The organism is Albidovulum sp., from assembly GCF_008933605.1.
GTDB lineage: Bacteria > Pseudomonadota > Alphaproteobacteria > Rhodobacterales > Rhodobacteraceae > Albidovulum.
This window is the reverse complement of record NZ_WBUS01000012.1, coordinates 1-44,483: the sequence shown is the minus strand read 5'-3', so window position 1 is coordinate 44,483 and position 44,483 is coordinate 1. Positions and strand designations below refer to the sequence as shown.

The 44,483-nt window shown below is 66.5% G+C and carries 40 protein-coding genes and 1 tRNA gene; 28 read left to right on the top strand and 13 right to left on the bottom strand.

Features of this window, described 5'->3' with window-relative positions; genetic code table 11:
* Positions 1–94: 94 nt before the first annotated feature.
* Positions 95–1,180, bottom strand: coding sequence for a polyheme membrane-associated cytochrome C (locus tag F9K34_RS03280; protein WP_291335341.1), 1,086 nt, complete (start codon positions 1,178–1,180; stop codon positions 95–97).
* A 117-nt stretch (positions 1,181–1,297) separates the two neighbouring features.
* On the opposite strand from F9K34_RS03280, the gene F9K34_RS03275 reads away from it, so the two are divergent.
* Entirely contained in the window at positions 1,298–2,344 is a 1,047-nt protein-coding gene (locus F9K34_RS03275; RefSeq protein ID WP_291335339.1) for a hypothetical protein, read from the top strand.
* Here the strand turns inward: F9K34_RS03275 and F9K34_RS03270 are convergent.
* Complete coding sequence (locus tag F9K34_RS03270; RefSeq protein ID WP_291335337.1) at positions 2,316–3,293, bottom strand: ribose-phosphate diphosphokinase; 978 nt, start codon at positions 3,291–3,293, stop codon at positions 2,316–2,318. The two genes, F9K34_RS03275 and F9K34_RS03270, sit on opposite strands and share 29 nt — an antisense overlap.
* Before the next feature lie 317 nt (positions 3,294–3,610).
* On the opposite strand from F9K34_RS03270, the gene F9K34_RS03265 reads away from it, so the two are divergent.
* The 3 genes from F9K34_RS03265 to F9K34_RS03255 all read left to right on the top strand — a co-directional run bounded on the left by F9K34_RS03265 (position 3,611) and on the right by F9K34_RS03255 (position 5,891).
* A complete protein-coding gene (locus F9K34_RS03265) occupies positions 3,611–4,066 on the top strand; it encodes a hypothetical protein (protein ID WP_291335335.1) in 456 nt (151 codons plus the stop codon).
* Positions 4,067–4,158: 92 nt separating this feature from the next.
* Complete coding sequence (gene rnk, locus F9K34_RS03260; RefSeq protein ID WP_291335333.1) at positions 4,159–4,584, top strand: nucleoside diphosphate kinase regulator; 426 nt, start codon at positions 4,159–4,161, stop codon at positions 4,582–4,584.
* Positions 4,585–4,952: 368 nt separating this feature from the next.
* Positions 4,953–5,891 (top strand): mechanosensitive ion channel family protein, encoded by a 939-nt coding sequence (locus tag F9K34_RS03255; RefSeq protein WP_291335330.1) that lies wholly within the window; start codon positions 4,953–4,955, stop codon positions 5,889–5,891.
* Positions 5,892–6,081: 190 nt separating this feature from the next.
* Here the strand turns inward: F9K34_RS03255 and F9K34_RS03250 are convergent, their stop codons facing one another.
* The 3 genes from F9K34_RS03250 to F9K34_RS03240 all read right to left on the bottom strand — a co-directional run bounded on the left by F9K34_RS03250 (position 6,082) and on the right by F9K34_RS03240 (position 8,051).
* Positions 6,082–6,363 carry a DUF1127 domain-containing protein gene (locus F9K34_RS03250; protein WP_291335329.1) on the bottom strand — a complete coding sequence of 94 codons (282 nt, stop codon included), beginning with the start codon at positions 6,361–6,363 and terminating at the stop codon, positions 6,082–6,084.
* Between the two features lie 354 nt (positions 6,364–6,717).
* Positions 6,718–7,227 carry a hypothetical protein gene (locus tag F9K34_RS03245; RefSeq protein WP_291335327.1) on the bottom strand — a complete coding sequence of 170 codons (510 nt, stop codon included), beginning with the start codon at positions 7,225–7,227 and terminating at the stop codon, positions 6,718–6,720.
* A gap of 224 nt (positions 7,228–7,451) precedes the next feature.
* Complete coding sequence (locus F9K34_RS03240; RefSeq protein WP_291335325.1) at positions 7,452–8,051, bottom strand: helix-turn-helix domain-containing protein; 600 nt, start codon at positions 8,049–8,051, stop codon at positions 7,452–7,454.
* 171 nt (positions 8,052–8,222) lie between these two features.
* On the opposite strand from F9K34_RS03240, the gene F9K34_RS03235 reads away from it, so the two are divergent.
* The 9 genes from F9K34_RS03235 to F9K34_RS03195 all read left to right on the top strand — a co-directional run bounded on the left by F9K34_RS03235 (position 8,223) and on the right by F9K34_RS03195 (position 20,880).
* Positions 8,223–9,734 carry an aldehyde dehydrogenase family protein gene (locus tag F9K34_RS03235; RefSeq protein WP_291335323.1) on the top strand — a complete coding sequence of 504 codons (1,512 nt, stop codon included), beginning with the start codon at positions 8,223–8,225 and terminating at the stop codon, positions 9,732–9,734.
* Between the two features lie 18 nt (positions 9,735–9,752).
* Positions 9,753–12,209, top strand: coding sequence for a GcvT family protein (locus tag F9K34_RS03230; RefSeq protein WP_291335321.1), 2,457 nt, complete (start codon positions 9,753–9,755; stop codon positions 12,207–12,209).
* Positions 12,210–12,292: 83 nt separating this feature from the next.
* Positions 12,293–12,448 carry a hypothetical protein gene (locus tag F9K34_RS03225; protein WP_291335319.1) on the top strand — a complete coding sequence of 52 codons (156 nt, stop codon included), beginning with the start codon at positions 12,293–12,295 and terminating at the stop codon, positions 12,446–12,448.
* Positions 12,445–13,836, top strand: a complete 1,392-nt coding sequence (locus tag F9K34_RS03220) for a cytosine permease (RefSeq protein WP_291335317.1) — start codon at positions 12,445–12,447, stop codon at positions 13,834–13,836. The genes F9K34_RS03225 and F9K34_RS03220 overlap by 4 nt, the downstream gene beginning before the upstream one ends.
* 1,260 nt (positions 13,837–15,096) lie before the next feature.
* The gene (locus F9K34_RS03215) at positions 15,097–16,347 is read left to right on the top strand and encodes a sarcosine oxidase subunit beta family protein (protein ID WP_291335315.1); all 1,251 of its coding nucleotides are present in this window, start codon (positions 15,097–15,099) and stop codon (positions 16,345–16,347) included.
* Positions 16,348–16,359: 12 nt separating this feature from the next.
* Complete coding sequence (locus F9K34_RS03210; protein WP_291335313.1) at positions 16,360–16,644, top strand: sarcosine oxidase subunit delta; 285 nt, start codon at positions 16,360–16,362, stop codon at positions 16,642–16,644.
* Entirely contained in the window at positions 16,641–19,595 is a 2,955-nt protein-coding gene (locus F9K34_RS03205; protein ID WP_291335311.1) for a sarcosine oxidase subunit alpha family protein, read from the top strand. Before F9K34_RS03210 ends, F9K34_RS03205 begins: the two co-directional genes overlap by 4 nt.
* Positions 19,588–20,151 (top strand): sarcosine oxidase subunit gamma, encoded by a 564-nt coding sequence (locus tag F9K34_RS03200; protein WP_291335309.1) that lies wholly within the window; start codon positions 19,588–19,590, stop codon positions 20,149–20,151. Before F9K34_RS03205 ends, F9K34_RS03200 begins: the two co-directional genes overlap by 8 nt.
* Before the next feature lie 69 nt (positions 20,152–20,220).
* Positions 20,221–20,880, top strand: a complete 660-nt coding sequence (locus tag F9K34_RS03195; protein WP_291335307.1) for a helix-turn-helix domain-containing protein — start codon at positions 20,221–20,223, stop codon at positions 20,878–20,880.
* Here F9K34_RS03195 and F9K34_RS03190 read toward each other — a convergent pair.
* The 6 genes from F9K34_RS03190 to F9K34_RS03165 are packed head-to-tail and all read right to left on the bottom strand — an operon-like array spanning position 20,871 to position 24,147.
* Entirely contained in the window at positions 20,871–21,158 is a 288-nt protein-coding gene (locus F9K34_RS03190) for a hypothetical protein (protein WP_291335305.1), read from the bottom strand. The two genes, F9K34_RS03195 and F9K34_RS03190, sit on opposite strands and share 10 nt — an antisense overlap.
* The gene (locus F9K34_RS03185) at positions 21,155–21,832 is read right to left on the bottom strand and encodes a hypothetical protein (RefSeq protein ID WP_291335304.1); all 678 of its coding nucleotides are present in this window, start codon (positions 21,830–21,832) and stop codon (positions 21,155–21,157) included. Before F9K34_RS03185 ends, F9K34_RS03190 begins: the two co-directional genes overlap by 4 nt.
* Before the next feature lie 51 nt (positions 21,833–21,883).
* Complete coding sequence (locus tag F9K34_RS03180) at positions 21,884–23,320, bottom strand: APC family permease (protein ID WP_291335302.1); 1,437 nt, start codon at positions 23,318–23,320, stop codon at positions 21,884–21,886.
* Positions 23,321–23,329: 9 nt separating this feature from the next.
* Entirely contained in the window at positions 23,330–23,497 is a 168-nt protein-coding gene (locus F9K34_RS03175) for a hypothetical protein (RefSeq protein WP_291335300.1), read from the bottom strand.
* Between the two features lie 9 nt (positions 23,498–23,506).
* Positions 23,507–23,887, bottom strand: a complete 381-nt coding sequence (locus F9K34_RS03170) for a hypothetical protein (protein ID WP_291335298.1) — start codon at positions 23,885–23,887, stop codon at positions 23,507–23,509.
* A gap of 2 nt (positions 23,888–23,889) precedes the next feature.
* Positions 23,890–24,147: a hypothetical protein gene (locus F9K34_RS03165; RefSeq protein WP_291335296.1), complete on the bottom strand. Its 258-nt coding sequence runs from the start codon at positions 24,145–24,147 to the stop codon at positions 23,890–23,892.
* A gap of 264 nt (positions 24,148–24,411) precedes the next feature.
* On the opposite strand from F9K34_RS03165, the gene F9K34_RS03160 reads away from it, so the two are divergent.
* The 13 genes from F9K34_RS03160 (at position 24,412) to F9K34_RS03100 (ending at position 40,251) form a co-directional block, all read left to right on the top strand.
* A complete protein-coding gene (locus F9K34_RS03160; protein WP_291335294.1) occupies positions 24,412–25,308 on the top strand; it encodes a class II glutamine amidotransferase in 897 nt (298 codons plus the stop codon).
* A gap of 4 nt (positions 25,309–25,312) precedes the next feature.
* On the top strand, positions 25,313–26,002 hold the full coding sequence (locus F9K34_RS03155) for a GXGXG domain-containing protein (RefSeq protein ID WP_291335292.1): 690 nt from the start codon (positions 25,313–25,315) through the stop codon (positions 26,000–26,002).
* A gap of 9 nt (positions 26,003–26,011) precedes the next feature.
* Complete coding sequence (locus tag F9K34_RS03150; RefSeq protein ID WP_291335290.1) at positions 26,012–27,337, top strand: FMN-binding glutamate synthase family protein; 1,326 nt, start codon at positions 26,012–26,014, stop codon at positions 27,335–27,337.
* Between the two features lie 36 nt (positions 27,338–27,373).
* On the top strand, positions 27,374–28,681 hold the full coding sequence (glnT, locus tag F9K34_RS03145) for a type III glutamate--ammonia ligase (protein ID WP_291335287.1): 1,308 nt from the start codon (positions 27,374–27,376) through the stop codon (positions 28,679–28,681).
* Positions 28,682–28,858: 177 nt separating this feature from the next.
* On the top strand, positions 28,859–29,272 hold the full coding sequence (locus F9K34_RS03140) for a universal stress protein (protein ID WP_291335286.1): 414 nt from the start codon (positions 28,859–28,861) through the stop codon (positions 29,270–29,272).
* Positions 29,273–29,569: 297 nt separating this feature from the next.
* A complete protein-coding gene (locus F9K34_RS03135; RefSeq protein WP_291335285.1) occupies positions 29,570–30,583 on the top strand; it encodes a GlxA family transcriptional regulator in 1,014 nt (337 codons plus the stop codon).
* 233 nt (positions 30,584–30,816) lie between these two features.
* Positions 30,817–32,376, top strand: coding sequence for an ABC transporter substrate-binding protein (locus F9K34_RS03130; protein WP_291335283.1), 1,560 nt, complete (start codon positions 30,817–30,819; stop codon positions 32,374–32,376).
* A 56-nt stretch (positions 32,377–32,432) separates the two neighbouring features.
* Positions 32,433–33,377 (top strand): ABC transporter permease, encoded by a 945-nt coding sequence (locus tag F9K34_RS03125; protein WP_291335281.1) that lies wholly within the window; start codon positions 32,433–32,435, stop codon positions 33,375–33,377.
* The gene (locus tag F9K34_RS03120) at positions 33,358–34,233 is read left to right on the top strand and encodes an ABC transporter permease (RefSeq protein ID WP_366557774.1); all 876 of its coding nucleotides are present in this window, start codon (positions 33,358–33,360) and stop codon (positions 34,231–34,233) included. Before F9K34_RS03125 ends, F9K34_RS03120 begins: the two co-directional genes overlap by 20 nt.
* Positions 34,233–35,219: an ABC transporter ATP-binding protein gene (locus tag F9K34_RS03115; RefSeq protein ID WP_291335277.1), complete on the top strand. Its 987-nt coding sequence runs from the start codon at positions 34,233–34,235 to the stop codon at positions 35,217–35,219. The genes F9K34_RS03120 and F9K34_RS03115 overlap by 1 nt, the downstream gene beginning before the upstream one ends.
* Positions 35,216–36,202 carry an oligopeptide/dipeptide ABC transporter ATP-binding protein gene (locus F9K34_RS03110; protein WP_291335275.1) on the top strand — a complete coding sequence of 329 codons (987 nt, stop codon included), beginning with the start codon at positions 35,216–35,218 and terminating at the stop codon, positions 36,200–36,202. Before F9K34_RS03115 ends, F9K34_RS03110 begins: the two co-directional genes overlap by 4 nt.
* Positions 36,202–38,226: a CocE/NonD family hydrolase gene (locus tag F9K34_RS03105; RefSeq protein WP_291335273.1), complete on the top strand. Its 2,025-nt coding sequence runs from the start codon at positions 36,202–36,204 to the stop codon at positions 38,224–38,226. The genes F9K34_RS03110 and F9K34_RS03105 overlap by 1 nt, the downstream gene beginning before the upstream one ends.
* Positions 38,227–38,241: 15 nt before the next feature.
* A complete protein-coding gene (locus tag F9K34_RS03100; RefSeq protein WP_291335271.1) occupies positions 38,242–40,251 on the top strand; it encodes a CocE/NonD family hydrolase in 2,010 nt (669 codons plus the stop codon).
* 414 nt (positions 40,252–40,665) lie between these two features.
* On the opposite strand, the gene F9K34_RS03095 is transcribed toward F9K34_RS03100, so the two are convergent.
* Positions 40,666–40,749, bottom strand: a tRNA-Leu gene (locus F9K34_RS03095).
* A 142-nt stretch (positions 40,750–40,891) separates the two neighbouring features.
* Between F9K34_RS03095 and F9K34_RS03090 the strand changes: the two genes are divergently transcribed.
* Positions 40,892–42,112, top strand: coding sequence for an META domain-containing protein (locus F9K34_RS03090; protein WP_291335269.1), 1,221 nt, complete (start codon positions 40,892–40,894; stop codon positions 42,110–42,112).
* 3 nt (positions 42,113–42,115) lie between these two features.
* Here F9K34_RS03090 and F9K34_RS03085 read toward each other — a convergent pair whose 3' ends face one another.
* The gene (locus tag F9K34_RS03085; protein WP_291335267.1) at positions 42,116–42,580 is read right to left on the bottom strand and encodes an Lrp/AsnC family transcriptional regulator; all 465 of its coding nucleotides are present in this window, start codon (positions 42,578–42,580) and stop codon (positions 42,116–42,118) included.
* Positions 42,581–42,686: 106 nt separating this feature from the next.
* Between F9K34_RS03085 and F9K34_RS03080 the strand changes: the two genes are divergently transcribed.
* Positions 42,687–44,483 (top strand): proline dehydrogenase family protein (locus tag F9K34_RS03080; RefSeq protein ID WP_291335265.1); only part of this gene is annotated, 1,797 nt, incomplete at its 3' end.

Here is a 44,483-nt window from a genome sequence, read left to right as displayed (position 1 = left end):
GCATGCCCCGCCGGGGCCCTGTGCGGCGGCGGCATCGCCCCCCGCACGCCGGCAGCGCGGCAGGCATCGCCGCCAGGTGCCGGCGCCCGGGCGGTCACGGCCTCGTCCAGCCGTTGCGTCCGATCGCGACGACTCCGCCAAGGCTTTCGAGACTGTCGATGAGGATCTGCCGGGCATAGACAGGGTTGTGCGCGTAGATCCCCGGATCCTTGGCAACAAACTGGTAGTTGTAGGCCGCCTTCAGAAGGCGCGGCGTCCACTGCATGTACCGGTTGGGATAGCCCCGCTCCTCCCCGTCCGCCACACCGTTGCCATCGAGATCGGCAAAGAAATAGGGATAGGCATCCGGCGCATAGGCAATCGCGGCACCCGCGACCTCCCGCGCATAGGCGGATATCGCATGTCCGAGCCACTCGTGCAGGGTCGCGACTTCCCCGGCCACGCCTTCGGTGCTGTCCCCGTCTCCGTCGGTGTCCCGAGGATCGTTGCGGATCGCGGCCAGTCCGGCGGCGCCGTGGCACCGCGCGCAGCGGGCGGCGTCGACATCGAGCCCGTGCGGGTCGTGGCACGCGGCGCAGTTGTCGAGGCCGCGCACATGGGCATAGCGCCCCGCGTAGGTCTTGCCCGGATACTCGTAGCCGCCATGGGCGGCGGACCCCATGAGACTGGCGGCGGCGGCGCGGTAGTGGACGTTGACGAACGAAAGCTCCGGCGAGACCGCGTCTTCGCCCTTTCCGGCCACTGCATCGTCCAGGTCGCCCGAGGATTGCCGACCCTGGTGGCAGACCATGCAGACAGCGGACACACCCAGGTCGGTGGCCACCGCACCGCTGGGAAAGGTCACCTGCCGCAGATCCGTCGCCGCGAGGCCATGGCAGGCGGCGCAGTCGACGGTGGACCCGATGAGAGCCGGGTGGTCGACGACGCCCGCAGCGGTCCCGTCGCCGCCGAGGAGGTCGCGCAGGCCGGGGCTGGAGTGACACCCGGCGCAGGTCGGCGGGATGGCGCCATCCTCGTTCCAGTGGCGGAACGCTTCCGAGGCCGGGTCGGCGTGCGGAGAGTTCAGCCAGGACTCCACGATCCCCGACAGGGCGCTGGACTCCTGCCCTTCGGCATTGAACAGGGGGGTCAGGGACAGGCATGCTGCCATGACGGCAGACCGGATCGTTCTGGGGAACATGACGCGACCTCGCATTCACTCGTCGGGCGCCCTTCGCGCGCCCATTCTGCCACGGGCCCGGCGACCCGGCCTGATGCGGATCAAGGAGGCGCAGGCGCACGGGGCGAGAATGTTCGGATGACGCCGGCGCGCGGAGAAACAGGCAGCGAACCGTCCGCCGCGGAGAAGGTCGCGGCGGTCGCCGAGATGCTGCGCGACAGCACCGGCGCGCCGGCCGAGGTCCGCGAGACGAGCATGGCCTGGGTCTTCCTGACGCCCGCCCTCGCCTACAAGATGAAGAAACCGATCCGCCGCAACTCGATCGACTTCACCAGCCTGGACTTGCGCCACGATGCCTGCGCCGGAGAAGTCAGGCTGAACCGCCGGCTCGCGGCGGACGTCTATCTCGGCCTCTCGCGGCTGGCGCGGGATCGGGACGGGACGCTCGCGCTCGACGGCCCGGGCGCGACCCTGGAATGGCTCGTCCGCATGCGGCGGCTATCGGACGCGGGCTTCCTCGACCGGCGCCTCGAGGCGGGCACGATCACGGAGGCCGGCATCGATGCGGTCGCGGAGCGTCTTGCCCGGTTCCACCGGACCCGCCGCGCCGAACATCCCCCGGCCGAGAGCTACCTCGGCCGCTACCGGGAAAACATCGGGGAAACCCGCGACCTTCTCGGCGAGCCACCCTTCGCCCAGGCGGCGCCGAGACTGGCGCGCCTGACGGCCCTGCTCGCGCGGGTGCTCGACGAGGAACCGGCGCTGCTCCTGTCGCGCCTGCATGCGGGCCGCGTGGTCGAAGGCCATGGCGACCTTCGCCCCGAGCATGTCTGGCTCGGCCCGCCCATCCGCGTCATCGACTGCCTCGAACTGGCGCGGCTGTTCCGGCTTCTCGACCCGTTCGAGGAATATGCGACGCTCGCCATGGAGTGCGCGGCGCTCGGCGCCGATCGGGTCAGCCCGCGCCTGCGCGCGGTGGCGTGCAGGCGCCTCGACGACGATCCCGGCGACCGGCTCTGGGCCTTCTACACGGCGTACCGGGCGACCTTTCGCGCGCGGCAGGCGCTGGCCCATCTCCTCGACCCCGCGCCACGGACGCCGGGGAAGTGGCCGCCGCAGGCGGAGCGCTACCTCGCCGAGGCCGAGCGCGCCGCGGCTATTCTGGAAACGCCAGAAGCTCCGTGATCGAGCCGTTGGCATGAAGGCGCCCGATCGCCTCGGCGACGAGCGGCACGGCGGAGACCACCTCGACCCGCCGCGCGGCGAGGTCTGGCGGAAGGCGGAGCAGCGGAACGGTGTCGGTCACCAGCCACCGGTCGACGGAGGCATCCTCGACCGCCCCCTCGGCACCGCCGGTGAACAGGCCGTGGGCCGCGACGGCCATGACCTCGGTCGCGCCCCGCTCCTTCAGCGCCCGCGCCGCCCGCACCATGGTCCCGCCGGATGCGATCATGTCGTCGAAGACCACCGCTACCGCATCGTCGATGTCGCCGACGAGATGGGTGCCGCTGACCACGCCGGCGCTGCGCCGCTTTTCCATGAAGGCGGATCCCACCTCGCGCCCGAGCGTCGCCTCCAGCATCTCGCGGAAAAGCTGCGCCCGCTTCACGCCGCCCGCGTCCGGCGAGACCACCGTCACCCTTTGCCCGCCGAGTTCCGGGGCGAGATGGCGCGCGAAGAGCCCGTGTGTGTCGAGATGCCAGGCGGGGCAGCGGAAGGCGTTCTGGAAGGCCGCCAGATTGTGCACCTCGACCGTGACGACGGCATCCGTGCCCGCCGCTTCGATCAGCCGCGCGATCGTCCGCGTCGCCACCGGGTCGCGCGCCTTGGTCTGGCGGTCCTTGCGCGAATAGGCAAGGTAGGGCGCCACCGCCGTGACCCGCGCCGCGCCGTCGTCCTTCAGCGTCGCCAGGAACAGCAGGAGCCGCACGAGCCTGTCGTTCACGCTCTGCCCGTCGCCGCCCTCCAGCCCCTGGATCACGTAGACATCCTGGCCGCGCACGCTGACCAGCGGACGCGCCTTGTGTTCTCCATCGTCGAAGTCCCGCACCTCGTGCGGCTGGAGCCGCGTCTTCAGATGCCGGGCCACGCGGTCGCCGAAGGACCGCGCCGCGTCGAGTGCAAAGATCTGCATCGGTCTTCCCCCGGTTGGTGACACCTGAAGGATGCCCCAATCCGGCCCTGACCGCCCTTGATCCGGATCATGCCGCGGGGCATTCCTGCCACTCCGCCGCGACGGCACGCCCCCCCCTCACGGGCCGCCGGTTGACGAACGCGCGGGGGCACCCTACCTCTGTCCGCATGTTGGTCCACGCAGATCATTTCCGTTTTCTCCTGCTGAACCGCCCGCATCCCCGGGCGGTGTAGGCGCGTCGGCGCCTGCCATACCTCCCGGGGTCTCCTCACCGTCCTGAACCAAGCGCGCGACGAGCGATCGTCAGAGGAGAGATCATGTCCAGCATCCGTCATCCCCGGCCGTCGGCGAACGGCCATCCCGAACCTCCCATATCCCGGACGCACGGGACCCCGGTCCTGGCCGACGCCGACCGCCGGCAGCTCTTGCGCCACCTCGCCTGGTGCGAAGCGGCGGAGCGGGACGCCTCACCCTATCTTGGGCATGTCCTGCGTCACCGGATCGCTGCGAGCAGCCCGTGTGGCATGGAACCGCCCGCGGATGCCGTTGCCGGCGGATGCCGCGTGACCTATTCGATCGGCGACGGTCCGGCACGTACCGGCCTCTTGGCCCATAACGCCCGCGATGCGGCGACGGGCATCGGTGTCATCCCCGTCCTCTCGCTCCTCGGCGCGACCCTGATCGGGCTGAGGGTCGGACAGACCGTGCCGATGCTTTGCGAGGACGGCACCGTGACCAGGCTGACGGTCCTCGGCGTCGCCCGCCCGGCCTGATCGGCGAGCCCCGCCCCGCGGGCCCTGCCCGCTCAATTCCGTTGCCGTTCGTTCCACCCATCCCGAAGGGAGCTGACCCGATGTTGACCCAAATGACCCACCCCAAAGCCAAAGACCGCGCGCGCCATCCGAAGATTGTCATCAGTGCCGACGATCTCGTCCATATCGAGGCCCTCGCGGAAGGCGCGATGCTGCGCAACCCGGCTCTCGCCGACCGGCTCCTGGACGAGCTCGGCCGCGCCCGCATCGTTCCCGCCGGCAAGATGCCGAAATCGGTCGTCGCGATCGGCAGCCGGGTGACCTACCGCGACGAGGCTGCGGGGCAGGTGAAATCCGTGACGCTGGTCTACCCGGAGGAGGCCGATATCACGCGCCAGCGGGTTTCGGTGATGACACCGATCGGCGTGGCGCTTCTCGGTCTTGCCGAAGGCGCGGCCTTCTACTGGGACACGCGCGACAACCAGCGGCGGATGCTGACGGTCATCCGCGTCGAGCAGGACGCCGGGAGCGGGAGCTGAAAGGCTCCGTCGCGGCGGCGACCAGGCGGCACGGGCATTCCGTCCCGGCCCGGCGCCCCTGATCCCGGGCGCAGGCTCCGGCCCATGGCCGCCTCCCGGGCCGCCGTCAACCCCTCCCCTGGACATCGCGCCATGACCCCGCACCGCCTTCGCAAGATCTGCGCCCGATGCAAGCTCGTCTTGCCGCGCGCCGCCCTCAACAGGTGCCCGCGCTGTCTCGCACCCGTCGCGCCCCCAAGCGCCGCGGCCGGCATGCTGTGCCGGCTTTGCGGCCGTCCGCTGCCCCGCGCCCATGCGGGCAACTGCCCGGCCTGCGCCGCAGCCGCCATGCATGCCGGAAGAACGCACGAGATCGGGGGGCCCCGGGAATGACCGCGAAACAGCACGCGCGCAGCCTCGTCTGGCCGACGATCCTGATGGTCCTGAGTTTCGCCCTCGTCCTCTTCGGAGCCGATCTCGCCGCGCAACTCCGGCTTGGCGGAAACGTCGCGCTGGCCGCGACGGCACTCACCTATTTCGCCACCGCGTGGTTCGCGAGCCGCATTCTCGCGGTGGCGCTCGACAGGGCGGCGCGGCGGCGGCCCTTCCCGCGGCTCCTGAAGGACCTCGTCGCGGCCCTGCTTTTCTTCGCCGCCCTCATCGGAGCGGCGGCGCTCGTCATGGGCCAGGGCGCCACCGGCGCACTGGCCGGATCGGGACTCGTGCTTGCCATGCTCGGCTTTACCATCCGCAACGTGGTGGCCGACACGCTTTCGGGAATCGCGCTCGGCGTCGAGGCGCCGTTCAGGATCGGCGACTGGGTCGAGATCGACGGATTGGCCCGCGGCAAGATCATCGAAATCGGCTGGCGCACCACGCGGCTGCTGACCAGGGACTCCACCTACATGATCCTTCCCAACAGCCAGATCGCGCGCCAGCGCATCACGAACTACTCGGCGCCGAGGCCGAAGTACCGGGCGCAGATATCGATCACGCTCGACCACACCATGACGGTGGACCGCGCGCGCAGGATTATGCTCGACGCCGTCAAGCAGGCGAACCTGATCCAGCGGGACCCGCCGCCGGACGTCCGCGTGCTGGCCTACGAGGAAAGCGGGATCACCTATGCCCTGCGCTACTGGCTCACCCGCTACGACCGCGACATGGACTGTCGGGACGAGGTCTACAGTCTCGTGGACGAGGCCCTGCGCCGGGAAGGGTCGGTCGCCCCGCACCGCCGGATCGAGCTGATCCGCACGAAGGCGCACCCCGGCCCGGCAGGCATGGCGGAGGAAACGCCGCGCGCTCTGCATCCCTTCCGCCCCTGAGGGCGGGCCCCGAATGCTCAAGCCGTCCCGGCCTGCAACCCGGGGCGGACCGCCGGCCCGGCGCGTCACCTGCCGAAGCCGAGGCCCTGCAGACGTCTCCGGCGCTCAGGCACACCCGCCCTTCTTGCGGGTCTCGGAGACCGTGGCGGTTGCAACGGCACGGCATCCGTGCCGTTGCAACTCCAGTGTTCTAGGCGTCCGCGCGGTCCCGGGGCGTGACCACATCGCGCAGCGATGCTGCCGTAAGACCGCTCGCGATCAGGCCGTCCACGACGTCCGGAATCTGGCCTCGGGACATCCCGAGATCGGCGAGCGTCGCATCGCTGAGCTGATGCAGGGCCGCTATCGTCTTGCGCCTTTGCCAATTCGACAGCGGCGCGGAGATCAGGCGACGGATGAAGCCCTTGCGTCCCTTCGCGGGTTCAGGGACCGGCCCCTCGGCCGCCCAGTACGTCTTCTCCTGGTAGATCATGACATTGTCCTTCTCGGATCGGTTCCGCTCCGCTTCGGGCGGAGCCGCGACTGCAGGAAACCGGATCGCGGGCATCACACCTGGTCGTATCCCGCGCGGCGCATGAAACAGCGCGCGCGAGGATTTCCGCATCCGGTCAACGATCACGATTTTCCCCGGGCAAGGGACGCCACGACGCGTCCCGCCCGGGGTCAGGCGCGGTTCAGCAGCGATCCTGCGAAGCGCAGGAGCCTCCTCTGAAGGCTGGACGTCATCATGTTTTGAATATGGCCGTTTTGCCGGACCTTTCAATCGGCCGGGCGCGCCTCTTGCCCGCCGCAGCCTCATCTCCGCCGCCGCGCGGATCCCGCGCCCTCAGGACCGGCGCCTTCGACCGGATGGGCCGGACACGGTGACCGGCTGGCTTACGACGTCGAGGAGCGTGATCGTGCCGAAGGTGCAATCCGTGCGCAGCAAGGGCGCGCTCTGACCGGCTGAGAGTCCGATCACGGTCGCGCCGGCGAGCGAGAACACCGACAGATGATCAGTGTCGGCCTGCCGTGCCATGCGGTGGAAGAGCAGGCCCGTCCGCGGCTCGCCCTGGTTGATCCGATAGCGGATCAAGCTGTTCCCGATGGCGAGTTCCGGCGGAACATCCGCCTCTTCAACCACCTGACAGTGTGCGCGCTTTCTCCGCAGGATTTCGTTGACCAGCCTGGAGATCACCGCGTTCGAGGCCGCGCATCGCTGCAGGTGCGATTCCATCAGCCGGATATCCTTCATCGTAAGGCGCGTGGCGGCACCGTGGTCGCGCAGCGTTGCCAGCACCGCCGCGGAAACTCCCGTCGGGCCGAGCCCTTCGTGGTTGTCGTGATTGCCGAGCATGACATCTCCCCGACGGCGCGCCGTCGTTCAGCAAGAAACACTGCGTACTTCAGGAGAGCCCCGGGCGGTGATGTCGGTCGCAGACGCTCACACCACCCGGGGGAGCGGGCGCGTCAGAAGGATGAACCTCGGATCTGCATCACTTTTGACCATCGATCGATCCTAGGAAGGCCGCCGTGGGGTGTCAATCGCGGGCAGGGTGAAGGAGCTCGATCCCGCGCAGGTCACAACATGGGCGGGGTGCAGGCGCAGGCGACCACGGCGACCGTCTTGCCGATGTTGCGCAGCGTGTAGGGCTGGCGGCCGATCAACTGGTAGCCGCCGCCCCGACGAAGCACCCGTCTCTCGGACCCGACGGTGACCTCGACGGTTCCGGTCAGCACGACGGCCGCCGTCTCGCCGTCGTGGGAAATCGGCTCGTCGCCGGTGCCGGCACCGGGCTGGTAACGTTCGATGAAAAGCTGCAACTGCTTGTCGCGGCGTTCGGCGGCCAGCACGCGCAGGTCGGCCTCGCCGCGCGCGACCACCGCAAGGTCGTTGCGGTCGAAGAACATGACGTTGCGCTGCGAGGACGGCAGCGCGAAGAAGTCCGCCATCGAGATCGGCACCGCCGACAGGATCCGGTGCAGGGAGGCAAGCGAGGGCGAATGCGTCTCCTGCTCGATGAGCGAGATCGTCGAATTGGTGACCCCCGCCCGTTTTGCCAGCTCGCGCTGCGAGAGGCCCGCACGCTCCCGCACCGCGCGCAGGCGGGCGCCGATGTCGAGACCGGCAGAGACCGGCGTGTCCGGCTGGCGCCCTTTCGCGGCGGGTTTCGCCCCCATGATCGTCGTTCCCCCGTATCACCGGCCGCGCGGCGCGCCCATCCGACGGCGATATGCGCAACGCCTCGCCGGTCGTCAATGCAGTCGCGCTGGCTCATCAGGCTTGACTGTAAAGTATTTCATGACATGATTGCATAAAAATCAAACACAAACACGCCGGGAGGGCCAGCCGTGAGCGCCAGAGAAACCTTCAGCAGGCTTTCGGGCAAGCTTTTCATCGACGGTGACTTCGTCGCCAGCGCCTCGGCCGACCGGCTCGACGTGATCGACCCCGCGACCGAGGAGCGGATTGCCGAGATCGCGGACGCCGCGGACGGCGAGGTGGACGCCGCGATCGAGGCGGCACTGGTTGCCGGCAGGCGCTGGAATGCCATCGACATGCGCTCGCGTGCCGTCGTCATGCACGAGATCGCCGCCGTGATGCGGCGCGACAAGGCGCTCTATGCCGAATACCTCACGCGGGAAGAGGGCAAGCCCTACAAGGAATCGCTCGACGAGGTTTCGTGGTGCGCCACGGCGATGGATTACTATGCCGAGGTCGCGCGGCACGAGGCGGGGCGCATCGCCGGCACCACGGTTCCCGGCCAGTTCCATTTCGCCGTGAAGGAGCCACTCGGCACCGTCGTCATCATCCTGCCCTTCAACTATCCCCTCGTGCTTCTCTGCTGGGAAGCCGCCGCCGCGGTGGCCGCCGGCAATGCCGTGATCGTCAAGCCGCACGAGCAGACGAGCGTCACCACGCTGAAGTTCATGGAACTCTTCAACGGCCTGCCGCAAGGCCTGATGCAATGCGTCACCGGAGGCCCGCGCGTCGCCCAGCGGCTTGTCGCCAGCCGCAAGACGCATGGCGTGGCCTACACCGGCTCGGTTCCCGTGGGCCAGGCGGTGGCGCGGACCTGCGCCGAGACGTTCAAGCCATGCCTGATCGAGGCATCCGGCAACGACCCGTTCATCGTGATGCCCTCCGCGCCGCTCGACATGGCCGCGCGCGGTGCCGCCTTCGCGGCATATCTCAACTGCGGACAGGTCTGCACCTCGGCGGAACGGTTCTACGTGCACGAGGCCATCCACGACCAGTTCGTCGAACGGCTGGTGGCCGAGGCGAAGAAGCTGCGCGTCGGAAACGGCCTTGAAGAGGTCGACATGGGCCCGATGGCGACCCGCCGCCAGCGCGACCGGTTCGAGGCGCTGATCGCCAACGCGCGCAAGCAGGGGGCGAAGGTGGCGACCGGCGGCGGGCGGCCGGCATCGCTGAACAAGGGCTGGTATGTCGAGCCCACGGTGCTGACCGAGGTCACTCCGGACATGACGATCCTGCAGGAGGAAAGCTTCGGCCCCGTGGCGCCGATCTGCCGGGTGAAGAGCTTCGACGAGGCCGTCGAGCTGGCCAACCGCTCCGAGTTCGGGCTGGGCGCGAACCTCTACAGTTGCGACACGACCGAGACCTTCCGCGCCGTGCGCGAGATCCAGTCGGGAATCCTCTGGATCAACGCGCCGCTTCTCGACAACGACGCCCTGCCTTTCGGCGGGCGCAAGCTTTCCGGGAACGGGCGCCAGCTTGGCCCCGAGGGGCTGAACCAGTTCCAGAACACCAAGTTCGTGATGATCGACCCCGGGGCGAGCATCCAGGACTTCTGGTGGTTCCCCTATGCGCGCGAGGAAAGCTATCCCGGCACGCGCTGACAGCAGGACATTGCAAGGATGGCAACGGATTTTCCCGAACGGGTCGAAGTCGCGATCATCGGCGGTGGCGTGGCCGGCTGTTCGGTCGCCTACCACCTGACGAAGATCGGCATCACCGATGTCGCGCTCTTCGAGCGGCGGCAACTGACCAGCGGCACGACCTGGCATGCGGCGGGGCTTGTCACCCAGTTGCGGGCCACGCGACGGATGACCGAGCTTGCCAAATACACTGGCGAGCTTTTCGGCGAACTCGAGGCCGAGACCGGGCAGGCGACGGGGTTCAAGCGGAACGGTTCGCTCAGGGTGGCCAACACCCCGGCGCGCTACGAGGAGCTTGCCCGCGGGGCCTCCATGGGGCGCAACTTCGGCCTACCGGTGGAACCGGTCACGCCCGGCGAGATCCGGGAACGCTGGTCGCCGGTTTCCACCGAGGGCATCGTCGGCGGCTTCTGGTTTCCCCATGACGGACAGGTGAACCCGGCCGATGTGACGCAGGCCTATGCGCGCGGCGCCCGGATGCGGGGGGCGCGGATCTTCGAGAACACGGGCGTAACCCGGATCGTGGTGGAAAACGGCAAGGCCGCCGGGGTGATGACCGACAGGGGCCTGGTGCGCGCCAATACGGTCGTCCTCTGCAGCGGCATGTGGTCGCGAGACCTGGCGGCGCAGGCGGGCGTCACCATCCCGCTGCACGCGGCCGAACATTTCTACTGCGTGACCGAGGCCATCCCCGACCTGCCGAGAAACCTGCCCGTGCTCTTCCTCGGCGACGAATGGACCTACTACAAGGAGGATGCCGGCAAGCTCCTCGTCGGGTTCTTCGAGCCGAACGCGAAGCCCTGGGGCCGGGCGGGCATCCCCGAGGATTTTGCCTTCGGCACGCTGCCCGAGGACATCGACCACATCGCCCCCTATCTGGAAACCGCCACCCGCCGGGTGCCGGTTCTGGAACGGACCGGCATCCAGCTTTTCTTCAACGGGCCCGAAAGCTTCACCCCCGACGACCGCTATCTTCTGGGCGAGACACCCGAGGTGCCGGGCCTCTTCTGCGCGACGGGATTCAATTCCATCGGCATCCTCTCCTCGGGCGGCGTCGGCAAGGCGCTGGCCGACTGGATTCGCGACCGCCGGCCGCCGGTCGAACTGATGGACGTCGACGTGCGGCGAACGCAGGCCTTCCAGGGCAACCGCAGATACCTGGAGGACCGCACGACGGAAACGCTGGGCGCGCTCTTCGACATGCACTGGCCGTCGAAGCAGTTCGAAACCGCCCGCGGCATCCGCAGGAGCCCGTTCCACGACCGGCTCGCCGCGATGGGCGCCTGGATGACAGAGGCGGCGGGCTGGGAACGGCCCGGCTTCTTCGGCGCGCCGGGCACTGTTGCGGAGGTGACATACTCCTACGGGCGACCGAGCTGGTTCGACGCCGTGGGCGCGGAGTGCCGCAACACGGCGGAAAACGTCACGCTGTTCGACCATTCCTGCTTCATCAAGTATCTGGTGGCGGGGCCGGACGCCTGCGCGGCGCTGAACCGCATCTGCGCCAACGAGATCGACGTGGCGCCGGGCCGCGTCGTCTACACCCAATGGCTGAACGACGAGGGCGGGATCGAGGCCGACGTGACCGTCACGCGCCTGTCGGAGACCGAGTTCATGGTGGTGACCATCGCCGTCTCGCAACGCCGCGACATGGCCTGGCTGAAGCGGCATCTGCCCGAGGGCGCGCGGGTCTTCGTCCACGACATCACCTCGGCCACGCCGATGCTGGCGCTGATGGGGCCGAAGGCGCGCGACCTGCTCGGGCGTCTCTCGCCCGACGACTTCGGCAACGCGGCCTTTCCCTTCGGCACCTCGCGCGAGGTCGACCTCGGCTATGCCCGTGTCCGGGCCAGCCGGCTGACCTATGTCGGCGAACTCGGGTGGGAGCTCTACATGCCCGCCGAATTCGCCGCCCACACCTTCGAGAGGATCGTCGAGGCCGGGGCGGATCTGGGGCTGAGGATGGGCGGATTCTTCGCCATCAACTCGCTCAGGATGGAAAAGGGCTACCGCCACTGGGGCCACGACATCGGCGAGGAGGACACGCCCTTGCAGGCGGGGCTCGGCTTTGCCGTCGCCATCGACAAGCCGGGCGGTTTCATCGGCCGCGATGCGCTCTTGCGGCAAAGGAACGCCGGGCCGGTCGAGCGGCGGCTGGTCCAGGCGAGGGTGGATACGGAAGGAGTTCCGCCGCATCTCCACCACAACGAACCACTCCTGCGGGATGGCGAGATCGTCGGCTCCGTCACCACCGGCGCCTATGGCCATCGCATCGGGGCCTCGCTCGGCATGGGGTACGTGACCTGTCCCGGCGGCGTGTCGGCCGACTGGCTCGGCAGCGGCACCTGGGAGGTCGAGATCGCGTGGAAACGTTACCCTGTCCGCCTTCAGCTGGGGCCCTGGCATGACCCCGCAGGCACAAGGCTGAAAGGGTGAAGCCGCGCACCTTCTCCGGGGTGCACCTGAACCGGAGCAAGGCAGGCCCAGACGGCACGGGCCCACAACGAGGGAGAACGAGAATGCACGACAAGCTTCCACTGGAACTTGAACAGCGGATCGACGCGCTGGAAAGGGCGGACAACCAGGGGGCCGGTTTCGGGCCTGCCGATTGGGTCTGGCTCCTCCTGCTGGGTGTCGTCGGCCCGGGCCTTCTTCTGCTGTGGGGGTGGCAATGAGCGCGACCGACAGTTCTGACGAAAGCGGCTGGCCACTGACCCGTGCCGAACGCGACTGGAACCGCTGGCAGCTCTTCGCGGTGCTTCTGGTCACCGCGGCGGCGACGTGGTGCTACATCATCGGCGAATACGTCGGCTACTACCTGAACCTGCGCATGGGTTTCGCCGCAATGACGGCGGGCAGCATGATCGGAATGCTGCTCGTCACGCTCGCGGTCGTCCCGACCGCAACCCGGTTCGGCATCGATTCCATCGCCTCGGCGCGCCCGCAGTTCGGAGACCGGGGCTGGATCATCACCGTCTTCCTCCAGTACGCCTCGATCATCGGCTGGAACTGCCTGCTGATGATCTTCTTCGGCAAGTCGGTGGACCAGCTCCTGCAGACACTCGGGGTCATCACGCCCGATACGGGTGCCTGGGTGCTGCGCGGCGTGACGATACTTGCCTGCGTTTTCGTCTACGTCGTGCTCCTGCGCGGCGGTACGGGGCTGGAGGTCGTCTCGAAGGTGCTCTTCTTCTTCATCGTCGGAATCGGCGGCTGGATGACATGGGTCCTGGTGACCCGCGAAGCGGGAGTTCTCGCCGAGGCGAAGCCCGCCTACGCTTCGGGCAATCTGCGCTGGGACTATGTCACCGGGGTCGAGATCGGAATCGTCAGTCTCCTGAGCTGGTGGCCCTACATCGGCGCAATGGTGCGCAAGGCGCCGAATGCCGGTGGGGCCACCCTGCCCGCCATGCTCGGCATGGGCCTGCCGGTGCCGATCCTGTCGGTGGTCGGGCTCGCCGCCATTCTCGCGCTCCAGGTCTCCGACCCTTCTGCCTGGCTCGTCCAGCTCGGCGGTCCGACCTACGGGGTCATCGCGCTTCTCTTCGTCATTGCGGCCAACTTCGGCACGACCCTCGCGGGCGTCTACGCAACCGCCATCGGGCTCCGCCAAGTGCCCGCGCTGGCGACCATCCACTGGGGCATCCTGATGCTCTTCGCGCTGGTTCCGGTTGCAGCGGTAAGTCTCTTCGTGCCGGACCTCTTCTTCAACAATTTCGGCACGTTCCTCGCCTTCATCGGTGTGTTCTTCGCGCCGATCTGCGCGATCCAGATCACCGACTACCTGATCCTGCGCCGCCAGAGGATCAGCATCCGCGCCGTGTTCGTCGGCGGCCCCGGCACGGACTATCACTACTGGGGCGGATTCAATCCGGCCGCGGTCCTCGCCATGATCGCCGGGTTCTTCACCTATCTCTACCTGCTGAACCCGGTCACCTACGCCAGCCGCGCGCCCTACGACTATCTGACGGCGTCACTGCCCACCGCGGTGGTCGCCGGCGTGGTCTACGCCCTGATCACGGTGCTTCTGGTGAAGCCTTCCGGCAAGGGGGGCTACGAATAGCGGCTGTGGCCGCCGTCCCGCGCGGGCGGCGGCCACAGCCTTGCCCCCGGGGTCCGGACCGATGGATCGGCAAGGCCGGAGCAGGACGGTTGCAGCCGGCAGGATCGCGGAGAGGAAGACCCTGGGCCACCTGTCGTGGCGGGTTGCGATCCCGCGCCCGTCTTCCTGCGCCCGATCAGACGCCGGCGCCCGCCTTTCTCAATCCAGAGCGCGAGTCCGTGCCCTGCGCCCCCGATTTGCCGCATCCGTCATGAAGGGCACCTGTCGTAAGGCCAGCCCCTCCAAGACCCGCGCACGGAGCCCCTGCGACTACGGCGGACCAGGCAGTCGTGAAAGGCCAGGGGGCGCACCTTCCTGGCCCAGGTGGAGCAGTTCCGCCCCCATCGTTCCGGCGGTTCGCAGGTCGTCCGGGCCGAGCATGTCAACGAAAGTGCAGGCGGGCCGGCAATCGTCGGGAATCTCTCTCCGGATCGGGGCCGGTCGTGAAAACGGACGCTAACCCCATGCGCAGCGCACACGAGGCCCCTCGCTGCACCGCCAGTGCCAAATCCACGCGGCAGCGCTGGCGCGCTCCTACGGTGACGGGGTGGGCCGTTTGCCGGATGCATGGTGCCCGAGGTGGAGCAAAGCCGGGGCCGCTGCATCCGAGCTTCGAACATGGTCCGCGGTTCGGGGATATACTTGCGTTGCGCGCTTTGGCGCGAACCGTGGGCAAATCGACGACGCGATGATGTGCCCGGTCTGGGCGAAGAGTTCCACCGCCACGCCAGCGTCTTCGGTCACCGCGCGGACCGACCCGAGCCCGTCCGCGTGGAGCGCATGCCCCGCGTAGTGACCGTGCCGCCGCTCTTCGTCCTCGTGATGCGGATGTTGGGGCAAGCGGCGCCCGGGAGTCAGCCCGCTGGACGGACGTCAGCGGCGAACGCGCGGCGACCGGCCGCCGGACCGGGAGCGGGTAAAGCAGGCTCTCTCCCCCCGTGCCGGCCCGCCGACGCGGTCAGCGTTCGGAACAGACGGTCCTCGAATGGCGGATCGGAATGGCGCTCCTCAATCTTGCCGTCGAGGCCGGGGAGCAAGTTGCCATCTAGGTCGTAGGGACGGCTTTGCGCCGGCCGCGATGCGGGCGCCACCGACGAGGGCGCGTGTTCCACCTGGCCCGCGCCGCGTGGCGGGAACGGCGGAAACCGTGGCGAAATCGGATCGCTCCGGGTACCGCAAAGAGCTAATGTCGCCGCAAGTCAGACCAAAGGGGGCGCGGCCATGCGCTATTCCGGATTCCGTGTCATCGCCGAGGCCCTCACGGGGCACAGGGGCTGGAAACCCGTCTGGCGGGATCCCGCGCCGGAGGGGGAGTATGACTATGTCATTGTCGGCGGCGGCGGGCATGGGCTTGCAACGGCCTACTACCTGGCCGGGGAATTCCGCCAGTCGCGGATCGCCGTACTCGAGAAGGGCTATCTCGGCGGCGGAAATGTCGGCCGCAATACCACAATCATACGTTCGAACTACATGCTGGACGGGAACGAGCCCTTCTACGAGTTTTCCATGAAGCTGTGGGAAGGGCTGGAACAGGACCTGAACTACAACGCCATGGTCAGCCAGCGCGGCATCCTGAACCTGATCCATTCGGACGCGCAGCGCGACGCCTTCACCCGGCGCGGCAATGCGATGATCCTGAACGGTGCGGATGCGGAACTTCTGGACCGCGAGCAGGTGCGGGCGATGTATCCCTGGCTGAACTTCGACAACGCCCGCTTTCCGATCAAGGGCGGGCTGGCGCAGCGGCGCGGCGGCACGGTGCGCCATGACGCGGTGGCCTGGGGCTATGCGCGGGCGGCCGACCTGCGCGGGGTGGACCTGATCCAGAACTGCGAAGTCACCGGAATGCGGATCGAGGGTGGCCGCATCAGGGGCGTGGAAACCACGCGCGGCTTCATCGGCGCCAAGAAGGTGGGCGTGGCGGTGGCGGGGTCTTCCAGCAAGGTCATGGCCCATGCGGGCATGCGGCTGCCGATCGAAAGCCATGTGCTGCAGGCCTTTGTCTCGGAAGGGCTGAAGCCGCTGATCGACGGGGTAATGACATTCGGCGCGGGGCATTTCTACGTCAGCCAGTCCGACAAGGGCGGGCTGGTCTTTGGCGGCGACATCGACGGCTACAACTCTTATGCCCAGCGCGGCAACCTGCCGGTGATCGAGGATGTCGCCGAGGGCGGCATGGCGCTGATGCCTGCCATCGGGCGCGCGCGGCTGTTGCGCACCTGGGGTGGGATCATGGACATGTCGATGGACGGCTCGCCCATCATCGACAAGACCCATGTCGACGGCCTCTATTTCAATGGCGGCTGGTGCTATGGAGGCTTCAAGGCCACGCCCGCCTCGGGTTGGTGCTTCGCGCACCTGCTGGCGAAGGACGAGCCGCACAAGACCGCCACGGCATACCGGTTCGACCGGTTCCTCAAGGGACTGATGATCGACGAAAAGGGCCAGGGCGCCCAGCCGAACCTGCACTAGGGGTTTGAAACGATGATCTTCAACCATCCTATCCTCGGTCCCCGCGACGCGCAGGAATTCGTCTATCTCGGCGACGCCAGCCTGATGCGACGCCCCGACGGCATGACCGCCGGAATCGAGGCCTTTCACGACTGGCTCTACAATCGCGACAACCCGGCAGGGGAGCACCGCGAACTCTGGTATCACGAGCAGGGCGACCGTTCCTGGCTCGTCGTCACACGCAATACCGTGACGCACGAGGTCATCAGGGTCGAACTGGCCCGCGATGTGGCAAAAGCCATGGGGCGCACGAAATGACCCAGTCGAACCGCATCGCCGGCGGCCAGATCGACCGCAGCCGCACCTTCCGCTTCACCTTCGACGGCCGGACCTATGAGGGCCATCCCGGCGATACGCTGGCCTCGGCGCTGCTGGCAAACGGCGTACGGCTGATGGGGCGCAGCTTCAAGTATCACCGCCCGCGTGGACCGCTTTCGGCCGGTTCGGAGGAGCCGAACGCGCTGGTGCAACTGCGCTCCGGCCCGCGGCAGGAGCCGAACACGCGGGCCACGGTGGCCGAGCTGTTCGACGGGCTGGAGGCGACCAGCCAGAACGCCTGGCCCAGCCTGAAGTTTGACGCCATGGCGATCAACGACCGGCTGAACACCTTCTTCACCGCCGGGTTCTACTACAAGACCTTCATGTGGCCTGCGTCATTCTGGGAAAAGGTCTATGAACCGATCATCCGCCGCGCCGCCGGTCTTGGCGCACTGACGCGCGAGGAAGACCCGGACGAATACGACAAGGGGTTCCTGCATTGCGACCTGCTGGTGATCGGCGCGGGGCCTGCGGGGCTGACGGCGGCGCTGACGGCGGGGCGTGCGGGCGCGCGGGTTATCCTGGCGGATGAGGATTTCCGCATGGGTGGCCGGCTGAACGCCGAGACGCTGGAGGTGGGCGGCAAGGCTGGCGCCGATTGGGCGGCGGGCATCGTGGCCGAGTTGTCGGCGATGCCGAATGTGCGGCTGATGCCGCGCACCACGGTGATCGGGGCCTTCGACCACGGCATCTATGGCGTGGTGGAGCGTGTCAGCGACCATCTGGCGGTGCCGCCGAAGGGCAAGCCCCGCCAGACGCTGTGGCGCGTTTATTCCCGCCGCGCGATCCTTGCGGGCGGAGCGACCGAACGGCCAATCGCGTTCGAGAACAACGATCGTCCCGGGATCATGCTGGCGGGCGCCCTGCGCGCCTATGCGAACCGCTGGAGCGTGGCGGTGGGCGACCGCGTCGCGGTCTTCACCAACAACGAGGACGGGCTGCGCTCCGCCACCGACCTGCAGGCCAAGGGCGTGGACGTGGTTGCAGTGATCGACGCGCGCCCGGGCGGCAGCGTGCTGCCCGGCATCCGCCACCTGAAGGGCGCGGAAGTAATCGACGCACAGGGCCGGCTTGGTCTGACTTCCATCACCATCCGGCAGGCGAACGGCCGGACCGAGACGATCCGCGTCACCGCGCTGGGTGTCTCGGGCGGTTGGAACCCGAACGTCAACATCACCTCGCACCACCGCTCGCGGCCGGTCTGGGATGAAGCCATCCAGTCCTTCATCCCCGGGCCGGATGCCCCGCACGGCCTGACGGCCGCAGGCGCGGCGGCCGGGGCGCTCAGCACTCACGGCGCGCTGGCGACGGGCCAGGCGCAGGCCATCGCAGCGCTGGCCGACCTGGGGATCACCGCCAAGGCGGCTGCGCTGCCGAATGCCGAGGATGCGCCGATCTCCATCACACCGAAATGGTATGCGGCGGGCGGCAAGGGCCGTGCCTGGATCGACCCGCAGAACGACGTGACCGTCAAGGACGTGAAGCTGGCACAGAAGGAGAATTTCACGAGCGTCGAGCATCTGAAGCGCTACACCACGCTTGGCATGGCCACCGACCAGGGCAAGACCGGCAACGTGCTGGGCCTGGCCATCATGGCGGGCCTGACTGGCCGGACGATCCCGGAAACCGGCACCACCATCTACCGCCCGCCCTATACCCCGGTCGCCATGGGTACCCTTGCAGGCCGGTCGCGCGGGAAGGAATTCAAGCCCTTCCGCCTGACGCCCAGCCACAAATGGGCCGAGGAACAGGGCGCGGTCTTTGTCGAGGTGGGGATGTGGCTGCGCACCCAGTGGCTGCCCAAACCCGGCGAGACGCACTGGCGGCAGTCGGTCGACCGCGAGGTGCTGGCCACCCGCAAGTCGGTGGGCATCTGCGACGTGACCACGCTCGGCAAGATCGACATCCAGGGCACCGATGCGGGGGCCTTCCTCGACAAGGTCTATTGCAACACGTTCAGCACGCTGGCCGTCGGCAAGTGCCGCTATGGCCTGATGCTGCGCGAGGACGGGATGGTCTTCGACGATGGCACCACCGCGCGGATGGGCGAGCATGAATATGTGATGACCACCACCACGGCCAACGCGGTGACTGTGTTCAGGCATCTGGAGTATTGCCGCCAGGTGCTGTGGCCGGAGATGGACGTTCAACTTATTTCCACCACCGAGGCCTGGGCGCAGTTCTCCGTCGCCGGGCCGAATGCGCGGAAGCTGCTGGAAAAGCTGGTGGACCAGGACATCTCGGATGCCGCGTTCCCCTATATGGGTGCAGGCAGTATCACCGTCCGCGGCATCCGCGGCCGGCTGTTCCGCATCTCCTTCTCGGGCGAGCTGGCCTATGAGATCGCGGTTCCCACCCGCTACGGCGACGCGCTGATCCGGGCGCTGGTAGAAGCCGGAAAGGAATTCGACGCGGTCGTCTACGGCACCGAGGCGCTGGGCGTCATGCGTGTCGAGAAGGGCCACGTCGCGGGGAACGAACTGAACGGCCAGTCCACGGCGCTGAACATGGGGCTTGGCAAGATGGTGTCGAAGAAGAAGGACGCCATCGGCATGGTGCTGTCGCAGCGCGAGGGCATGACAGATCCGAACGGCTATCGGCTGGTGGGAGTCAAGCCGGTCAACCCCGAGGGCAGGCTGACCGCCGGCAGCCATTTCCTGGAAATCGGCGCCGCGCCCGTGATCGAGAACGATGGGGGCTGGCTGACCTCCAAGGTCTATTCCCCGCATCTCGGCTGCGACATCGCACTGGGCTATCTGAAGGCGGGCGACCAGAAGATGGGCCGCAGGATGCGGGCGGTGAACCTCCTGGCGAAACCACCGACCGAGACCGAGGTCGAGATCGTGTCCCCGCATTTCTTCGATCCGGAAGGGGAGAGACTCCGTGGCTGAAACCCTGCACTCCCTGACGGCGCTCGGTCATTCCGAACCTGAAACCCATGCGGCCGGCCCCTGCCGCATCGCCGAGCGGTTCGATGTGGCGCTGGCCTCGCTCGCCGCACGCAAGGGGCGCGAGGCCGATGTCGAGCGCGCCGCAAAGGCCGCCGGGGTGCCGCTTCCGGGTCCGGCCCGCTGGAAGGATGGCGCGCCCTATGCGGCCTTCTGGGTCGCCCCCGGGATGTGGTTCGTCGAAGCTCCCTTCGCCAGCCACGAGGACATCGTGGCGCATCTCAAGCCGGCCTTCGGTGACGCCGCGTCGATCACCGAGCAGACCGACGCCTGGGTCTGCTTCGACATTTCGGCGGCCGAACTCAGCCCCTTGCTGGAACGCCTCTGCAATGTGGATTTTCCCGGAGCACCGGACGGATTTGCTACGCGAACCGTGATCGAACATTCCGGCTGCTATCTCGTGAAGCGCGGGCCCGGGCAAGTCGTGCTTTACGGCTCGAGATCCTCGGCACGAAGCTTGTTGCACGCGTTGGAGACCGCTGCGGCATCATTGGCCTGACAAAGCCTTGAAAGCGTGGACATTTCCTTGTAGGAAAAAACGGTGTGATTTTCCTGTCAGGAAACCTGCATGACGAAATCGCCTGAACCACCCGACCTGCCGCGTGGGAAGCCCGCATTCAGCCAGGACCCGCATCGGGTCCGCGAAGTCGCCGAACGCACGCTCGAAGCCGCCATCGGTCGCGAGGTGCGCAACTTCCGGCGCCAGCAGGGCATGACGGTGGCCGACCTTGCCGTGGTGACCGGCCTCTCCATCGGGATGCTGTCGAAGATCGAAAACGGCAACACCTCCCCGTCGCTCACCACGCTTCAGGTCCTGTCGCACGCCTTCTCGGTGCCTATGACAGCCTTTTTCAAGAGCTATGAGGAGCGTCGCGAGGCCCAGCATGTGAAGGCGGGCGAGCATATCGAGATCGAGCGTCGCGGAACGCGGGCGGGACACCAGTACAACCTCCTGGGTCATATCGGGTCCAACTCCTCGGGCGTTGTGGTGGAGCCCTATATCATCACGCTCACGACCGAGAGCGACACCTTCCCAGCCTTCCAGCACGAGGGGCTGGAGCTTCTCTACATGCTGGAGGGCGAGGTGGACTATCGCCATGGGGATCAGGTCTATGCGATGAAGCCGGGCGACAGCCTGTTCTTCGACGCGGACGCCCCGCATGGGCCGGAGACCCTGGTCAAGCTGCCGGCGCGCTATCTGTCGGTAATCTCCTACCCTCAGGGCTGAGGGGGCGCACTGCGTGCTCCGTGCTGCCAGACGGCCGCCCGGATTCGCGCCGTCCTGTAGGCGTCGAAGATCGCCATGGCCCAGACGAAGAGGCCGCCCGAGACCTTGCCGACGAACGAGACCTCGGGGGCCGCGGTCTTGAGCGTGAAGCCGCCGAGGAGCACGACGAAGAAGACGAATACCAAGCCTCGCACCGGCTGGCGGTTGAGGACCTGGCCGACGCCCGGCAGAACGATGGCAATCAGCAGCACGACATAGGGGTTGGGCGGTGGCTTCATCGCGTCTCCTTCGCCCAGGCAAGGAGATCATCGCGCAGGGCGACGAGTCTGTCCAGCAACGGGGCAATACGCTCGGCGATCAGTGGGGTCATGCCCATCTCGGCCTCGCGGAAGATCAGATAGCGGCCGCGATCCGCCTCTTCGGCGAGGATCACGATGCGCAGCCCCTTGGGCGAGATCACTAGTTCCTTCACTGCCGGATCGTCGAACAGCGCGGCATGGCGCAGGATCAGGCCGTCCGGCGGGCAACGCCGGGCGTCATCGCTGCGGATCGCCACCTCCTTCGGTAAGCCGGGGGGAACAGGCAGCGATTGCGGCAGGGTTGGGAAGCGGGTGAAGGGCTCATTGCCAGAGGGACGGGCCATGAGGTCGAGCGTGGCGGCAATGGGCAGGGGTTCGGGCAGGGTCACCATGACCCAGAGCGCCGGGAGCTTGCGGAAGGTCAGCGTGTCGGGCAGCGCCTGAAGGTCGAAGGCCAAGCCGCCGCGGCGTCCCGACATACGGGGAAATCCGCTGGGTTGCAGGCGCGTTTCGCCACCATCGAAGAGGGGCTTCACGGCGTCGAAATAGGTCGTGCGTGCAGTGGTTCGGTTGCGGGTCTCGCGGACCAGCCGGTAGCCGAGCCAAAGACCCAGCACGGCAAGTGCGGCGGCGAAGGGGGCAAGGGGGGACATGCGGAAATGGCCCGCCCCCCTCGACCAAGGGGAGGGGCGGGCCGATGGTCCTCAGTAGCCCTGCGGCTTCGGCCAGGGCATGGTGAACTGCGCCCCGCGGTTCACAAAGCGGTACCGCCAGAAGTGGAACCAGAGCGAGACCACGATGTAGAAGCCGATCATCGCCACGAGCTGGGTTCCGTAGCCGAGGAACACCGCGAAGAAGGTCACGCCGCAGAGCGTGAGAAGCGTAATCGCGGGGATCGGGTGGAACGGGTGCTCATAGCCACGCTTGATCGTCTCCAGTGGCCACTTGCGGCGGAACAGGATGATGTTCAGCGGCATGAAGGTATAACCCAGCAGCCCGGACAGGATCGAGAAGGTGATGACCTGGTCGAGCGGTGCGCCAAGGGCAAAGATCAGCGCGATGGGAACCAGGAACACGATTGCCCGGTAGGGGGTGCGGTATTGCGGATGCACCGCACCGAACCAGCCCGGCAGGTACTTGTCGCGGCCCATGGCGAACCAGGCGCGGCTCGCATCATTGATGCAGCCGTTGGCGCTGGCCAGCGTCGCGAAGAGCGTGCCGAAGCCGAGAAGCCAGACCAAGCCGTTCGATCCGGAGAGCCGCGCGGTGTCGAACAGCGGCGCAACCGAGCCGTTGACGCCATCGCCGAGATACTCCCACGGCAGGACGCCCGAACAGACATACCAGGTGAGCGTGGCGGCGATCAGAAGCGTCATGATCCCGGCGAGCGTGCCGAAAGGCAGCGCCCGGGCGGGTGAACGAACCTCTTCCGCCGCCTGCGTGGTGCCTTCGATCCCGAGGTAGTACCAGAGGCCGAAATGCATCGCCGCCAGCACGCCGATCCAGCCATAGGGCAGTTCATGCCCCTCGAAGAGCGCGGTATGTTCCATGATCCCGCCGCCGAGGATCCCCGAGGTGGACAGGAACAGGATCAGGATCGCGCAGAAGGCAATCGCGGTGATCACGAGGTTGAAGGTCAGCGTCGCGAGCACGCCCCGATAGTTCAGCCAGGCGAGGAACATGATGACGAGGATGATAAACGGCCGCTGGTCGAGATCGCCGGCATGGCCCGTCATCTGCGCCACGACAAAGAAGAGGTAGCCCGCAGTGATGGCGTTCGCGGCCTCCAGCATCGTGTAGGCGAAGACGAGATAGAGGCCCACGTTGAAGGCCATCAGGGGGCCGATGATGTGCTTGGCCTGGGTATACTGCCCCCCTGCCGACGCAACGGTCGAGGTGACCTCGCTGTCGATCATGGCGACGCAGGAATAGAGGATTCCCGCGAACCAGCAGGCGATCAGCGCGGCATAGGCGCCGCCCTTGCCGACGGCGAAATTCCAGCCCATATACTCGCCCACGAGCACGATCCCGACGCCAAGCGCCCAGACATGTGCGGGGCCGAGGACGCGCAGAAGTCCGACTTTTGTCCCATGAGGGCCCATGCCGTCGATCGTCTGCGAGGTGATGTCGATATCAGCCATGATCCGCCCTTACCTCCTGTGCTCTTCGGCCATCGCCTCGAGCTCGCCTTCGCGCGAGGAGGTGAGGACGTCTTCGGAATAGCTGCTGTCGGTCTTCAGCCAGTCGACCAGCATGTGAAGGCCAAGAAGGGCGGAGATGCCCCAGGCCGCGTATTCGAGATAGTTCCAGAGATCCATGGCGGCCCCCTATTCCCTGCCGAACTTTTCGGAGATCACCTCGCGGTACTCGACTTCCGAGAACCGCAGGATGAGGACGTAGTAGAGGACGATGACCACGATCATCGTCAGCAGCGCGCCGATCGAGAAGCTGTAGTCGAACCGCGCCAGGATGAGGTCGTGGGCCGAGGCCGGGTCGTAGCCGAGCGCTTCGTATTTCGCGGCTTGGGCGGGCGTCTGGCCGAGCGTCTCCCAGGTCGGGTTCGGGTCCGGCGTGGCCACCGATTTCGCCGCGCCGGCCATGCCCATCCAGAGCGGCACGAACAGCGCGCCGAAAGTCAGGACGACAAGGACGAGCACGTCGAAAAGCTGGCTGGTCTTGCCCTGCTTTGGGGGGGTGTAATGTGCCATGGTCAGCCTTTCCTCCCACGGGCTTCGTCCAGGAACTTGATGTCGAGGCCGTACATGAAGTCGCGGTCCTCGCGGTAGTGGCGCAGCATCGCGACGATTGCCGCGGTGTTGAACACGAGCACGATGGCCCCGCCGATCAGCAGGAGCGTGCGCGCGCTCCCCGTCGGCGCGAGGCTCCACGTGGCCAGGGCCACGAAGATCACCGCAAACCAGAGGCCGATCACGAACGCCCATGCCACGAGGACATCACGTTTGTGCATCGCCTCAATCCGCTGATTAAGGTCAGGCACGGTTTCCTCCCTTGGGCCTTGTCTTTGCCAGCGTGACGTGGCCCCGCCGTCATTTCCCTGCATGGCAAAAATTTTTCCACAGGGAAAACTAGCTGCGACGTTCTGTCAAGGGAATCTGCGGATGCCCGGCCTCAGACCATGAATTTTCCCGAGAAGTGAAAAAAGTTTCTCCGTAGTTGATACGCTCAAGCTTCGGTGCTAGCGTCGCATCATCAAGTCGAAGGAGACGAATCCATGTGCGGCATCGTTGGGCTGTTCCTGAAAGACCCCAAGCTGGAACCGAAGCTGGGCGCCATGCTGACGGACATGCTGATCACCATGACCGACCGGGGGCCGGATTCCGCGGGTATCGCGATCTACTCCGGCGCCAAGGACGGGTTGGGCAAGATTACCGTCCAGTCGGCCGAGCCCGAGAAGGACTTCAAGGACCTTGACGGCGACCTGCACGACGCGATCGGTCAGCCGGTGACGATTCTGGTGAAAAGCAGCCACGCGGTCCTTGAGGTGCCGCTCGGCCAGATGGATGCCGCGCGGTCGGCGCTGGCGCATCTCCGGCCCGCCGTGAAGGTGATGAGCGCCGGCGACTCCATCGAGATATTCAAGGAAGTCGGCTTGCCGAAGGACGTGGCCGCCCGCTTCGAGGTTTCGAAGATGCAGGGAACGCACGGAATCGGGCACACTCGCATGGCGACGGAATCCGCGGTGACGACGATGGGTGCGCATCCATTCTCCACCGGGTCGGACCAGTGCCTTGTCCACAACGGCTCGCTTTCCAACCACAACGGCGTGCGGCGCGAACTGAAGCGCCTCGGCATGACGTTCGAAACCGAGAACGACACCGAGGTCGCCGCCGCCTTCATCAGCCACAAGCTGCAGGAGGGCGAGCCGCTCGGCCAGGCGCTGGAGGCGACGCTGACCGACCTCGACGGGTTCTTCACCTTCGTTGTCGGCACCAAGAACGGGTTCGGGGTGGTGCGCGACCCGATCGCCTGCAAGCCTGCCGTCATGGCGGAGACCGACGACTTCGTCGCCTTCGGCACCGAATACCGGGCGCTTGTGAACTTGCCCGGTATCGAGACGGCCCGCGTATGGGAGCCCGAGCCTGCCACCGTCTACTTCTGGGAGCGTTGAGAGAATGCAGAGTTTCGACCTGGGCAAGGAGGGCCTCAGGGCGCTCAACAGCGCATTGCACGCGCTGAAAGGCCAGACCAACATGACCGCCTGGGAGGTCGTGAACCCCAAGGGCGCACATGCAATCGCCGCCGGGGTGGACGCGCCAGTGGACATCACCGTGCGCGGGTCCACCGGTTACTACTGCGCGGGCATGAACAAGCAGGCGACGATCCGGATCAAGGGGTCGGCTGGTCCGGGCGTGGCCGAGAACATGATGTCGGGCACTGTCATCATCGACGGCGATGCCAGCCAGTATGCCGGCGCCACCGGCTGCGGCGGGCTTCTGGTCATCAAGGGCAATGCCTCCTCCCGCTGCGGCATCTCGATGAAGGGCATCGACATCGTGGTGCATGGCAACATCGGTCACATGTCGGCGTTCATGGCGCAGTCCGGCAATCTCGTGGTGCTGGGCAACGCAGGCGAGGCGCTCGGCGATTCTCTATACGAAGCGCGACTTTTCGTCCGTGGCAGCGTCAAGTCACTGGGGGCCGACTGCATCGAGAAGGAGATGCGGCCAGAGCACTACGCCATCCTCGAGGACCTGCTGAGGCGCGGCGAGGCGGAGGGGAAGGCGAAGCCGGAGGAGTTTCGCCGCTATGGCTCGGCCCGCAAACTCTACAACTTCAACATCGACAATGCGTCGGCCTACTGAGGCGAAATAATGAGCGATTTTCCCCATACCCCGCCGCGATTCTCTGCCACCTTCACCCCGGCCGTGAACGCCGAGATTCGCCGTGCAGCGGCGTCCGGCATCTATGACATCAGGGGTGGCGGCACCAAGCGCCACCTGCCGCACTTCGATGACCTGCTGTTTCTCGGCGCCTCAATCAGCCGCTATCCGCTGGAAGGCTACCGCGAGAAATGCGCGACGGACGTCTGGCTCGGCACCCGCCATGCCAAGAAGCCCATCCACCTCGATATTCCGATCACCATCGCCGGGATGAGCTTCGGATCGCTTTCCGGCCCCGCGAAGGAAGCGCTGGGGCGTGGCGCGACGATTGCGGGTACCTCGACCACCACCGGCGACGGCGGCATGACCGAGGAGGAGCGCGGACATTCCAAGAAGCTCGTCTACCAGTACCTGCCAAGCCGCTACGGCATGAACCCCGACGACCTGCGCCGCGCCGACGCGATCGAGGTCGTGGTCGGCCAGGGCGCCAAGCCCGGCGGAGGCGGCATGCTTCTCGGCCAGAAGATTTCCGACCGCGTGGCGCAGATGCGCAACCTGCCGAAGGGGATCGACCAGCGTTCGGCCTGCCGCCACCCCGACTGGACCGGACCGGACGACCTCGAGATCAAGATCCACGAGATCCGCGAGATCACCGACTGGGAAAAGCCGATCTATGTGAAGATCGGCGGTGCGCGACCCTATTACGACACCGCCCTTGCGGTGAAGGCGGGCGCGGACGTGGTCGTGCTCGACGGGATGCAGGGCGGCACCGCGGCGACGCAGGACGTGTTCATCGAGCATGTCGGCATGCCCATCCTTGCCTGCATCCCGCTCGCGGTGAAGGCGCTGCAGGATCTCGGCATGCACCGCAAGGTCCAGTTGATCGTCTCGGGCGGCATCCGTTCGGGCGCGGACGTGGCCAAGGCGCTGGCCCTCGGCGCGGACGCCGCGTCGATCGGTACCGCGGCGCTCGTCGCGCTTGGGGACAACGACCCGAAATGGGAAGAGGAGTACCAGAAGCTCGGCGCCACCGCCGACGCCTACGATGACTGGCACGAGGGCAAGGACCCCGCCGGAATCACGACGCAGGACCCCGAACTCTACAAGCGCTTCGATCCGATCCTCGGCGGGCGGCGGCTGGCGAACTACCTCAAGGTGATGACGCTGGAAGCGCAGACCATCGCGCGCGCCTGTGGCAAGAACCACCTGCACAATCTGGAGCCCGAAGACCTTTGTTCGCTGACGATCGAGGCCGCCGCCATGGCCGGCGTGCCGATCGCGGGGACCAACTGGATCCCCGGGCGTACCGGGTTCTGAGAACAAAAAAAGAGACACGACAGGGAGTTAACAAGAATGGCGAAGGACCTTGCCAAGTGGGCAAAGGAAAAGGGCGTCAAGTACTTCATGATCTCCTACACCGATCTGTTCGGTGCGCAGCGGGCAAAGCTCGTGCCCACGCAGGCGATCAACGACATGGCGGTGGAGGGCGCGGGTTTTGCCGGTTTCGCTACCTGGCTCGACCTCACCCCGGCGCACCCGGATCTCATGGCGGTGCCGGACGCCGACTCGGTGATCCAGCTGCCGTGGAAGAAGGAAGTCGCCTGGGTTGCCGCGCGCGCCACGATGGAGGACAAGCTCGTCGATCAGGCCCCGCGCAACGTGCTGGAGAAGCTGATTGCCGAGGCCGCGAAGGACGGCCTGAGGGTGAAGACGGGGGTGGAGCCCGAGTTCTTCATTCTGAACGCGGAAGGTTTGGCTGTTTCCGACGCCTACGACACCGCCGAGAAACCGTGCTACGACCAGCAGGCGATCATGCGCCGCTACGACGTGATCAGCGAGGTCAGCGACTACATGCTGGAAATGGGCTGGGAACCCTACCAGAGCGACCACGAGGATGCGACAGGCCAGTTCGAGATGAACTGGAAATACGACGACGTCCTGAAGACTGCCGACAAGCTGTCGTTTTTCAAGTTCATGATGAAGTCCGTGGCCGAGAAGCACGGCTTCCGCGCCAGCTTCATGCCAAAACCCTTCAAGGGCCTGACCGGTTCGGGTTGCCATGCCCATATCTCGGTCTGGAGCCTCGACGGCAAGACCAACGCCTTTGCCGATCCGAAGAAGGAACTGGGCCTGTCGGATCAGGGCCGGCATTTCCTTGGTGGCATCATGAAGCATGCCAGCGCGCTGGCGGCGATCACCAACCCGACTGTGAACAGCTACAAGCGTATCAATGCGCCGCGCACCTCGTCCGGAGCGACCTGGGCGCCGAACACCGTCACCTGGACCGGCAACAACCGCACCCACATGGTGCGCGTCCCCGGCCCCGGCCGGTTCGAGTTGCGCCTGCCGGACGGCGCGGCCAACCCCTACCTGATGCAGGCCGTCATCTTGGCCGCCGGCATCGACGGCGTGCGCACCAAGGCCGATCCGGGCCGGCGCTATGACATCGACATGTATCAGGACGGCCACAAGGTGAAGGGCGCGCCCAAGCTGCCGCTGAACCTGCTCGACGCCTTGCGGGAATACGACCGCGACAAGACACTGAAGGCGATGATGGGCGAGGAGTTCTCGCAGGCCTACATGAAGCTGAAGCACAAGGAATGGAACAGCTTCGTGTCGCATTTCTCGCGGTGGGAACACGAGAATACGCTCGACGTCTGAGCGCCGAGCTTTCGCGGTAGCCGCTTTCTCGGCGGCTGCCGCAATCGCGCGGCCCCGATCCATGCTCTTCAGGATTGCGCATTTCCCTCTGGGGAAAATAATATTGATGCAAGTCAAGGACGGAATCCGACGTTCATCCTACTCCGGCTTCAAGAACCGCGATGAAGGGAATCCCCGATGACCAACAAGATCCTCTGCCCGACGGATGGAAGCGACCACGCGACGGTCGGGCTTCACATGGCTGCCGAGATTGCGAAGCTGACCAAGGCGCATCTGACGATCTGCGTCGTGAACATCGCCCATGGCGGCGCCCGCGGCCCCACCATCAACCACTGGCGCGAGGAAGAGGTGCAGAAGCTCATGGCCGATGCCGAGGCCATTGCGCGCAAGGACGGGCTGGACGACGTCGGCACCGTCGAGGTGATCGCCCGCGAGGCCGCCCCCGCGATCATCGCCTATGCCGAGCAGAACGGCTATTCGCACATTGTCATGGGCACCGGCGACAAGCGTGGCGTGAAGCGGCTGGTTCTGGGCTCGGTCGCCGCCGAGGTCACCGAGCGCGCGCATTGTTCGGTCACCGTTGCGCGCTGATCCGGAGTCTCCATGTTCCGGCACCATCTGCAGCGACCCCGGGCGGTTGCGCACAGGGGGGGGCTCTTGTGTTTGTCTCGGGAGAGAATGATTGACATGCGCGCATGTCCCCGCCCAGGCTTCCGGTTAGGGCCGCTCGCCGGGACTGCCATCGGAATCGTGACCTCTGGGGGGAATGCAGACGAAACCCGAGCGCGTGACCCGCGAGGAAGGCGTCCGGCGCCGCCCCGCAGTGGTCGAACGGCCGCCGGAGCGCGGCGGCGCCCGGATGGTGGCCGGATGGTGGCCTGAAGATTGATGGCAGAACGCGCACCCCTTCGCCTGGGGTTCCTGATGTTTCCAGGGTTCCCGATGGCCTGCCTGACCTCGGCGATCGAGCCCTTGCGCGCCGCGAACGAGATCACCGGGCGTCGCCAGTTCGACTGGCGTCTGGTCGCGGAGACCCGTGCCCCCGTGCGTTCCTCGGCCGATCTCGGATTCGATCCCCACGAAACGCTGCAGGACACGGAGGGACTCGATCACCTCTACATTCTCGCGCCGCCCACCGCGGAATTTGCCGACCCCCGGCGCAGCCCCGCCCGACTGCGTTGGCTTGACCGGACCGGGCTCACCCTCGGCGCATTTTCCGGCGGCATCTTCCCGCTCGCGCGGGCCGGGCTGATGGAGGGGCGCCCGTGTTCTGTCCACTGGTGCTACGAAGCCGCCTTCAAGGCCGAGTTCCCGAACGTGACCGCCTCCGAAGCCGTGATCCTGCGCGACGGCCGCCGCAACACCGTCTCGGGAGCCGGGGCCGTATTCGACCTGATGCTCCGCCTCGTCGAGGAACGGCTTGGCCGCGATTGCATGACCGAGGTGGCATGCTGGTTCCAGCACCCGTTCGTCCGTGACGAGGACGCGTCCCAGAAGGTTCCCGTGTCCCTCGCCGGTGCCACCGCCGACGCCCTGCCGGCGCAGATCCGCGACGCGATCCGCCTGTTCGAGACACATATTGAAGACCCACTCCGCATTCCCGACGTAGCCGCCGCACTTAGGCTCTCGGGCCGCCACTTCGAACGCCTTTTCAAGCGCGAAACCGGGCAGAGTCCCTTGCGTTACTACCAGCACCTGCGGCTCTCCAAGGCCCGCCAGCGGGTCCTGTACTCCAACGATTCGCTGCGCGATATCGCCGCCTCTGTCGGCTATGTCACCTCGAGCCCGATGATCCGGCACTACACCGAAATCTTCGGCGTCTCACCGAAGGACGAACGCCGTCTCACCCGCGCGCTGCGCCTTGCCCGCGCCGGCGCCCCCGAGTCGAAATCAGTTGAATGAGCCGGCGGGAAGCACCTGATGCGGTGACGGCTGCTCCCGACGGCATCCATCTGCCACGGCGATGGGGTAGATGCCTCCCGCCCTGACGGCATCGCAATGGGCCAAACCTTCAATTCGTCCCCCAAAATCGGAATGGACAAAAATGTCCATCGACGCATATCGTTGAACCACATCAGACCTGCCGTTCAAGGAAGAAGGCGGGCAAAAAAACCAACAAAACAGGGAGAACTCGAATGTCGGAAACGAAGCATTTCCCGTTGTCACGCCGCAGTCTGCTCGCCTCGGCGGGCGCCTTCGGCGTGGTGGGAGCGGTCTATCCCCGGATGGCACTTTCTCAGGACGGCAAGATCCTGAAGGTCCGCTCCTACAGCGATATCCAGATCCTCGACCCGGCCTTCCGCCTGTCGGCACCGGAGGGCGACATCATGACCGCGATCTTCGCGGGTCTGGCCACATACCAGACTGGCGACGAATGGGCCTGGAAGCCCATGGCGGTCGAAAGTCTCGAACAGCTCGACGACCTGACCATCGCGTTCAAGCTGCGCGACAAGATCGGGTTTACCGACGGGTTCGGCCAGATGACCGCCGAGGACGTGAAATTCTCCATCGAGCGGATCGCGGACCCGGCCAACGAGAGCCCCTATGCCGGTGACTGGGCAACGCTGAAGGAGGTCGAGGTCAAGGACACGCTCTCGGGCGTGATCCATCTCAGGGAGAAATTCGTTCCGCTCTGGTCGTCCACCCTGCCGACCGCGTCGTGCTGCATCCTCTCGAAAGCGGCCGTGGAGGCGGAGGGCGGCAAGATCGGCACGAAGCCCGTGGGCCAGTCCGGCCCCTATTTGATGACCGAGTGGACGCCGAAGCAGCGCACGATCCTCAAGCGCAACCCCGACTGGGCTTACGAGCCGGGTGGGTTCGAGGAGATTCACATCTTCCCGATCGAAGATCCCGCTGCCGCCGAGATCGGTTTTGAGGCAGGCGACCTGGACCACACCTGGACGGCGGTGTCCTCGATCTCGCGGCTCAAGGATGCGCCGCCCGCCGGTGGCGTGATCGTAGAGAAACCCTCGCTCGCCTATGTTTGGATGGGCATGAACCAGGACGTGGCACCCTTCGACAACCCCAATATCCGTCGCGCGGTGCAGCACGCGATCGACCGTGAGACGGTGGTGGAAGCGGCGTATTTCGGCGCCGCCACGACCTCGACCGGCATCATCGCGCCGGGCCTAGCGGGCCATCGCGAAGCGGTCCTCTACGACTACGATCCCGACAAGGCGCGCGAGATCCTCGCCGCCGAGGGTGCGGAAGGGCTGACCGTCACGCTCGACATCCTCAACCAGTCCGAGCGGCTGGCGGCGGCGCAGGTCATCCAGGCCAACCTCGCCGATGTCGGTATCACATGCGAGATCAAGCAGAATGACAGCGGTACCTTCTGGACGCTTGGCGACAAGGGCGGCGATTACTGGAACAAGCTGCAGATGCATCTCGGCCGGTTCTCGATGCAGCCGGACCCGAGCTGGGCGACCGTCTGGTTCACGCCGGAACAGATCGGTGTCTGGAACTGGGAACGCTGGAACAGCCCCGAGTTTGCCGAACTCCACGCCCAGGGCCTGGTCGAAGGCGATCCGGCCAAGCGGGACGAGATATATCGCAAGATGCAGGATCTGATGGACGAAGGAGGATGCTATGTCTTCCTCACGCATGAGGTCACGGGGGTCCTGCACCGCGACACCGTCAATCCGGGATTGAAGCCCAACGGCGAGGCGCTCCTCGCCGAGTTCAAGCCGGTCTGAAGCAGACGGACCGGGACGGCCTTCCTGCCCGTCCCGGTCCCAGACCGGAAGAATTGATGCTCAATTATGCCATCAAACGATTGGGACTTGCCGTCGTCATAGTCTCCGTGGCGATGTTTCTACTTTTCTCGATGATCTACCTCATCCCCGGCGACCCGGCCTCCGTCGCGCTCGGCCCGCGTGCGACCGAGGCGATGAAGGCGGCATTGCGGGAGAGGATGGGGCTCGATCAGCCGATCTGGGTGCAGTTCTGGAACTTCTACTCCGGCGCATGGACCGGGGATCTTGGAACCGAGATCCTGTCGGAACGTCCGGTTCTGACGGTTGTGATGGAGCAATTGCCCTATACGGTCGCGCTGATTGTCGGGGGCATTAGCTGGTCGGTGGCGCTGGGCATTCCCCTCGGCTGTCTTGCAGCGGTGCGGCGCGGCGGCTGGGTGGACCGGATCGTGGGTGTTCTTTCGGTCGCGGTCATCGCGGTGCCGTCCTTCGTCATCGCGATCTATGCGCTGCTTATCTTCGCCGTCTGGCTGCAATGGCTGCCCGCCATCGGGGCGGGAGAGCCGGGCGAACCTGGCGACCAGCTCGTGCACCTTATCCTGCCCTCGCTCGCCGTCGGGATCGGCTGGGTCGGTTACATCGCACGCATGGTCCGCGCGTCGATGCTGGAGGTGCTGGAGGCGAGCCATATCCGCACGGCCTACGCCTTCGGCCTGCCCGACAATCAGATCATCTACCGATATGCCTTGTCTATCGCCATCCTGCCAACGGTGACGCTCCTCGGCATCGGCATCGGCCAGATGCTCTCCTCCGCCGTCTTCGCTGAGATCGTCTTTTCGAGACCCGGCGTCGGCAAGCTCGTCTATGACGCGATCCTGACACGCAATTTTCCGGTCGTAACGGGCGCGGTTTTGGTCACCACCGCCTTCTTCGTCCTGCTCAACCTCATCGCCGACCTTATCGTGGGAGCTTTGGACCCCCGTGTCAGAAGCAATTTCTGAACCCGTCATCGCCCTTGGCCGGGGCGCGAGGTCGCTCCGCCGTCTTCTGCGGGAGCCGTTGGGCGCGTTCGGCCTGTTCCTCGTCGTTGCGGTGATCGGTGCGGCCGTCTTTGCCGATCTTCTGGCAAGCGCAGACCCGTCGAGAATCTCGCCCCGCGACCGTTTCATGCCTCCGGGCGCGGAGCATCTTCTGGGCACCGACCAGTTGGGCCGCGACCTCTTTTCCCGCGTTCTGCACGGCGGGCGGATCGCGCTCACGGTGGCTTTGGGTTCGACCGGTGTTTCGCTTCTGATCGGGATCGCGCTGGGCCTGATCTCAGGGTATGGGCCACGCTGGCTCGACAACGTGCTGATCCTTCTTTTCGACGCGATAAAGAGCTTTCCGACCGTGATGCTCGCGCTCGCGTTCGTCACTCTCTTCGGCCCGTCCCTGACTGCAGTCGTCGTCGTTGTCATCATCATCAACGTACCCGGCTATGCGCGGATCATCCGGACCCAGACTATCGCGCTCAAGAACGCGGAATTCGTAACTGCCGCGCAGAGCATGGGCGCCTCGACCGCACGCATCCTGCGCGTTCATGTGCTGCCGAACGTGATCGGCCCGATCCTAATCCTTGCCTCGATGGACATTCCCGTCGTCATCGCGATCGAGGCGGGGATGAGCTTTCTCGGCCTTGGCGTCCGTCCGCCGACTCCAAGCTGGGGGGCGATCCTGAACGATGGCTTCGCGAGCATCCGCGAATCCGTCTGGATCGTTGTCGCCGGTGGCATACCGATCATCCTGACGACGCTCGGCTTCACCTTCCTCGGCGAGACGTTGCGCGACGTGTTCGATCCAAGACTGAAGGCGCGCTGATGCCCGTTCTCTCCGTCACCGGCCTCAATGTGCGTTTCTCGACCGAGGATGGGTCCGTCCACGCGCTGAAGGACGTCAGTTTTGACGTGCCCGAACGACGCATCGTCGGTGTCGTGGGCGAAAGCGGCTGCGGAAAATCGACGCTGATCAACGCGATCCTCGGGCTTCTGGCAAAGAACGGAGAAGTGTCGAAGGGCAGCATCCTCTTTCAAGGGGATCGAGATCTCACGAAACTCGGCGCCACCGAGATGCGCGCGCTGAGGGGGGAGGAGATCGCGACGGTGTTCCAGGACCCGATGGGCGCGCTCAACCCCGTCTTCTCCGTCGGCCAACAGATGGTGAACGTCCAGTACCGCTCTGGCCTGTCGAAGGCAGAGAAGCGCAAGCGCGCCTCCGAGATGCTGAAGCAGGTTCGCATCCCGGATGCAGAGGCGGCACTTTCCCGCTATCCCTACGAGTTCTCAGGCGGCATGACGCAGCGCATCGCAATTGCGATGGCGCTGATGATGGAACCCGCGCTTCTGATCGCGGATGAGCCGACCACCGCACTCGATGCGACGCTGGAGGTGGCGACGATCGAACTGCTGCAGGAACTGCAGGTAAAGATCGGCTGTTCAGTCCTCTTCATCTCGCACCATCTCGGCGTGGTCGCCGAACTGTGCGAAGACGTCGTCGTGATGTATGCGGGAGAGGTGGTCGAGCGCGGGACGGTGCGGCAGGTCTTCAATGATCCGCGCCATCCCTACACCGTCCGGTTGCTCGAATGCGACCCCGCGCGGCAGAAGAAGCGGATGCGACACCTGCCGACGATCCCCGGCGAAATCCCCGACCTCCGCGCCCGCCCGGAAGGCTGCATCTTCGCGCCGCGCTGTCATCGCCGGTTCGGGGCCTGCGCGAACACGCCACCCGACATGGAGACCGGCACCGGTCATGTCGCGCGTTGCTTCCTCGCCGATCAGCCCGAGCCCGTGGGGGCGCAGGGATGAGCGATGTGGTCGTGAAGGTCGAGGATGTGGAGGTCGCCTTTTCCGTCGGCCGCATCGGGCGGCGCAGTTCGATCCTCGGCGTCGCGGGCGTCAGCTTCGAGGTGAGGCGCGGAGAGACCTTCGCGATCGTTGGCGAAAGCGGTTCAGGCAAGACGACACTCGCTCGCGCAATCAACCGGCTCCGGCCAGTCTCGCGCGGGGCGATCACGTTCGAGGGGCGGCGGATCGAGTCGCTCGACCGACAGGCGATGAAACCCCTTCGCCGCCGCATGTCGATGATGTTCCAGGATCCGGTGGGGTCTCTGTCGCCACGGATGACGGTCGGTGATCTCGTCGCCGAGCCTTATCGTATCCACGGGCTGGAGAGGCGGAACATTCAGGAGGAAACCGCGCGCCTTCTGTCGCTTGTAGGCCTGTCTCAGGATTTCGCCCATCGCTATCCGCACCAGTTGTCCGGTGGTCAGGCGCGGCGGGTGGGCGTCGCCCGCGCCATTGCGCTCGACCCGGTTCTGGTGATCGCGGATGAGCCGACGGCGGGGCTGGATGTGTCGGTGCAGGGTGAGGTTCTGAACCTTCTCAATGACTTGAGAGAACGCCTCGGTCTTGCCATGGTGATCATCACGCACAACCTGCATGTCGTGCGCCACGTCGCCGACCGCATGGCTGTCATGTATCTTGGCCGCTTCGTGGAGACGGGCGAGACCGAGGCAATTTTCGACGCCCCGGCCCATCCCTATACCGCTGCCCTCCTTTCGGCGAACCCCGAGCCTGACCCGGACACGGCGCGCGATCGTATCTCGCTTCCCGCCGAGGTGCCCTCGCTTCTCGCCCGGCCTGAAGGCTGCGAGTTCCACACCCGTTGCCCGTGGGTGCGGGACATATGCAAGACCACGCCGCCGCCTTGCTCGAGTGTCGAGCACCGGGTGCTGACCTGCCACTTTCCCCTCGCCCGAGGCGAGCGGCCGCCAGAAAGGACCGGATGATGACTGACACGCCGATGATCGATGTTCACGAAACCGTCTGGATTCCGATGCCTGACGGCGCGGAGCTCGCCGCGAGGATATGGATGCCGGAGGGCGCGGAGACGAACCCGGTCCCCGCTATTCTTGAATACATCCCCTATCGCCGGCGCGACCGCACGCGGCTGCGCGACGAATCCATGCATCCGCATTTCGCCCGCGCCGGCTATGTCTCGATCCGGGTCGACATGCGCGGGTCCGGCGACAGCGACGGCGTGATGCTCGACGAATATTCCGAGCAGGAGATTCAGGACGGTCACGACACCGTGGAATGGATCGCGGCGCAACCCTGGTGCGACGGGAATGTCGGCATGTTCGGCAAGTCCTGGGGTGCCTATACTTCGTTTCAGGTCGCCGCGACGCGCCCGTCGGCACTGAAGGCCATCGCGCCGGTCATGGGCACCGACGATCGCTGGCTGGAGGATATACACTTCTACGGAGGCGTGCTCACCAACGACAACTTCTGGTGGGGCTCGATCATGCAGCTCTACAACGCCATGCCTCCCGATCCGGAGATTGTCGGCGAGCAGAACTGGCGCGCGATGTGGAAAGAACGGCTCGAGGCGATGCGCTTCTGGCCCGCGCTCTGGCTTGGTCATCAGCTCCATGATGGCATGTGGCGGCGGGGGTCGATCTCGGAGAACTACGAAGCCGTCAACATTCCGATCTACTACTTCGGCGGCTGGGCCGATCTTTTCCGCGACACGCCGTTCCGGATCGCGGAACGCCTGAAAGGCCCGGTGAAGGTGCTGATGGGGCCGTGGGCGCATCTTTATCCGCATGAGGGATCGCCGCGCCCCAAGGTGGATTTTCTGGGCGAGATCATCCGGTTCTGGGATCACCACCTCAAGGGCAAGGATACCGGCCTGATGGACGAGCCGCGCCTGCGGTTCTGGATACCGGACAGCGTGCACCCGGCCGGGCAGCATGTCGAGCGGCCCGGCAGATGGGTCGAGGAGGCCAGCTGGCCATCGCCCAACGTGGAGGACCGCCAGCTATGGTTGAACGAAGGCAGCCTCGGGGTCGCGTCCGAACAGGGCAAGGCGATGTCGATCTGCTCGCCTCAGAGCTTTGGATCGGCCGGTGGCGACATGTGCTCCTTCGCGATTCCGGGCGACATGCCGACTGACTGCCGGATCGACGCGGCAGGCGCGCTCCTGTTCCGCACGGCGCCGCTGAACGATAATTTGGACATTCTCGGCCAGCCCAGGATCGCCCTGACGGTCACCGCCGATCGCCCGCAAGCCTTCGTCGCCGCCCTGCTGGTCGACGAAGCGCCGGACGGCGCGCAAAACCTCATCTCGCGCGGGTTCTGCAACCTCACGCACCGGAACTCCGACACCGCGCCGGAGCCGGTCGTGCCCGGGGAGGAGGTATGCGTCACCGTTCCGCTGCACGGCATCGGATACAGGCTGCCGAAGGGTCACAGGCTGATGGTGCAGATCGCTTCGGCCTACTGGCCCATCCTCTGGCCCGCGCCGGAGCCCGTGACGCTGACCCTGCGCCCCGGCACATCGTCGCTCCACCTGCCGCTCCGCACTGCAGATGCGACCGCGCCAGAGCCTCGCCCTTTGCGGGAGCCACCGGCGACCGCGATGCCAAAGCCAAGCGCGCGGCTGCGCGAGGGCTCCATGTCGCGGACCCATATCCGCGATCTGGCGACCGGCGTCCTCAGCGAACGCGTCTTTATCGACGGTGGCGTCTTCGGTCCCGTCGGACGCATGCGCCTCGACACCGGCACCGAACTTGGCGACGTGTCGGAGCGGGTCTACGCGATCCACCCCGAAGACCCCCTTTCCGCCCGCGCCACCATGGAGCAGGATTCGCTTCTCGAGCGCGGCGACTGGAAGGTTCACATCAAGACCCGCTCCGAGATGACCGCCACCCGCACGGACTTCATCCTCGATGCCCGCGTCGAATGCTGGGACGGAGAGGTACTCTTCCACGAGGTCGACTGGCACCACGTAATTCCCCGCAACGGAATGTAGCGAAAGATCGAACCCATGCCCCCCATTCCCGTCCGCACCGATTTTCCCCGCAAAGTGCGCGAGATCGAGAATACCTGGATCCCGATGCCCGACGGCACGCGCCTCGCCGCACGCATCTGGCTGCCCGAGGATGCAGAGGCCGATCCGGTGCCCGCGATCCTCGAATACCTGCCCTATCGCAAGCGTGACGGCACGGTGGAACGCGACCACCTGACCCATCCCTATTTCGCCGGCCATGGCTATGCCGGGGTGCGCGTCGACATGCGCGGCACCGGCGACAGCGAGGGAGTGTGCAAGGGCGAGTACCTGCTGCAGGAGCAGGACGACGGCATCGCCGTGATCGAGTGGCTCACGAAACAGCCCTGGTGCTCTGGCGCGGTCGGCATGATCGGGATTTCGTGGGGCGGGTTCAACGGTCTCCAGATCGCCGCGCGGCAGCCCGACGCACTGAAGGCCGTCATCACCCTTTGCTCGACCGATGATCGCTACGCCGATGATATCCATTTCATGGGCGGGGCCATTCTGACGGACAAGCTCGGCTGGGGCGGGACGGCCTTTGCCATCGCCCATACGCCCCCCGATCCGGCCATAGTGGGCGAGGCGTGGCGCAGGATTTGGATGGAACGGCTGGAGGGCAACGGCCTGTGGATGCTCGACTGGTTCCGCCATCAACGGCGCGACGACTTCTACCGCCACGGCTCGATCTGCGAGAACTACGCAGACGTGAAGATCCCCGTCTATGCTGTCGGCGGTTGGGTCGACGGCTACACCAACCCGATCTTCAGGATGATGGAGCACCTGCCGGGGCCGAAAAAGGCTCTGATCGGCCCCTGGGGACACAAGTACCCGCATTTCGCCGAGCCTGGCCCTCGCATCGGTTTCCTGCAGGAATCTCTGCGGTGGTGGGATCAGCACCTGAAAGGGATCGAGACCGGCATCATGGAAGAGCCGATGATCCGCGCCTTCGTGCAGGACCCGGCGGCGCCCGCCCCGCACCATGCGGAGCGGGCGGGCCGATGGGTCGCGGAGAGGTCGTGGAAGACGGAAGACGGGAGCATGATACTGCACCTCTCGCCCGGTCGATTGTCCGAAGCGACGGACAAGGCTGATCGGATCACCGTCGCCTCGCCCCAGACGGCAGGGCGTTATGCACAGGCCTGGTGCTCCTACGGTCTGGGGCCCGATCAGGCCCTGGACCAGCGGCGGGAAGAGATGATCGAGTTCGTGACGGACCCGCTTGAGGAGGACCTGGACATCCTCGGCTTCCCGATGCTCGAGGCGGAGGTCACATCGGATCGCCCGGTCGCGAATCTGATCGCGGTCCTTTCAGCGGAAACTCCGGGCAAAGGAGCCACATTGGTCAGCTTCGGCGTCCAGAACCTGACGCACCGGACATCCCACGCGAATCCGGAACCGATGGTGCCGGGCAAATCCGCAACCGTTCACGTCCAGCTTAACGTCATCGGCCAGCGCTTTGCCAAGGGGCAGCGCATTCGCCTTGCGCTGTCCACCGCCTACTGGCCGATGGTCTGGCCGTCGCCGGAAACGGCCACCCTCACGCTCGCCAACGCCCGGCTGACGCTCCCCGTCCGCCCGCGGAAACCGGAGGATGACACGCTCCCGGACTTCCTACCGGCGGAGGGTGCACCCCCCCTTGAGATCGAGGAGTTGAGCACGGGCCATCTGGTGCGCTCCGTCACCGAGGATCTGGTGACCGGGAAGGAGGTCTATCTCCGCTCCGCCGATACCGGGCGGGTGCGGCACAGGCATACCGGCATGATCGTCCACTATCTCGACGAGGATCGGTTCGAGATACATCCCTGCGATCCGGCTTCCGCGCGCGGTACCGCTGCCTGGCGCAAGAGCTACGAGCGCGGCGACTGGCAGGCCGAGGTGGAAACCGAGGTCACCGTTGAGGCGCTGAAGGATGTCTGGCGCGTAACCGCCCATCTCATCGCCCGAGAGGGAGGGACGGAGATTTTCCGGCGCGACTGGTCGGAGGATGTGCCGCGCGATCTGGTCTGAAGCCAGCAAGGTGACGGTGGCAAGCTCATGGCACTGCCGTCGCCTGAAGCCTGGACATAGGCTCTTCCAGAGGGACTTTGCTTGCGGCGGTGCAGGGCGGCGGCGAGCCTCCAGCCATGGCCCAGCGATCTGCATTCCGCTTCTTCTTCGACGGCCGGGCGCCGCCCCGCGGCGATCATGGCGAGTAGGCGATCGACGTCGGTCGGGTGATGTCCGCCACCTTGCGGTTTTTCCACTCCGGCAGGACCAGCTTTTCCAGCTTACTCTTCTGGTCCACATCGTCGGTCTTGGCCGACGCACAAGGGCAGATGAATCGCCGGTCGTGAACACTCGGCAGAAAGTGGACTACAGGGTGGACGTCAGCAAACTCCCGTGAGATAAATATAACATTTACAATGATTTAAATTGACCTACTGGTGCCCGCGGCCGGACTTGAACCGGCACGGCCGAAGCCTAGGGATTTTAAGTCCCCTGTGTCTGCCATTCCACCACGCGGGCCTGCCGGGGAACCGAGTAACGGCAACGGGCTGGACAATAGCCGGGAATGGCCCGGTGACAAGGCTTGCGTCGGGACGCCGGGCCTGAGACGCTCTCGGCAAAGCGGTCGAACCGGAGGGCGGCGATGGCCGGAGGTCGGACCTTGGCACTACGGGCGATTTGCGGCATGGTCGCGGGCCTGATCGCCCTCGGCGGCGCGGGCGGCGGCGAGGCGCGCGATCTGACCGGCAGCTTCGCCTACCGCGAGCGCATCGCCCTTCCGCCGCAGGCAACGCTTCTCGTCGAGGCGACGGACGGGTTGGGCCGCCCTCTCGCGTCGCTGCGGCAGCCGACCGCGGGCGCGCAGGTGCCGCTCGGCTTCGCGCTCGCCGCGCCCGAGGGGCAGGACCTGCTCCTGCGCGGCGGGTTGAGCATCGACGGCGAAGTGCGCTGGCTGAGCGCGCCGGTCCGCGTCGCGGCCGGCGCGGACGCGGCCGATCTCGGGCTGATCCCGCTTGCCCCCTACCGGCCGATGGGATTCGCGAGCCGCCTGCGCTGCGGCGATCTTTCGGCCGAAGTCGGGTTCCGCGCCGACGGGGCGATCCTGCGGGTCGGTCCGCGCCAGATCGCGCTGGCTCCGGTCGAGGCCGCCTCGGGCGCCAAGTACGCCGATCCGGCCGATCCCGGAACCTGGGTCTGGTCCAAGGGCGATGCGGTCAGCATTAGTCTCGGCGGCACCGCCCTGCCCAAGTGCGCCGCCGCCCTTCCCGCCGGCGATGGCTGGCGGGCGACCGGACACCAACCCGACTGGGCCATCACCGTCGGCGGCGGCCAACTCTCCTACGCGCCGCTCGGGGCGGAGACCCGCGCCATCGCCCTGCCCGTGCCCGAACCCGCCGGCGCCGGGGCGCTCTACCGGCTCGATCCGATCGGCCTTTCCCTGACCCTGACGCCCGACCTTTGCCGCGACACGATGACCGGGATGCCCCATCCCGACCGCGTCACCCTCGCCGAGGGCACAGCGATCCTCACCGGCTGCGGCGGCGACCCCGCCGCGCTCATCGCCGGTCCGGAATGGCGGATTTCGGAACTGGCCGGTGCGCCGCTGCCGGAGGGCGCGGAGGCGACGCTTCTCCTTTCGTCGGGCGGCGGCCTTGCCGGGCGCGCCGCCTGCAACCGCTTCACCGGCCGCTACACGCTCTCCGGCGAGGGCCTGCGCCTGGAACCCGGCGGCATGACCATGATGGCCTGCCCGGAGCCGGTGATGGCAGCCGAGCGCGCCATCCTCGACGCCCTGGCGAAGGTCGACCGTTTCGACTTCGACGAGGCGGGCGACCTCCTCCTGATCGGCGGCGATGCCGTTCTCCTCCGCGCCCGGTTCTGAGGCTCAGAGCCCTCCCTCCTTGACCGCCTCCATGGCAACGTAGGTGGAGGTGGAGGCGACATGCGGCAGGGCCGAGATCCGCTCGCCCAGTACCTTGCGATAGTCGGCGATATCGGTCGTGCGCACCTTCAGAAGATAGTCGAAACCCGCCGCCATCATGTGACATTCCTCGATCTCCGGCACCGCGCGGACCGCGCGGTTGAAGGCCTGCAGCGCCGTCTCGCGCGTGTCCGAAAGCCTGACCTCGACGAAGGCCACATGCGCGAGCCCCATCCGGATCGGGTTCAGGACGGCCCGGTAGCCGGCGATCACGCCCGCTTCCTCCAGCCGCCTCACCCGCGCCTGCACCGGCGTCTTGGTCAGACCCACACGGCGCGCAAGCTCGGTCACGGGCAATCGCCCATCCTCCGAGAGGGCGCGGAGAATCGCCGCATCGTAGCGGTCGAGAACCGGAAGTTCTTCTGGCATGTCGTTCAGCCTCACTTTGGGCAATATGCCTGCCAATTTCATAGTATTTGGCCAGAATGGCTCGCATACAAGCGGTATCATGGGCCATATCCCTTGGAGTGACCCGATGAGCGACCCCTGGCACGAAATCGAGACCGGCACCCTCCAGCCCGAGGCGCCGCTGCTGACCCGCCTCATCGCCGAGGCTGGCCTCCCGCCGGAGGCCCGCGACCGGATCGCCGCCGAAGGCGCCGCGCTCGTCCGCCAGATCCGCGCCGACGTACGCCCCGGCCTGATGGAGGTCTTCCTCGCCGAATACGGGCTTTCGACGGAAGAGGGCATCGCGCTCATGTGCCTCGCCGAGGCGCTCCTGCGCGTGCCCGACGCCGAGACGATGGACGCGCTCATCGAGGACAAGATCGCGCCCTCCGACTGGGGCCGCCACCTCGGCCGCTCCGCCTCCTCGCTCGTCAACGCCTCGACCTGGGCGCTGATGCTGACCGGAAAGGTGCTGGAGGAGAAGGAGCCGGGCATCGTCGGCCATCTCAGGGGGGCGGTGAAGCGCCTCGGTGAACCGGTCATCCGCCGCGCCGTCCGGCAGGCGATGAAGGAGATGGGCCGCCAGTTCGTGCTCGGAGAGACGATCAACGCCGCGATGGAGCGCGCCTCGGTTATGGAGGCGCAGGGCTACACCTATTCCTACGACATGCTCGGCGAGGCCGCCAAGACGGCGGAAGACGCCGAACGCTACGCCCAGGCCTATGCCAAGGCGATCGCCGCCATCGCGGGGGCCGCCCGCAGCGACGACATCCGGGCCAATCCCGGGATCTCGGTCAAGCTCTCCGCGCTCCATCCCCGCTACGAGGTGGCGCAGGAGGCCCGCGTGATGGCGGAACTCGTGCCGGTGGTGCGCGATCTCGCGCGGGCGGCGGCACGGGCCAGGATGGGCTTCAACATCGACGCGGAAGAGGCTGACCGGCTTGCGCTTTCGCTCAAGGTCATCGCGGCGGTCCTGGCCGATCCCGAGCTCAAGGGCTGGGACGGTTTCGGCATCGTGGTGCAGGGCTACGGCCGCCGCGCCGGGGCGGTCATCGACTGGCTCCACGGCCTCAGCCAGCGGCTCGACCGCAGGATCATGGTGCGTCTCGTCAAAGGCGCCTACTGGGACGCCGAGATCAAGCGCGCGCAGGTGATGGGGCTCGAGGACTTCCCCGTCTTCACCCGGAAGGAGGCGACCGACGTCAGCTACATCGCCAACGCGAAGAAGCTCCTGTCGATGACCGACCGGATCTACCCGCAGTTCGCCACCCACAACGCCCATACCGTCGCCGCGATCCTCGACATGGGCAAGGGCAAGCCCTTCGAGTTCCAGCGCCTGCATGGCATGGGCGAAAGGCTCCACGACATCGTGCTGAAGCGCGAAAAGAGCCGCTGCCGCATCTATGCGCCGGTGGGCGCGCACCGTGACCTCCTCGCCTATCTCGTCCGCCGGCTCCTGGAGAACGGCGCCAATTCCTCCTTCGTGAACCAGATTGTCAACGAGGATGTCGCCCCGGAAACGGTCGCGGCCTGCCCGCTCACGGCCGTGGAGGCGATGCTGCCGGGCCTCGCCAACGCCCGTGTGGTCCGGGGCCCCGACCTCTTCGCGCCGGAACGCGCGAACTCGCAGGGCTTCGACCTGACCGACGCGCCCACGCTGGCCCGCATCGACGCCGCCCGCGGCCCGTTCGCGTCCCGGAGCTTCGCCGCGGCCCCGATCCTCGCGGCCCCGGCGACGAAGGGCACCGCGAAGCCGGTGCTGAACCCCGCGACCGGCGCGGCGGTGGGCGAGGTGACCGACGCCACGGCCGCGGATGTGGACGCCGCCCTCGCCGCCGCCCGTCCCTGGGCCGCGTCCCAGCCCGAGCGCGCGGCCATCCTGAAC

Bases quoted from the DNA above. Each gene is read 5' to 3' on its own strand.
- F9K34_RS03280 (WP_291335341.1), bottom strand. From the start codon at position 1,180: ATGTTCCCCAGAACGATCCGGTCTGCCGTCATGGCAGCATGCCTGTCC.
- F9K34_RS03275 (WP_291335339.1), top strand. From the start codon at position 1,298: ATGACGCCGGCGCGCGGAGAAACAGGCAGCGAACCGTCCGCCGCGGAG.
- F9K34_RS03270 (WP_291335337.1), bottom strand. From the start codon at position 3,293: ATGCAGATCTTTGCACTCGACGCGGCGCGGTCCTTCGGCGACCGCGTG.
- F9K34_RS03265 (WP_291335335.1), top strand. From the start codon at position 3,611: ATGTCCAGCATCCGTCATCCCCGGCCGTCGGCGAACGGCCATCCCGAA.
- rnk (WP_291335333.1), top strand. From the start codon at position 4,159: ATGACCCACCCCAAAGCCAAAGACCGCGCGCGCCATCCGAAGATTGTC.
- F9K34_RS03255 (WP_291335330.1), top strand. From the start codon at position 4,953: ATGACCGCGAAACAGCACGCGCGCAGCCTCGTCTGGCCGACGATCCTG.
- F9K34_RS03250 (WP_291335329.1), bottom strand. From the start codon at position 6,363: ATGATCTACCAGGAGAAGACGTACTGGGCGGCCGAGGGGCCGGTCCCT.
- F9K34_RS03245 (WP_291335327.1), bottom strand. From the start codon at position 7,227: ATGCTCGGCAATCACGACAACCACGAAGGGCTCGGCCCGACGGGAGTT.
- F9K34_RS03240 (WP_291335325.1), bottom strand. From the start codon at position 8,051: ATGGGGGCGAAACCCGCCGCGAAAGGGCGCCAGCCGGACACGCCGGTC.
- F9K34_RS03230 (WP_291335321.1), top strand. From the start codon at position 9,753: ATGGCAACGGATTTTCCCGAACGGGTCGAAGTCGCGATCATCGGCGGT.
- F9K34_RS03225 (WP_291335319.1), top strand. From the start codon at position 12,293: ATGCACGACAAGCTTCCACTGGAACTTGAACAGCGGATCGACGCGCTG.
- F9K34_RS03220 (WP_291335317.1), top strand. From the start codon at position 12,445: ATGAGCGCGACCGACAGTTCTGACGAAAGCGGCTGGCCACTGACCCGT.
- F9K34_RS03215 (WP_291335315.1), top strand. From the start codon at position 15,097: ATGCGCTATTCCGGATTCCGTGTCATCGCCGAGGCCCTCACGGGGCAC.
- F9K34_RS03210 (WP_291335313.1), top strand. From the start codon at position 16,360: ATGATCTTCAACCATCCTATCCTCGGTCCCCGCGACGCGCAGGAATTC.
- F9K34_RS03205 (WP_291335311.1), top strand. From the start codon at position 16,641: ATGACCCAGTCGAACCGCATCGCCGGCGGCCAGATCGACCGCAGCCGC.
- F9K34_RS03195 (WP_291335307.1), top strand. From the start codon at position 20,221: ATGACGAAATCGCCTGAACCACCCGACCTGCCGCGTGGGAAGCCCGCA.
- F9K34_RS03190 (WP_291335305.1), bottom strand. From the start codon at position 21,158: ATGAAGCCACCGCCCAACCCCTATGTCGTGCTGCTGATTGCCATCGTT.
- F9K34_RS03185 (WP_291335304.1), bottom strand. From the start codon at position 21,832: ATGTCCCCCCTTGCCCCCTTCGCCGCCGCACTTGCCGTGCTGGGTCTT.
- F9K34_RS03180 (WP_291335302.1), bottom strand. From the start codon at position 23,320: ATGGCTGATATCGACATCACCTCGCAGACGATCGACGGCATGGGCCCT.
- F9K34_RS03175 (WP_291335300.1), bottom strand. From the start codon at position 23,497: ATGGATCTCTGGAACTATCTCGAATACGCGGCCTGGGGCATCTCCGCC.
- F9K34_RS03170 (WP_291335298.1), bottom strand. From the start codon at position 23,887: ATGGCACATTACACCCCCCCAAAGCAGGGCAAGACCAGCCAGCTTTTC.
- F9K34_RS03165 (WP_291335296.1), bottom strand. From the start codon at position 24,147: ATGCACAAACGTGATGTCCTCGTGGCATGGGCGTTCGTGATCGGCCTC.
- F9K34_RS03160 (WP_291335294.1), top strand. From the start codon at position 24,412: ATGTGCGGCATCGTTGGGCTGTTCCTGAAAGACCCCAAGCTGGAACCG.
- F9K34_RS03155 (WP_291335292.1), top strand. From the start codon at position 25,313: ATGCAGAGTTTCGACCTGGGCAAGGAGGGCCTCAGGGCGCTCAACAGC.
- F9K34_RS03150 (WP_291335290.1), top strand. From the start codon at position 26,012: ATGAGCGATTTTCCCCATACCCCGCCGCGATTCTCTGCCACCTTCACC.
- glnT (WP_291335287.1), top strand. From the start codon at position 27,374: ATGGCGAAGGACCTTGCCAAGTGGGCAAAGGAAAAGGGCGTCAAGTAC.
- F9K34_RS03140 (WP_291335286.1), top strand. From the start codon at position 28,859: ATGACCAACAAGATCCTCTGCCCGACGGATGGAAGCGACCACGCGACG.
- F9K34_RS03135 (WP_291335285.1), top strand. From the start codon at position 29,570: ATGGCAGAACGCGCACCCCTTCGCCTGGGGTTCCTGATGTTTCCAGGG.
- F9K34_RS03130 (WP_291335283.1), top strand. From the start codon at position 30,817: ATGTCGGAAACGAAGCATTTCCCGTTGTCACGCCGCAGTCTGCTCGCC.
- F9K34_RS03125 (WP_291335281.1), top strand. From the start codon at position 32,433: ATGCTCAATTATGCCATCAAACGATTGGGACTTGCCGTCGTCATAGTC.
- F9K34_RS03115 (WP_291335277.1), top strand. From the start codon at position 34,233: ATGCCCGTTCTCTCCGTCACCGGCCTCAATGTGCGTTTCTCGACCGAG.
- F9K34_RS03110 (WP_291335275.1), top strand. From the start codon at position 35,216: ATGAGCGATGTGGTCGTGAAGGTCGAGGATGTGGAGGTCGCCTTTTCC.
- F9K34_RS03105 (WP_291335273.1), top strand. From the start codon at position 36,202: ATGACTGACACGCCGATGATCGATGTTCACGAAACCGTCTGGATTCCG.
- F9K34_RS03100 (WP_291335271.1), top strand. From the start codon at position 38,242: ATGCCCCCCATTCCCGTCCGCACCGATTTTCCCCGCAAAGTGCGCGAG.
- F9K34_RS03085 (WP_291335267.1), bottom strand. From the start codon at position 42,580: ATGCCAGAAGAACTTCCGGTTCTCGACCGCTACGATGCGGCGATTCTC.